General features: G+C 70.4%; 54 protein-coding genes and 2 pseudogenes (2 of these 56 running past the window's edge). 25 read left to right on the top strand and 31 right to left on the bottom strand.

Going from position 1 to position 55208, the window contains the following annotated elements; translation table 11 throughout:
* Window positions 1–544: the final stretch of an MFS transporter gene (locus ABZS64_RS03805; RefSeq protein ID WP_355822724.1), read on the top strand. 821 nt of this gene lie to the left of the window's left edge; only the last 544 of its 1365 coding nucleotides appear in the window; its start codon lies beyond the left edge, outside the window; the stop codon is at window positions 542–544.
* Here ABZS64_RS03805 and ABZS64_RS03800 read toward each other — a convergent pair.
* The 12 genes from ABZS64_RS03800 to ABZS64_RS03745 all read right to left on the bottom strand — a co-directional run bounded on the left by ABZS64_RS03800 (window position 534) and on the right by ABZS64_RS03745 (window position 12770).
* Window positions 534–1160: a flavin reductase family protein gene (locus ABZS64_RS03800; RefSeq protein WP_355822722.1), complete on the bottom strand. Its 627-nt coding sequence runs from the start codon at window positions 1158–1160 to the stop codon at window positions 534–536. The two genes, ABZS64_RS03805 and ABZS64_RS03800, sit on opposite strands and share 11 nt — an antisense overlap.
* A gap of 62 nt (window positions 1161–1222) precedes the next feature.
* Window positions 1223–1945 (bottom strand): enoyl-CoA hydratase-related protein, encoded by a 723-nt coding sequence (locus tag ABZS64_RS03795; protein ID WP_355822795.1) that lies wholly within the window; start codon window positions 1943–1945, stop codon window positions 1223–1225.
* A 74-nt stretch (window positions 1946–2019) separates the two neighbouring features.
* Entirely contained in the window at window positions 2020–4251 is a 2232-nt protein-coding gene (locus ABZS64_RS03790; RefSeq protein ID WP_355822720.1) for an acetate--CoA ligase family protein, read from the bottom strand.
* Window positions 4252–4479: 228 nt separating this feature from the next.
* Window positions 4480–5529: a TauD/TfdA family dioxygenase gene (locus ABZS64_RS03785; protein WP_355822718.1), complete on the bottom strand. Its 1050-nt coding sequence runs from the start codon at window positions 5527–5529 to the stop codon at window positions 4480–4482.
* A 5-nt stretch (window positions 5530–5534) separates the two neighbouring features.
* Window positions 5535–6647, bottom strand: a complete 1113-nt coding sequence (locus tag ABZS64_RS03780) for an aspartate kinase (protein WP_355822716.1) — start codon at window positions 6645–6647, stop codon at window positions 5535–5537.
* The gene (locus ABZS64_RS03775; RefSeq protein WP_355822714.1) at window positions 6644–7687 is read right to left on the bottom strand and encodes an aspartate-semialdehyde dehydrogenase; all 1044 of its coding nucleotides are present in this window, start codon (window positions 7685–7687) and stop codon (window positions 6644–6646) included. The genes ABZS64_RS03780 and ABZS64_RS03775 overlap by 4 nt, the downstream gene beginning before the upstream one ends.
* Window positions 7684–8700, bottom strand: a complete 1017-nt coding sequence (locus ABZS64_RS03770; RefSeq protein WP_355822712.1) for a DMT family transporter — start codon at window positions 8698–8700, stop codon at window positions 7684–7686. The genes ABZS64_RS03775 and ABZS64_RS03770 overlap by 4 nt, the downstream gene beginning before the upstream one ends.
* Before the next feature lie 36 nt (window positions 8701–8736).
* The gene (locus ABZS64_RS03765) at window positions 8737–9714 is read right to left on the bottom strand and encodes a transporter substrate-binding domain-containing protein (protein WP_355822710.1); all 978 of its coding nucleotides are present in this window, start codon (window positions 9712–9714) and stop codon (window positions 8737–8739) included.
* On the bottom strand, window positions 9711–11039 hold the full coding sequence (locus tag ABZS64_RS03760; protein WP_355822708.1) for a methylaspartate mutase: 1329 nt from the start codon (window positions 11037–11039) through the stop codon (window positions 9711–9713). The genes ABZS64_RS03765 and ABZS64_RS03760 overlap by 4 nt, the downstream gene beginning before the upstream one ends.
* Entirely contained in the window at window positions 11036–11500 is a 465-nt protein-coding gene (locus ABZS64_RS03755) for a cobalamin-dependent protein (protein ID WP_355822706.1), read from the bottom strand. The genes ABZS64_RS03760 and ABZS64_RS03755 overlap by 4 nt, the downstream gene beginning before the upstream one ends.
* 137 nt (window positions 11501–11637) lie before the next feature.
* Window positions 11638–12528: a LysR family transcriptional regulator gene (locus ABZS64_RS03750; RefSeq protein WP_355822704.1), complete on the bottom strand. Its 891-nt coding sequence runs from the start codon at window positions 12526–12528 to the stop codon at window positions 11638–11640.
* Window positions 12529–12587: 59 nt separating this feature from the next.
* A complete protein-coding gene (locus ABZS64_RS03745) occupies window positions 12588–12770 on the bottom strand; it encodes a hypothetical protein (RefSeq protein ID WP_355822702.1) in 183 nt (60 codons plus the stop codon).
* A 355-nt stretch (window positions 12771–13125) separates the two neighbouring features.
* On the opposite strand from ABZS64_RS03745, the gene ABZS64_RS03740 reads away from it, so the two are divergent.
* Window positions 13126–14121, top strand: a complete 996-nt coding sequence (locus tag ABZS64_RS03740; protein ID WP_355822700.1) for a LuxR C-terminal-related transcriptional regulator — start codon at window positions 13126–13128, stop codon at window positions 14119–14121.
* A 169-nt stretch (window positions 14122–14290) separates the two neighbouring features.
* On the opposite strand, the gene ABZS64_RS03735 is transcribed toward ABZS64_RS03740, so the two are convergent.
* The gene (locus ABZS64_RS03735) at window positions 14291–15442 is read right to left on the bottom strand and encodes an NAD(P)/FAD-dependent oxidoreductase (protein ID WP_355822698.1); all 1152 of its coding nucleotides are present in this window, start codon (window positions 15440–15442) and stop codon (window positions 14291–14293) included.
* Between the two features lie 162 nt (window positions 15443–15604).
* Here ABZS64_RS03735 and ABZS64_RS03730 point away from each other — a divergent pair, with 162 nt between their 5' ends.
* Together ABZS64_RS03730 and ABZS64_RS03725 are read left to right on the top strand one after the other, a co-directional pair.
* Window positions 15605–16054 carry a DoxX family membrane protein gene (locus ABZS64_RS03730; protein WP_355822696.1) on the top strand — a complete coding sequence of 150 codons (450 nt, stop codon included), beginning with the start codon at window positions 15605–15607 and terminating at the stop codon, window positions 16052–16054.
* Complete coding sequence (locus ABZS64_RS03725) at window positions 16054–16512, top strand: Zn-ribbon domain-containing OB-fold protein (RefSeq protein ID WP_355822694.1); 459 nt, start codon at window positions 16054–16056, stop codon at window positions 16510–16512. The genes ABZS64_RS03730 and ABZS64_RS03725 overlap by 1 nt, the downstream gene beginning before the upstream one ends.
* Here the strand turns inward: ABZS64_RS03725 and ABZS64_RS03720 are convergent.
* Window positions 16464–17132, bottom strand: a complete 669-nt coding sequence (locus ABZS64_RS03720) for a pyridoxal 5'-phosphate synthase (protein ID WP_355822692.1) — start codon at window positions 17130–17132, stop codon at window positions 16464–16466. The two genes, ABZS64_RS03725 and ABZS64_RS03720, sit on opposite strands and share 49 nt — an antisense overlap.
* A gap of 65 nt (window positions 17133–17197) precedes the next feature.
* On the opposite strand from ABZS64_RS03720, the gene ABZS64_RS03715 reads away from it, so the two are divergent.
* Window positions 17198–17800, top strand: a complete 603-nt coding sequence (locus tag ABZS64_RS03715; RefSeq protein ID WP_355822690.1) for a TetR family transcriptional regulator — start codon at window positions 17198–17200, stop codon at window positions 17798–17800.
* Between the two features lie 76 nt (window positions 17801–17876).
* Window positions 17877–18851: pseudogene (locus ABZS64_RS03710) on the top strand (transposase).
* Here the strand turns inward: ABZS64_RS03710 and ABZS64_RS03705 are convergent.
* Window positions 18834–20027: an acetyl-CoA acetyltransferase gene (locus ABZS64_RS03705; RefSeq protein ID WP_355822688.1), complete on the bottom strand. Its 1194-nt coding sequence runs from the start codon at window positions 20025–20027 to the stop codon at window positions 18834–18836. The pseudogene ABZS64_RS03710 and the gene ABZS64_RS03705 sit on opposite strands and share 18 nt — an antisense overlap.
* Window positions 20028–20069: 42 nt before the next feature.
* Here ABZS64_RS03705 and ABZS64_RS03700 point away from each other — a divergent pair, with 42 nt between their 5' ends.
* The 3 genes from ABZS64_RS03700 to ABZS64_RS03690 all read left to right on the top strand — a co-directional run bounded on the left by ABZS64_RS03700 (window position 20070) and on the right by ABZS64_RS03690 (window position 22184).
* On the top strand, window positions 20070–20441 hold the full coding sequence (locus tag ABZS64_RS03700) for a DUF1801 domain-containing protein (RefSeq protein WP_355822686.1): 372 nt from the start codon (window positions 20070–20072) through the stop codon (window positions 20439–20441).
* 91 nt (window positions 20442–20532) lie between these two features.
* A complete protein-coding gene (locus tag ABZS64_RS03695) occupies window positions 20533–21717 on the top strand; it encodes an acyl-CoA dehydrogenase family protein (RefSeq protein ID WP_355822684.1) in 1185 nt (394 codons plus the stop codon).
* Window positions 21717–22184: a nitroreductase family deazaflavin-dependent oxidoreductase gene (locus ABZS64_RS03690; RefSeq protein WP_355822682.1), complete on the top strand. Its 468-nt coding sequence runs from the start codon at window positions 21717–21719 to the stop codon at window positions 22182–22184. The genes ABZS64_RS03695 and ABZS64_RS03690 overlap by 1 nt, the downstream gene beginning before the upstream one ends.
* Window positions 22185–22277: 93 nt before the next feature.
* Here ABZS64_RS03690 and ABZS64_RS03685 read toward each other — a convergent pair whose 3' ends face one another.
* Window positions 22278–22925, bottom strand: coding sequence for a TetR family transcriptional regulator (locus ABZS64_RS03685; protein WP_355822680.1), 648 nt, complete (start codon window positions 22923–22925; stop codon window positions 22278–22280).
* 253 nt (window positions 22926–23178) lie between these two features.
* On the opposite strand from ABZS64_RS03685, the gene ABZS64_RS03680 reads away from it, so the two are divergent.
* The 5 genes and pseudogenes from ABZS64_RS03680 (at window position 23179) to ABZS64_RS03660 (ending at window position 28127) form a co-directional block, all read left to right on the top strand.
* Entirely contained in the window at window positions 23179–23955 is a 777-nt protein-coding gene (locus ABZS64_RS03680) for a VOC family protein (RefSeq protein WP_355822678.1), read from the top strand.
* 110 nt (window positions 23956–24065) lie between these two features.
* Window positions 24066–24377 carry a hypothetical protein gene (locus tag ABZS64_RS03675; protein ID WP_355822676.1) on the top strand — a complete coding sequence of 104 codons (312 nt, stop codon included), beginning with the start codon at window positions 24066–24068 and terminating at the stop codon, window positions 24375–24377.
* Window positions 24378–24592: 215 nt separating this feature from the next.
* The gene (locus tag ABZS64_RS03670) at window positions 24593–27022 is read left to right on the top strand and encodes a PQQ-binding-like beta-propeller repeat protein (RefSeq protein WP_355822674.1); all 2430 of its coding nucleotides are present in this window, start codon (window positions 24593–24595) and stop codon (window positions 27020–27022) included.
* 77 nt (window positions 27023–27099) lie between these two features.
* Window positions 27100–27507 (top strand): annotated as a pseudogene (locus tag ABZS64_RS03665) (hypothetical protein); the annotation flags it as partial.
* 122 nt (window positions 27508–27629) lie between these two features.
* Window positions 27630–28127, top strand: a complete 498-nt coding sequence (locus ABZS64_RS03660; RefSeq protein ID WP_355822672.1) for a hypothetical protein — start codon at window positions 27630–27632, stop codon at window positions 28125–28127.
* 156 nt (window positions 28128–28283) lie between these two features.
* Here the strand turns inward: ABZS64_RS03660 and ABZS64_RS03655 are convergent, their stop codons facing one another.
* From ABZS64_RS03655 to ABZS64_RS03645, 3 genes are read right to left on the bottom strand one after another with little or no spacing between them, the layout of a single operon-like run.
* Window positions 28284–29060: an enoyl-CoA hydratase/isomerase family protein gene (locus ABZS64_RS03655; protein WP_355822670.1), complete on the bottom strand. Its 777-nt coding sequence runs from the start codon at window positions 29058–29060 to the stop codon at window positions 28284–28286.
* Entirely contained in the window at window positions 29057–29488 is a 432-nt protein-coding gene (locus ABZS64_RS03650; protein ID WP_355822668.1) for an OB-fold domain-containing protein, read from the bottom strand. The genes ABZS64_RS03655 and ABZS64_RS03650 overlap by 4 nt, the downstream gene beginning before the upstream one ends.
* 1 nt (window position 29489) lies before the next feature.
* Window positions 29490–30638, bottom strand: coding sequence for a lipid-transfer protein (locus tag ABZS64_RS03645; protein ID WP_355822666.1), 1149 nt, complete (start codon window positions 30636–30638; stop codon window positions 29490–29492).
* 79 nt (window positions 30639–30717) lie between these two features.
* Between ABZS64_RS03645 and ABZS64_RS03640 the strand changes: the two genes are divergently transcribed.
* The gene (locus tag ABZS64_RS03640; protein ID WP_355822664.1) at window positions 30718–32283 is read left to right on the top strand and encodes a FadD3 family acyl-CoA ligase; all 1566 of its coding nucleotides are present in this window, start codon (window positions 30718–30720) and stop codon (window positions 32281–32283) included.
* A 91-nt stretch (window positions 32284–32374) separates the two neighbouring features.
* On the opposite strand, the gene ABZS64_RS03635 is transcribed toward ABZS64_RS03640, so the two are convergent.
* The 4 genes from ABZS64_RS03635 to ABZS64_RS03620 form a co-directional block, all read right to left on the bottom strand.
* A complete protein-coding gene (locus ABZS64_RS03635; RefSeq protein ID WP_355822662.1) occupies window positions 32375–33607 on the bottom strand; it encodes a cytochrome P450 in 1233 nt (410 codons plus the stop codon).
* A gap of 254 nt (window positions 33608–33861) precedes the next feature.
* Window positions 33862–34074: a hypothetical protein gene (locus tag ABZS64_RS03630; protein WP_355822660.1), complete on the bottom strand. Its 213-nt coding sequence runs from the start codon at window positions 34072–34074 to the stop codon at window positions 33862–33864.
* A 219-nt stretch (window positions 34075–34293) separates the two neighbouring features.
* The gene (locus ABZS64_RS03625; protein ID WP_355822658.1) at window positions 34294–37281 is read right to left on the bottom strand and encodes a BTAD domain-containing putative transcriptional regulator; all 2988 of its coding nucleotides are present in this window, start codon (window positions 37279–37281) and stop codon (window positions 34294–34296) included.
* A 185-nt stretch (window positions 37282–37466) separates the two neighbouring features.
* Window positions 37467–38243, bottom strand: coding sequence for a polysaccharide deacetylase family protein (locus tag ABZS64_RS03620; RefSeq protein ID WP_355822656.1), 777 nt, complete (start codon window positions 38241–38243; stop codon window positions 37467–37469).
* Window positions 38244–38390: 147 nt separating this feature from the next.
* On the opposite strand from ABZS64_RS03620, the gene ABZS64_RS03615 reads away from it, so the two are divergent.
* The 9 genes from ABZS64_RS03615 to ABZS64_RS03575 all read left to right on the top strand — a co-directional run bounded on the left by ABZS64_RS03615 (window position 38391) and on the right by ABZS64_RS03575 (window position 47976).
* Window positions 38391–39611, top strand: coding sequence for an amidohydrolase family protein (locus ABZS64_RS03615; RefSeq protein WP_355822654.1), 1221 nt, complete (start codon window positions 38391–38393; stop codon window positions 39609–39611).
* A gap of 386 nt (window positions 39612–39997) precedes the next feature.
* Window positions 39998–40411, top strand: a complete 414-nt coding sequence (locus ABZS64_RS03610) for a PaaI family thioesterase (protein WP_355822652.1) — start codon at window positions 39998–40000, stop codon at window positions 40409–40411.
* 39 nt (window positions 40412–40450) lie between these two features.
* On the top strand, window positions 40451–41092 hold the full coding sequence (locus ABZS64_RS03605) for a pentapeptide repeat-containing protein (protein ID WP_355822650.1): 642 nt from the start codon (window positions 40451–40453) through the stop codon (window positions 41090–41092).
* 149 nt (window positions 41093–41241) lie between these two features.
* The gene (locus tag ABZS64_RS03600) at window positions 41242–42147 is read left to right on the top strand and encodes an LLM class F420-dependent oxidoreductase (protein ID WP_355822794.1); all 906 of its coding nucleotides are present in this window, start codon (window positions 41242–41244) and stop codon (window positions 42145–42147) included.
* 10 nt (window positions 42148–42157) lie between these two features.
* On the top strand, window positions 42158–42919 hold the full coding sequence (locus tag ABZS64_RS03595; RefSeq protein ID WP_355822648.1) for an SDR family NAD(P)-dependent oxidoreductase: 762 nt from the start codon (window positions 42158–42160) through the stop codon (window positions 42917–42919).
* A gap of 114 nt (window positions 42920–43033) precedes the next feature.
* Window positions 43034–44155: an LLM class flavin-dependent oxidoreductase gene (locus ABZS64_RS03590; RefSeq protein ID WP_355822646.1), complete on the top strand. Its 1122-nt coding sequence runs from the start codon at window positions 43034–43036 to the stop codon at window positions 44153–44155.
* Between the two features lie 205 nt (window positions 44156–44360).
* A complete protein-coding gene (locus ABZS64_RS03585; protein WP_355822644.1) occupies window positions 44361–46100 on the top strand; it encodes a D-aminoacylase in 1740 nt (579 codons plus the stop codon).
* Window positions 46097–47548, top strand: coding sequence for an aldehyde dehydrogenase family protein (locus tag ABZS64_RS03580; protein WP_355822642.1), 1452 nt, complete (start codon window positions 46097–46099; stop codon window positions 47546–47548). Before ABZS64_RS03585 ends, ABZS64_RS03580 begins: the two co-directional genes overlap by 4 nt.
* A gap of 32 nt (window positions 47549–47580) precedes the next feature.
* The gene (locus tag ABZS64_RS03575; RefSeq protein ID WP_355822640.1) at window positions 47581–47976 is read left to right on the top strand and encodes a hypothetical protein; all 396 of its coding nucleotides are present in this window, start codon (window positions 47581–47583) and stop codon (window positions 47974–47976) included.
* A gap of 32 nt (window positions 47977–48008) precedes the next feature.
* Here ABZS64_RS03575 and ABZS64_RS03570 read toward each other — a convergent pair whose 3' ends face one another.
* The 8 genes from ABZS64_RS03570 to ABZS64_RS03535 all read right to left on the bottom strand — a co-directional run bounded on the left by ABZS64_RS03570 (window position 48009) and on the right by ABZS64_RS03535 (window position 54980).
* A complete protein-coding gene (locus ABZS64_RS03570) occupies window positions 48009–48488 on the bottom strand; it encodes a hypothetical protein (protein WP_355822638.1) in 480 nt (159 codons plus the stop codon).
* A complete protein-coding gene (locus ABZS64_RS03565; protein WP_355822793.1) occupies window positions 48485–48925 on the bottom strand; it encodes an RNA polymerase sigma factor in 441 nt (146 codons plus the stop codon). Before ABZS64_RS03565 ends, ABZS64_RS03570 begins: the two co-directional genes overlap by 4 nt.
* 56 nt (window positions 48926–48981) lie before the next feature.
* Window positions 48982–49419, bottom strand: coding sequence for a DUF3995 domain-containing protein (locus ABZS64_RS03560; protein ID WP_355822636.1), 438 nt, complete (start codon window positions 49417–49419; stop codon window positions 48982–48984).
* 90 nt (window positions 49420–49509) lie between these two features.
* Window positions 49510–51036: a CehA/McbA family metallohydrolase gene (locus ABZS64_RS03555; RefSeq protein ID WP_355822634.1), complete on the bottom strand. Its 1527-nt coding sequence runs from the start codon at window positions 51034–51036 to the stop codon at window positions 49510–49512.
* Between the two features lie 156 nt (window positions 51037–51192).
* Window positions 51193–52794, bottom strand: coding sequence for a cation acetate symporter (locus tag ABZS64_RS03550; protein ID WP_355822632.1), 1602 nt, complete (start codon window positions 52792–52794; stop codon window positions 51193–51195).
* Entirely contained in the window at window positions 52794–53066 is a 273-nt protein-coding gene (locus tag ABZS64_RS03545) for a hypothetical protein (RefSeq protein ID WP_355822630.1), read from the bottom strand. Before ABZS64_RS03545 ends, ABZS64_RS03550 begins: the two co-directional genes overlap by 1 nt.
* Window positions 53067–53204: 138 nt before the next feature.
* Window positions 53205–54440, bottom strand: coding sequence for a helix-turn-helix domain-containing protein (locus ABZS64_RS03540; protein ID WP_355822628.1), 1236 nt, complete (start codon window positions 54438–54440; stop codon window positions 53205–53207).
* A 210-nt stretch (window positions 54441–54650) separates the two neighbouring features.
* Complete coding sequence (locus ABZS64_RS03535; protein ID WP_355822626.1) at window positions 54651–54980, bottom strand: hypothetical protein; 330 nt, start codon at window positions 54978–54980, stop codon at window positions 54651–54653.
* A 112-nt stretch (window positions 54981–55092) separates the two neighbouring features.
* On the opposite strand from ABZS64_RS03535, the gene ABZS64_RS03530 reads away from it, so the two are divergent.
* On the top strand, window positions 55093–55208 hold the beginning of the coding sequence (locus ABZS64_RS03530; RefSeq protein WP_355822624.1) for an LLM class F420-dependent oxidoreductase. It continues 709 nt past the right edge of the window; only the first 116 of its 825 coding nucleotides appear in the window; the start codon lies at window positions 55093–55095; the stop codon falls past the right edge of the window.

Genomic DNA, 55208 nt, shown 5'->3' with positions numbered 1-55208 from the left:
CAAGACCCACTTCGTGCCCGCCGCGCACGACCACGGCATGCCGATCACGGCGGCCGCTTCGCTGCTCGCGGTGATCGGTGTCTTCGATGTCGTCGGCACGATCGCATCGGGCTGGTTCACCGACCGCTTCGAGGCGCGACGCCTGCTGGCGGTCTACTACGCGCTGCGCGGCATCTCACTGCTCTTCCTGCCGATGCTGCTGGCCCCGTCCGTCCACCCGCCGATGCTCTTCTTCATCGTCTTCTACGGCCTCGACTGGGTGGCGACCGTCCCGCCGACGATCGCCCTGTGCCGCGAGCACTACGGCGAGGACAGTGCGATCGTCTTCGGCTGGGTGCTCGCATCGCACCAGGTGGGCGCGGCGGTTGTGGCGTTCGCGGGCGGTATGGCGCGGGATGTCTTCGGCTCGTACGACGTGGTCTGGTACGCCTCGGGCGCCCTGTGCGCGGCGGCGGCGCTGATGGCCCTGGTGATCCGCCGCAGGCCACTGGCCACGCTGCCCGCGGTGGCGCCGGCGAAGGCCGCCGACCCGCTCACGCGCTGAAGCGGCCGAACTTCCCCCGGTGGAAGAGCAGCGGCGCGCCGTCCTCGCCCGCTGCCGCGCCCTCGGCCGCAGCGCCTTCCTCGCTCGTGCCGAGTGCCTCCACCCGGCCCACGACGATCAGGTGGTCGCCGCCCGTGTGAACGGTCTGGATCGTGCAGTCGATCCAGGCCGGCACGGAGTCCAGGCGCGGCGACCCGGTGGCCGGAGCGCGGTCGTAGGGGACTCCCGCGAACTTGTCCGCGCCGCTGACCGCGAAGCCCCGGCACAGTTCGCCCTGGTGCGCGCCCAGGACGTTGACGCAGAAGGACCCGGCGCGGGCGATGCGCGGCCAGGTCGTCGACGTACGGGCGACCATGAAGGCGACCAGCGGGGGTTCGAGTGAGAGGGACGCGAAGGACTGGCAGGCGAAACCGGCAGGGCCGCTGTCGTCGTGGGCCGTGATGACCGTGACGCCGGTCGCGAAGTGGCCGAGCACGCGCCGGAATTCGCCCGGGTCGACGGGCAGCCGTTCGTCGTCGCCGACGGCTCGCAGGTCCGGACGCGGCAAGGCGTCGAACGGCTCGGTGGCCGTGGGGGCCCCGACCGACCTGAGGTATCGGACGGCGGTGGCCGCCATCCCTGCATGTCCCATCACAACAGCCATTGAAGCTGACGCATCGTCAGATTGGAAGAGGCGGGTCAGTGGCCCTCGTACCGGGGAGTCCGGCGTTCCACGAAGCTTGCCACGCCCTCGTTCGCGTCCCGTGTCGTCATATTGATCTCCTGCGCGGCCGCCTCGGCGGCGAAGGCCGTGGCCCGGTCCGTGCCGAGCGAGGCGTTCACCAGCTGCTTGGTGAGTGCGAGGGCTCGCGTCGGCCCCGCCGCCAGCCGTTCCGCCCACTCGCGTGCCGTCTTCGCCAACTCCTGTGCCGGCACGACCCGGTTGACCAGTCCGATCCGCTCGGCCTCGGCCGCCGGGAGCGCGTCGCCGAAGAACATCAGCTCCTTGGCGCGGTGCGGCCCGATCAGCCGGGGCAGGAGATACGCCCCGCCGCCGTCCGGGACGAGTCCGCGGCGTACGAACACCTCGATGAACTTGGCGGGTTCGGCCGCAAGCACCAGATCGCAGGCGAAGGCGAGATGCGCGCCGATACCGGCGGCGGTGCCGTTCACGGCGGCGATCACGGGCTTCTCGCAGTCCAGTACGGCCCCGATCAGCCGCTGCGCCCCCAGCCGGATCGTCCGCGCGACGTCACCGGCGATCCGCTCCCGGCCCGTCTGCGGCGTACCGCGCAGATCCGCGCCGGCGCAGAAGCCCGTGCCGGTGGCGGTGATGACGACGGCCCTGATCCCGGGATCGGCGGAGGCGGCGTCGAGCAGCGCGATGATCCTCTCCCGCTGGTCCCAGGTGACGGCGTTCATGGCCTCGGGGCGGTTGAGGGTGATCCAGGCGACGCCGTTCTCGACGGCGTGCAGCACCAAGAGCTCGCTCTCGCTCACCGGCACACCGCCAGTGCGTCGAGCGCCACCGCGCCTTGCCCGCGCGGCAGCACCATCAACGGGTTGATGTCCAGCTCGGAGAGCTCGTCGCCCAGCTCGAGCGCCATGCGCTCGACCCGCAGGACGACTTCGACCAGCGCGTCGACATCCACCGGCGGACCGCCCCTGACCCCGTCCAGCAGGGCGCGGCCGCGCAGTTCGCCGAGCATCGCGCGCGCCTGGTCCTCGCCGAAGGGAGGGACGCGTACGGCGGTGTCGTGCAGCACCTCCACCAGCACCCCGCCCAGGCCCACCGTCACGGTCGGGCCGAACAGCGCGTCCTGGGTGACACCGACGACCATCTCGACCCCCCGCTCGACCATCTGGCAGACCAGGATTCCGTCCAGCTCGACGCCCTCGTAACGGGCGATGTCGGTCAGCTCGCGATAGGCGTCACGGACCTGGCTGGCCGAGGTCAGCCCGACCTTGACCAGGCCCAGCTCGGTCTTGTGGGCCAGCTGAGTCCCGGACGCCTTCATGACCACCGGATAGCCGACCAGACCCGCGGCCCGGACCGCCGCCGCCGCGCTGGTCACCAGCTGCTCGCGCGGCACGCGGATGCCGTACGCCCGCAGAAGCGACTTCGCCGCGTGCTCGCTCAGCTGCTTGCCCGGGCGCATCAGCGCCTGCGCCTTGCGGAAGGAGGGGGAGGGGGTGCGCGGCGCCTCGTCGAAGGGTGAGGCGTAGCCGGTCGTGAAGCGGTGGTGGTCCAGATAGGCGCGTACGGCTGTGATGCAGTTGCCGAAGGTACGGAAGGTGGCGACCCGCGAGGACCCGAGGAGCGTCTCCCGGTATGCCGACTCCGTACCCACCGGCGATCCCCACACCACGCACACCAGCTTGTCCGTGGTCTCCGCCGCGTCCACCAGATCCTGCGCGAGCTTGTCGCTCATCGGCGGGAACGGACCGGTGATGGGACAGATCAGCACCCCGACGGACGGGTCGTCGAGAATCGCGTCGATGATCTTCCGGCCACGCCAGTCACCCACCGGGTGGCCGCCGTTGTCGACGGGATTCCCGACGCTCAGATACTCCGGTATCCAGGTGTGCAGCTCGGCCTGCTTGGCCTCCGGGAGCGGCGGGAGCTTCAGCCCGGCCGCCGTGGCCAGATCCGAGAAGTGCGCGCCCGTGCCGCCCGAGATCGAGTAGACGACGACCCCGTCGGCAACCGGCTTGCGGGCTCGCGCCAACAGGGCGGAGGTGTCCTGGAGTTCGTCGAGCCCGTCCACGCGGATCACGCCGAACTGCCGCATCGCGGCGTCCACCACCTGGTCGGCGCCGGTCAGCTTGCCGGTGTGCGAGGCGGCCATCCGCGCCCCGGTCTCGGTCCGCCCGACCTTGACCGCGACGACCGGCACCCCGCGCCGCGCGGCGCGGTCGGCGGCGAGCAGGAAGGAGCGTCCGTCCTTGAGCCCCTCCACGTAGCAGGCGATCGCCCCGACCTCGGGGCGCTCGGCGAAGTACGAGATGAAGTCGGCGGTCTCCAGATCGGCCTCGTTGCCGGTGGGCGCCCAGTGCGAGAGCCGTACGCCCAGCTCCTGCATGGTGAACACGGGCCGCCCCTGGTGTCCGGACTGGGTGATCAGCGCGATCGCCGGTCCTTCCAGGTCGTCCCGGAACTTCTCGAAGGCGTTGAGATTGGTGTTGGGGCCGAGGAGCCGCAGCCCCGAAGGCTCCACCGCGGCCGCCAGCCGCGTCTGCGCCGCCGCGCCCTCCTGGCCGGTCTCGGCATACCCGGAGGCGAAAGCGACGGCGAACTTCACCTTGGCCTCGGCGAGTTCCTCGATGACCGGCAGCGGATCGCCGACCAGCAGCACGGCGAGATCGACCTGCTCGGGCAGCTCGGCTACGGAGGGGACGCAGGCCAGCCCGAAGACGCTCTTACGGGAGGGATGCACGGGATACAGCCGCGCCCCGACGCGCTCGGCCCAGTCGACGAGCTGCCGGGTGATACCGGTATTGGGCCGCCCCTCACCGTCGGACGCCCCGACGACAGCGACGGACGCGGGCCGGAAGAAGCGGTCCAGATCGGGTACGGCCGCGTACAACGGCCGCCCGCTGACATCCAGATCGCCGTCGGCTGCGGTCACCGCGGCCGTGTCGTGGACGGCATTGCGGGGCTGCTCCCCGCAGGCCACCACACGTGCGCGGAGGTCGGAGGTGAGGGTGCCGTGAGTAGATCCAAGCATCGCTGTGCCCCGCTCCTGCTCGTTGGCCGCTAACTGACGCATAGTCAGATTACAGACCTGACGACCAGTCAGGAACAGTCCTGCGCGTAAAGCCTGGCGGCGGCGGGGCGGGCGGCGCGGGCGCCGTCCGCTTGTTTGTTCCCCGCCCCGCCCCTTCCCGAACTGGCGGCGGGCCCCCAGACCCCGATACGCCCCTTGAAGCGCGGGGGTCCGGGGCCCGGCCCCGGCTCAGTAGTGCACGCGCCTGTTCTCCTGCGTCACCCGGTAGCGGATGTTCCACAGGCTGCGCCGCACATACGTCCGCTGGAGCCAGCGGTCCTCGCCGTCGTAGCGGGCCGAGAAGGACGAACGCGCGTGCACCCCCTTGCGGTTGTTGATCAGCAGGGCCTGGCCCGGACGCAGCAGCACCTTGTGGGCCACCGACTGGCAGATGTCCTGGAGCTGGTCCAAGGCCGCTTGGGCGCCGCTCGTCAGGGCGCGGACGCCGTTCGCCGAGATGGCGATCTCAGGGGAGTCGAGGCTGCCGCTGATCAGCGGCACCGGGTCGGAGAGCACCTCCGCGTCGCCCGCGATGTTCCGGGTGTAGCTGCCCGGGGCGTTCAGGCGGAACAGCGGACTGCGCAGCGTCTCCAGCACCGCGGGGTCGAGCGCGGACGCGATGTCGCGGGCGTCGGCATAGTGCGTCGCCGCCACTCCCTCGTGGTCCGCGCGCAGGCAGCTGAGCACCAGGAAGTCGGGGTTGGCGACGTCGTAGCGGCCGATCACGTCGTGCATGATGTCGCTGTGGAAGTTCAGGAAGACTTCCGAACCCTGGTTGGTCTGCGTCTTCGAGCCGCCCGCGACCGGGATGACATCGTGGACGAGCTGACCGGCCTTCTCCGTCAGAACGCCCAGCGGCTCGCCGAGCAGACCGCTGAGACCCAGCAGCACACCCTCGGCGACGAAGCTGCTCTTCTCACGGCTCGGACCGCCGTCGGACGGCGTCGGGGGCAGCGCCTCGTCCACCGGAAGGTTGCTGATCAGCGTCACGCCCGGGGTGTCGATGTGCCGGCCGAAGTCCAGGATCTGCTGGAGCTGTTCGGTGGGCAGGCCCGCGAAGATCTGGTGGTAGCGGGTCATCGACCGGTCGATGTCCGTGTCGGGGTGGGGCAGCGCCTCAAGCCCGGCGCCGAGCGCGTCCCGGACCCCGTCGGACAGGGTGATCGTGCCGAGGGTGGGGACGGCGGCCGGGCCGGACGGGGTGCCTGCGCCGAGCGGGCGGTCGACGGTGGCGGTCATACGGGTCACACTCCTTGGAGCTCGGATTCGGGGAACGGTGCATGTGCGTCGTTGAGTTGGTCGTGCAGGCGCTGGGCCAGATGCAGGGCCTCGTCCTCGCCCGCGGCGAGATGCGTGGCGACTTTGCTGCCCCGGACGGCCGTGACCGGCACACCGGCGAACTCGCCGGGGGTCATGCCCTGACGCCGCTGGAACTCCTCCAGGTCGACGAAGCCGCCGACGACGGCCACCAGCGGGCCCGACGTGAGCCGGATGGTGTCGATGTTCGCGCCGTGGAAGGCGGTGTACGCCTGGTCGGCCAGCTCGTCGGTGAGGTAACGAAGCGTCGTGGACCGCTGGTTGAGTACGACGGCGGCGACCGAGGAACCTGCGGTGCCGATGACCGAACCCACCGGGAACGGCGCGCGGTTGAGGCGGCAGGCGATCTCGATCCGGTGCTTCTGTGCGAGCCGCACCGCCCTGCGGTGCAGCACCTTCGCCCCGTACAGGGACATCAGTGCCGCCGTGTTGTACGAGACCTCCTTCAGCAGCCTCGTGCCGCTCACCAGGTGCGGGTCGGTGCTGTAGATGCCGTCCACGTCCGAGTGGATCTCGCACCGCGGGGCCCCGACGGCGGCGGCCACGGCCACCGCCGACAGGTCGGAACTGTTCTTGCCGAGCCAGGTGGGCCTGCCCTGCGCGTCGGCGGCCTGCCCGCCGGGGACCACGACCACGTCGTGGTCCCGCAGCGCGGCACGCAGCGGACCCGGGTCGGTCCGCTCCAACCGGGCCCACATGAAGGCGGAGTTGGTGACCAGACCGAGCTGGTGACCGGCCAGCACCGTGGAGTTGAAGCCCTGCCGGTGCAGAGCCGTGGCCAGCAGCTGGGCCCCGATCGTGTCGGCAAGGGTCAGCAGACCCGCGACGGTCTCGTCCTCGGGGTGCGGATTGACCTGGCTCAGCCGCTCCCTGAACTGCTCGGTCTCGCCGGGCTGTCCGCTGACCACGACGACCAGCTTGGTGCCCTCGTCCCGGACGCGGCGGCCGAGGGCCTCGGCGAGATCACCGTACGCGGCGAGCGTACGGAAGCTGGATCCGCCGAACTTCACAACGGCCGGTGCGGCGGCGGGCGCGGTCATATGGTGCCCCGATCCACCAGCTCCTCGGCGATCTGGATGGCGTTGAGGGCCGCGCCGATACGGAGGTTGTCGGCGACCAGCCAGAGCCAGAAGGCACGCGGGTTGTTCTGGGTGATACGGACCCGGCCGACGTGGACATGGTCCGGGTTGCCGGCCGTGGTCGGGGTCGGGAAGGCGGTCGCGACCTCCTGGTCGTGGACCGTCACCTCCGGCAGCCCCGCCAGTACGCCCACGAGCTCGGCGCGGTCGACCGGCGCCTGGCACTCGATGTAGACGGCCTCGGAGTGGCAGTTGGCCACCGGCACCCGGACGCAGGTCGTCGTGACGTCGAGGTGCGGCATCCCCAGGATCTTCCGGGACTCCACGAGCATCTTCTGCTCCTCCAGCGTGAAGCCGGAGTCCAGGAAGCGGTCGATCTTCGGGATGACGTTGAAGGCGAGGTTCGGCGTGAACTCCTGCGGCTCGAAATCCGTGTCGGGACCCTGCAGCGAGGCACGGCTGGCCTCCTGGAGCTCCTCCACTCCGGAGTAGCCGAGGCCGGATGCGGCCTGGTAGGTGCTGACGACGGCCTGCCGGATGCCCCAGCGCGTCTCCACGCACTGCAGGAGCCGGACCAGCGGAATCGTCGAGCAGTTGGGGTTGGCGACAACACCGCTCACCGGGCGCCGGTCCAGCTCGTGGGCGTTGACCTGGGGTACGACGAGGGGGGTGTCCGGGTCCATCCGGAAGGCGATGGTGTTGTCGATGACCAGGGCGCCGGCAGCGGTGGCGACTGGCACCCACTTCTCGCTGACGGCGGTGCCCGCGGAGAAGAAGGCCACGTCCACCGTGGAGAAGTCGAACTCCTCGACGGCCTGGACCGCGTACTCCCGGTCCTCGACCGAGAGCAGCCTGCCCGCCGAGCGGGAGGAGGCCACCAGCTCCATGGCGCGGTAGCGCAGGCCGCGCTCCTCGATCAGCTCGATCAGGGTGCTGCCGACGGCGCCGGTGGCTCCGACGATGGCGATCCGCGGGGCGGTGGTGTCGGTCACGAGTGTCATCGGGCGTCTCCGATTGTGATCTTCTCGGCCTCGGGCGCGGCGACGGCGACGGCTTCCGGCTCGGGTGCGGGGGCGGGGGCGGCCGCAGCAGGAGCGGTGGCCTCGGGGGCGCGGCGGGGGCCGAACTGCCAGCCCAGGTTGATGCCGAGGCTCGCCCCGACGATCAGCGGAATGCCCAGCGCCTGCAGCAGGCTCACGCTGTGGCCGTAGACGGCCCAGTCGCAGAGCATGGCGATGGCCGGGTAGATGAAAGCCAGAACGGCGATCTTCGCGGTCGGCAGCTTCTGGTAGGCGGAGTACATCAGCACGTACATCAGGCAGGTGTGGATCAGACCGAGGCCGACCAGCCAGCCCCAGTCCCCGCCCATGCCCTTCATGTCGCCGAAGGAGGCGAACGGCAGCAGCAGCGGGATGCCGAGCACGACCTGGATCAGCGCGACCAGATGCGGCTTCACACCGGTCACGCGCTTGGTGATGACGGTGGCGAACGCGTAGAAGAGGGCCGCGAGCAGCGCGAAGCCGAGACCGGTCAGGTACTCCTTGTTGCCACCGCCCTGGAAGTCGGAGACGGAGACCCCGGCCACCAGGATCAGTCCGACGAAGGCGATGCCGAGCCAGCCGAACTTGGTACGGGTGAGCTTGTCGCGGAAGAGCAGCGCGCCCAGCAGCACCACGTAGAACGGCTGCGTGTGGTAGACGACGGTCGCCACGGAGATCGACGTCGACTCGTACGACTCGAAGAGGAAAGCCCAGTTGAAGACGATGAAGACGCCGCCGAGGGCCGCCAGGCCGACCTTCTTCGGGGTGAAGCCGTGGTTCTTGAACAGGCCGCGCACCAGGCAGTAGAGGGCGAGCGCGATCGCTCCGAACACGCAGCGGAAGAAGACGACGTTGAAGGGCGAGGCCCCGGACTCGACCACGAAGATGCCGAGGGTGCCGGAGAGCACCATGGCCGCGGTGAGTTCGATCGCTCCCTTCGTCTCCGTGGCGGCGGGACGGGTGTCAGTACTCATGAGAGTCCTTCCAGGGGTGGGGTGGGTGACGTCCGGTCATTGCAGGGGGACGGCGTAGTGCAGCCCGCCCCTGGTCCACAGCTCGTTGAGCCCGCGCGGTACGCCGAGGCCCGAAGCGGCCCCGAGGTTGCGCTCGTAGATGTCGGCGTATGTTCCGACGGTGGCCAGCACCCGGGCCGCCCAGCGCTCGTCGAGACCGATCGCGGGGCCGTGCCGGCCGGCCAGGCGCGCGGCCTCGGCAAGGGCCTGCTCGCGCCCGCCGTCGCCCGCCTCGTCGACGTGGTGCTCGGCCGCCGTGAGCAGCTGGAGCACCCAGCGGCACAGCCGGTACCAGTCGGGGTCGTCGTCGCGTACGGCGGCGGCCATCGGCTCACGCGAGATCGCGGTGTCGAGGATGCGGTGGGCCGCCGGGTCCGGCAGCGCCGCGCGCTCACCGGCCAGTGCGACCCGGTCCAGGACGTACGCCGAGCAGGCACCGGACGCGTAACCGGCCAGGGTCTCGGCGGGCGTCGGGAAGGCGACCGGCTCGACGGACAGCTCCCGGCGCCCGTACCAGGCGGCCAGATTCGCGGCGCTCGTGGTGCCCGCCTGCACCGCCACCCGGTGCCCGGCCAGCTGCGCCGGGTCCTCGATCCCGCTGTCCGCGCGGACGAGGAAGCCTTCGCCGTCGTAGCAGGTGACTCCGGCGAACAGGACCGGCCACTGCGCCTCGCGGCCGAGCGTCCAGGTCAGATTGCAGACGGTCAGCTCGGCGCCGCCCGCGGACAGCGCATCGAGCCGCTCGGCCGGGTCGGCGGGCAGCCACTGGACCGCGTCCGCGTCGCCCAGGGCAGCGGCGGCCACCGCGCGCGCGATGTCGGTGTCCAGGCCGCTCCAGCCGTTGTCGCCTGGCAGCGAGAGCCCGCGGATGCCGCGGCTCACGACGGCGCGCAGGGTGCCCCGTCGGCGTATCGAAGCAAGGGTCGGGGCGGTGGCAAGGGTCGGGCTCAGGGCCGTGGCGACGGCAACGCTCATGTCAGGCTCCGCAAGGGGGTTCGGGTCAGCTGCTCACGGTCGAAACGGCGCTCGTTGTAGCCGAGCATGTCGATCAGGCCCTGCGCGGAGAGCGCACGGTGGCCCGTCGAGGTGTCCGCCCGCAGCGGCATCGAGCCGGGGTCTGCCCAGCGCAGCAGGCCGCGCGGATCGACGTACGCCCGGGACTTGTTGGCGTTGTCGCGGTGCAGACAGAACGGCACATCGAGATGGCCGCGGCTGAACGCCAGGACCAGGGCGGCGCCGACGGTGCTGCCGAGTTCGAGCGTGCTGTCGACCAGATTCAGGGCCTCTTCGTACAGGCCGGTGCTGGTGGGCAGTTCGGGCCGCCCGGCGGCATGCTCGTCGGCGGCCACCGCGGCCGCGAACTCCAGCGCGTCCACGTTCTCCGCGACGGTGGGGATCCGGTGAGCCTCCGCCGGAGTCTTGACGATGAGCCGCTCGGCGCCGCTGCGCACGGCCAGCCGGGCGCTGTCCTCCAGAATCCGGAAGGAGCCCACCGGGGTGCGGGGATAGACACCCATGTACGTGTAGAGAACGACATGCCAGTCGGTGGCGGCCAGCCGTTCACCCGCGAGCCTGCGCAGCGCTGCGATGGCCTCCAGGTCCTGGCCGGGGTGTGTCTGCTGGGCGTAACTGAGCGAGATGCTGGTGAGCCCGTGCTCCTGGAAGAAGAGGCCCTCCAGGATGCTGAGGGCCACCAGCAGGCTGGGCGGGCACAGTTGGCCCAGCATGCAGCCGCCGAAGCTCTCCAGGTGCATCTGCTCGTCCTGCGCTGCGAGCAGGTCGCAGCAGCGGGACCAGGCGTCGACCGCCTCGGTCAGCGGCGCCCGGCTGTAGGGCAGGCAGTACGAGACAGGGCCGCCCTCGGTCGCGTCGACGCCGGTGGCGACCATCGCCTCGAAGAGCGGATAGGGCAGTGCGGAACCGTGCCGGACCTGGACCGGGAAGTCGTCCCCGGAAAGGCCGTCGAGCATGGCGCGGGTGGCGTCGGGGCCGTGGGCGACGAGCGGGAAGCCGTTGAGTTCGGCTCCCGTACGCAGCGCGCTGCGGGCCGAGTCGTGGTCGTTGACGCGGGTGTAGCTGTCCAGGGTGATGGTGCCGACGGCGGTGGCGTGGGCGGTGCGGACGCCGGCCAGCCCCTCGCGCATGACGGGAATCTCGGCGAAGCCCATGCGGGGCTGGACGACGAGCTGCCCCGCCTCCTTCGCCCGGTGCACGAAGGAGGAGAAGCGGCTGCGGCGCGGAAGGACGAGCGCGTTGGTGGCGGGGCCGGCGGTGGCTGCGGGGGCGAGGGCGCTGCTCATGCGGCGGCCTGCGCCATGGGAAGTGCCGCCCGCGGCCCGGAGTTCAGGCTCCCGAGGAATTCGTTGAAATTCTCGAGACCGCCCTCCGACTCGAAAACGGCGTCGAAGCCGCCCTCCGAGAGTGCCTCGATGAATTGCACATTCTCGGCCCCGCGCACTCCGAGCTTTCCGCCGATGACGACGCGCAGATTCTCCAGGTCCGGCTCGCTGCGTATTTTGCGTATGAGCCGGAGGCCGTCCAGATGGCCGTGTCCGTTCACGGTACTGAGGACCAGAACGTCCGGCCGATCCTTCCGGCACTCGTCAATGATGACCTGGTCAGGCACGCAGGCTCCGAGGTTGGAGACTTCGCCGCCGTACTCCTCGAGCAGCAGTTGGAGAAACACCAGGTTCCACATGTGGGCATCGGAAGATACGCTCGACACCATGAACTTCTTCGCCGGGCGCACAAGATTGGGCATTCTTTGCTCCGCGATGTGAGGGAATGACACAGGAGATGATCTCGGTGTTTCGTCATTCCAGTCCAGGGCGATCGTTACGGATTCCTCGATGGCCGGAATCGCGAAGTTCGATCACGTGCCGGTCGTCGTCGGTGGGTTCAGTAGTCGCCCGCCATGAACTCGACCGTGCGGTCGATGAACAGGCGCATCTCGCGGGAGAGATGGCGGCCCCTGCGCCAGGCGAGCTGGGTGAAGACCTCGAACGGCGGCTCCCAGGCCAGCACGGCCAGCGACCCCGCCTCGATGTCGTCGGCCACCGTCATGGTGGGCAGCAGGCTCACTCCCAGGCCCGCCGTCAGCCCGCGCTTGATCGACTCGATATTGCCGAACTCCAGGAACGGCACCGGCTCGCCCGTGCCGTCGTTCAGCTCGGCCTCGAACAGCTCGCGGTAGGCGCAGCCCGCCTCCGGCGCCAGCACCTGCACCTCGCGCAGCTGCTCCAGAGAGACCTTCTCCTCGGCGGCCAGCGGGTGTTCGGGCGCCGCGACCACCACCAGCGGCTCCGCCCCCAGTACTTCGCTCTCCACGCCCGAATGCTGGGTTTCGGCCTCCATCAGGAAGCCCATGTCGAAGGTGCCCTGGCGCAGCGAGTGCAGTGTCTCGGCGCACAGGCTCGGCCGCAGCACCAACTGCAGCTGCGGATAACGGTGATGGAAGAACTCCAGGACCGGCGGCATCCGGTACGAGGTGATGCTCTCCATGGTGCCGATGGTGAGCAGGCCGGACGGGTCACCCGCGCCGGAGGTCGCTCCGCGCGCCTCACCGGCGAGACTGAGCATCTGCTCGGCGTACGGCAGGAGCCGTCGGCCGGCCTGGGTGAGCTGGATCTTGCCCGAGAGCCGTTCGAAGAGCTCCACCCCCAGCGAGGTCTCCAGGCTCTTGATCTGGGCCGTCACGCTGGACTGGGCGTAGTTGAGCTCGGTCGCAGCGCGTGTGAAGCTGAGCAGCGTGGCGACCTTGTGAAATGTCGTCAGTTGTCGGATGTCCACTGGGCCTCCAGGTGAGTGGATTTCGGCGATGAGCGGTGTCGGGACACGTGGCGGTGCGGTCAGCGCTGCCAGGCCCAGTCGTCCTCGGCCGCGGCGACCGAGGTGACGGGTTCGTCCGTGGCCGCCGCGACGCTTATGGAGCTGAGCGGGCTGGCGGCGACTGCGGTCGTGGGGGCGACGAGCGCGGCGCCCAGGGCGATGGAGACGATGGCGGCGGCATGGGCAAGACGGTTACGGGACATGGCTGTTCCTTCGGTCGGCGCATACAGGGATCAGTGCGGCGTGACGCCCGGTTAGGGCGTTCCAACTGCCGGTGATCACCAGCTTCCCGGCGGAGAGGCGGCCGGAGAAGGGAATCCGGGTGGACGGATCCGTCCCTGGACCAAGGTGTCCAGAGTCGTCAGGGAGAAGGTCCAACAAGATCCACGACGCCTTGTGAGATCGCCCCACATGACGAAACCCCTTGTTCACAGGCCTGTGGCTTCATAAAGTCTCGGTATTTGAGACCGAGCTGGCCAGCGCTCGCAGGGTTGGCTCATTCTGTGCTGGGCCGACAGCTGGACCAGCAGCTGGAACATGCGGCAGAAGGGGGGACGCATGCTCGAGTCACTCGGGCTGGACGACACGACGGAGGCCGTCTACCGGGGGATGCTCCGGCGTCCGCAGGACGATGCGGCGGAGCTCGGGGCCCGGTTGGGCCTGCCGGAGAAACAGGTGTGTTCCGCGCAGCAGACGCTCGCGGATCTCGACCTGGTGAGCACGTCGTACGAGTGCCCCGGCCGACTACGGGCCGTCTCGCCCGACCTCGGTATGGAGGCCCTGCTCGCCCGCCAGTCCGCGGAACTCGCCGCGCACCAGCAGCGCATCGAGGCCTCCCGGGCGGCCGCGGCACGGCTCATCTCCGAGTACGCGGGCCTTCAGCCGGGAGTGCCGAACTCGGGTGTCGAGCAGCTCGTCGGCCTCGACCAGATACGCGAGCGGCTGGCCGCGCTGCAGCGCGACATACGCCATGAGGTCATGTCCTTCTCGCCGGACGGGGCGCAGACCGACGAGAGCATGAAGGCCGCCAGGCCGCTGAATCAGCAGTTGCTGCAGCGCGGGGTGCGGATGCGCACGATCTATCTCGACAGCGTGCGCAACAGCCAGGCGACGGTGGCGCACGCGGACTGGCTGACGGAGCTGGGCGGTCACGTACGGACGGTTCCGGTGCTGCCGACGCGCATGCTGATCGCGGACCGATCGCTGGCGATCCTGCCGGTGGACAGCGAGGACACCAGCGCGGGCGCGGTGATCCTGACCGGGCAGGGGACGCTGAATGCGCTCTGCGCGCTGTTCGACAGCACGTGGGAGACGGCGCAGCCGCTCGGCAGCGTGCGCCGCCGCGACGTGAACGGCCTTACGGGCCAGGAGTCGACGGCGCTGCGGCTGCTGGCGCTCGGCCACACGGACGAGGCGATCGCGAAGCGGCTGGGGGTGTCGCATCGGACGGCGCGCCGGATTGCGACGGAGCTGATGGAACGGCTGAGCGCGCGGAGCCGCTTCGAGGCGGGCGTCCGCGCGGTCCAACACGGCTGGCTCCCGAGGGAGCCGTAAGTTGTCCGGCGGGGGGTGCGGGTGCGCCTGCGGCGCTGTTCCCCTACCCGCCCTCGCCCAGACTCCGTCCGGGGGCCCCAACCTCCCGCGCCTCAAGTTCGTACGGGGGTCTGGGGGCTTGCCCCCAGTTCGGGAAGGGGCGGGGTGGGGAAGAGGCCCGCCGCAGGCGTCAGCCCCGCCCGACCGCCCGCGCAATCCTCCGCGCGTCGAGCCCCAGCTCCCGGAACATCCCGCTGATCGGATTCGTGAACCCCGTGAAGTAGAGCCCCGGCACCGCCCCCGGCGACCGCCCCCCGTGCACCACCGGCCGGCCCCGCTCGTCGAGCACGCCGAGGTGACCGACCAGGCCCTCCAGCGCCCGCTGGTAGCCCGTCGCCGCGATCACGACGTCCGGTGAGATCCGGGTGCCGTCCGCGAGGACCGCCTTGTCGTCGTCGAAGGAGTCGAGGGCCGAGACCGGTTCGACCTTTCCGGTGCGTACTGCGTCGATCAGGCCCACGTCCTGGACCGGGATCGCGCCCTCCTTGACGCGGGAGTACAGGCCCGTGTCCGGGCGCGGCAGGCCCTGTTCCGCGAGGTCGGGCACGGCGATCTTGCACATGATCTCGCCCGCCCGGTCCACGACGCGGACCGGTAGCCGGCGGACCAGGATGCCGGTGCGCTGCGCGGGCCAGCCCGCGGTGGAGCGGCGGACGATGTGCGGGATCGTCCGCACGGCAAGGCGGACGCGGGCGGCGCCGCCCTCCACCAGGTCGACGGCGATCTCCGCGCCGGTGTTGCCGACGCCGACGACGAGCACATCCTTGCCCGCGTAGGGCGCGGCGTTGCGGTATTCGCCCGCGTGCAGCAGTTCCCCGGTGTACGCCTCGCGCCCCGGCCAGTCCGGCAGCCGCGGCGTGTGGTTGAAGCCGGTGGCCACCACGACGGCCCGCCCGGTCAGCTGCCGTCCGCCGGTCGCGTGCAGCAGCCAGTCGGAGCCGGACTGCTCGATACGGGAGACCTCGACGCCTGTCACGATCTCCAGCTCGTGGAACTCCGCGTACTTCTCCAGATAGCGGATCACGTTGTCGCGGGAGACCCATCGCCCGAACGACCGCGGCATCGCGAGCCCGGGCAGCCCGGAGAGCCGCCGGGTGGTGTGCAGGTGCAGCCGGTCGTAGTGGCGGCGCCAGGACGCGGCCACGGACTCGGACTTCTCCAGCACGACGGCTCGTACGCCCCGCTCCCGCAGCGCCGCGGCCGCTGCGAGACCGCCCGGGCCGCCGCCGATGACGTACACGGGCCGGTCGTTCGTGAGCGCGATGTCCTTTTCGTCGGCCATGAACCGTGAGCGTAATCGCGCGATTACTTGATGGGTCTCAGTCAAGACGGGAATCGGTTGCGAATCGATCACGACCGACCGTCCCCCGCACACCCCTTGCGCACACGCCCTCACATCCGCTGAACTGACGTACCGTCAGAAATGCGAGAGAGGGAGTTCGGGATGGAGACCGTCTGGCTCACCGGCGCCGAATGGCTCGCCGTACTCCGTATCGGTCTCGGCCTGTGGTGGCTGGAGAGCTGGCGTCACAAGGACAAGAAGGGCTGGTTCGAGCGCGGCACCGGCATAGCCTGGGCCGCCGACGTCGCGGGCAAGCACAAGTGGCCCGTGGTGAAGAACGGCTTCGAGAAGGTGGTCCAGCCCCGCCCCAGAGCGATGGCGTACATCGTCGTCTACGCCGAACTCGCCCTCGGCCTCGGGCTGATCGTCGGCTTCCTGACTCCGGTCGCGCTCGTCGGCGGACTGCTCCTCAATCTGCTCTATCTGGTCCTGATGATCCACGACTGGGCGGAACAGGGCCAGAACGCCATGATGGCGCTCATATCCGTCGTCGCCCTCTTCGCCATGTCCTGGCAGACCTGGTCCCTCGACAGCGCGATCGGACTCTTCTGATGGCCGCGGCACCCCGCTTCGACCTGCCCGAGACGGACGACTTCACCCGGCCCTTCTGGGACGCCGCCGCCGACGGGCGGCTGCTGATCCGCCGCTGCCGGGCCTGCGCGAAGGCTCATCACTATCCGCGGGAGTTCTGCCCGTACTGCTGGAGCGAGGACGTCGAGTGGGAGCGGGCGAGCGGCCGCGCCACGCTCTACACCTGGTCGGTCGTGCACCGCAGTGACCTGCCGCCCTTCGGTGAACGCGTCCCGTACACAGCCGCGGTCGTCGATCTCGCCGAGGGGCCGCGGATGATGACCGAGATCGTCCAGTGCGCGGAGGCGGACCTGCGGATCGGCATGGAGCTGGAGGCCACGTTCCGTACCGAGGGAGAGGGCCTGGCGATCCCCGTGTTCCGGCCATCCCTTCAGGGCCAGAGCAACTCCCGTACCCAGGCTCCCTCTTCGCGCCGGTAGCGCAGCCGGATGTGCTGCCGCCGCTCGTCTCCCTGGAAGAACTCCACCTCGTACGGCTGGAGCACATAGAGCGTCCAGGTCGGTACCGGCGCGTCCGGTTCGGCCTGGGCCCGTTCCCATGCGGCCTGCGAGACTTCGGCCAACTCGGCCCGGGAGCTGAGGACTTCGCTCTGGCGGCCGGTGAGCGCTGCGGCCAGCGCGCCCGTCGAGCGGGCGTGCAGATCGGCCTGGCTCTCGGTCGAGCTGCCCGCCGTCACGCGTCCGCGGACCCGGATCTGGCGGCCCTGCGCCGCCCAGTAGAAGCCCACCGCGGCCTCGGGGTGCGCGGCCAGCTGCCTGCCCTTCGCGCTGGTGGCGTGCGAGGCGAAGTGCCAGCCCCGCTCGTCCGCGTCGTGCAGCATCAACGTCCGTACGTCAGGGCGGCCCTGCTCGTCCACCGTGGCCAGGGTCATGGTGTGCGGCTCGGCCTGACCGGCCGCGACGGCCTCCCCGAACCACTGGTGGAAGAGCGGCAGGGGTGCGCCGGGCGCCGCGTCCGGGTCGAAGGCGGGAAGGTCCACGTCCCAGACCCGCTGCGCGTGCAGCAGCGTGTGGAAGGTCTCCTGCTGGTCGTTGCCCATACGGGCAAAGTACTACACTCGCAGTGGTATCGGGGGTGTCGGCAGCGGGGGCGAGAGGATCGCGGATGAGGCAGAACCTGGCCCGGCGTGCGGCGTTGGTGGACGCGGCCATCGAAGTCCTCGCCCGCGAGGGCGCGCGCGGACTGACCTTCCGGGCCGTCGACGCCGAGGCGGAGGTTCCCAACGGCACCGCGTCCAACTACTTCGCCAGCCGCGACGACCTGCTCACCCAGGCGGGCGGTCGGATCTACGAGCGGCTACGGCCCGACGACGCCACGCTGCAGGCCATGCTCACAGGCCCGGCCACCCGCGCGCGGACCGCCGAGCTGGTGCGTGACGTGGTGGAACGTGTCTCGGCGTTCAGTACGGGATACCTCGCCCTCCTGGAACTGCGCCTGGAGGCCACCCGCCGCCCTGCCCTGCGCGCGGTCCTCACCGAGCGCGTCAGCGAGGACGTCGAGGCCAATGTGACGGGCCATCTGGAGTCCGGTCTGCCCGGCGATGCCGACGCGGTCCGGATGATCTATCTGGCGACCAACTGGCTGGTGGTGGAGCGCCTCACGCTGCCCGACGTCTTCCCCGAGGAGCAGGCGGCCGAGCTGATCACGGCCCTGGTCGAGCGGCTGCTTCCACTGGGCAGGGAGCAGCGGGACGATGAGAACGTGTGAACGACTGGTCGCTGGTTCTGATGGGAATGGGTGATCGTCCGGCGGATGTCCGTGCGGGTGATTAGGTTCGCTGCTTGTGAAGCTGGTGGTGCAGGTCAAACTCCTGCCGACGCCTGTGCAGGCGGCGGCACTTGAGGCGACCCTGCATGCGTGCAACGAGGCCGCCTCGTGGGCGAGCGAGGTCGCGTTCGAAAAGCAGGAGTTCAACAACTTCCGCCTGCGCAAGCACACCTACGCCGAGGTCAAGAGCCGCTGGAGTTTTGGGGCGCAGGCTGCCCAGCACGCGATCAAGAAGACCTGCGACGCGTACGCCACGCTGCGGGCGAACCTGCGGGCGGGGGCCCGAAGCGGAACTGAACGCCGACCCGGTGGACTTCCTAGGGGTGGATCTGGGCATCGTCAACATCGCCACTACCTCCGATGGTCAGATCATGGCCGGGCGACAGGTGAACCGCTCCCGGGTACGGGACCGGAGGCTGCGGACCAAGCTGCAGAAGAGGAACACCAAGTCCGCCAAGCGCCGCGCCCAGCGGCGGCGTCGTAAGGAGGCGCGGCGGGCGAAGGACATCAATCACAAGATCGCGAAGAAGATCGTGGCCGAGGCTGAACGCACCTCGCGCGGGATCGCCCTGGAGGAGTTGACGGGCATCCGTGTGAGGGTACGGCTTCGCAAGCCCCAACGGGCCGCGCTTCACTCCTGGGCATTCGCCCAGCTGGGAGAGTTCATCGCGTACAAGGCCCGCCGGGCGGGAGTGCCGGTGGTGTACGTCGATCCGGCGTACACCTCCCGCACCTGCGCCGAGTGCGGCCACATCGACAAAGCGAACGGGTTTCACAAGCCCGGTTCGCGTGCCGGTCATGCGGATTCGTTGATCACGCTGACCGGAACGGCTCCCGCAACATCCGCTCCCGCGCGTGGGAGTTGTGGCGACGCGGGGCACAGTCAACGGCCCCTGTCATCCCGAAACGTCGGGTGGCTGGACGCGGACGACGCATCACCGCCAGTGATGCCCGTAACGCAAGCCCTGTCGCCTCAGCGACGGGTAGTTGACTCCCGGCCGAGTACCACCGTTCCTGACGAGCAGAACCAGCCGCCCGTACCGGACGCCACCGCCAGCCGCGGCGGCCCTCCGTCCCGCCGGTGCACCTGGTGGCCTCCCGCCTCGCCGCGCACCTGGCGTACAGCCTCGACCAGCAGAAACAGCCCGCGCATCCCCGGATGGCAGGCGGAAAGACCACCGCCGTCGGTGTTCACCGGCAGCTCACCGGCCGGCCCGATCCGGCCCTTCTCGACGAACGGGCCGCCCTCGCCCTTGGCGCAGAAACCGAGATCCTCCAGCGTCACGAGCGTCATATAGGTGAAGGCGTCATAGATCTCGGCGATATCGATATCGGCGGGCGTGACGCCTGCGCGCTCGAAGGCGAGCCGTCCGCTCACCGCCGCCGGGGAGACGGTGAAGTCCTCCCACTCCGACATCGTGGTGTGCGAGACGTACTCACCCGTGCCGAGAATCCACACCGGGTCCTTCGCGGTGTCCGGCACGTACTCCTCGGCCGCCAGCAGCACCGCGCAGCCACCGTCGCTGCGGATACAGCAGTGCAGCTTGGTGAACGGGTCCGCGATCATCGGCCCGTCCAGTACCTCGTCGACGGTGATCGGGTCGCGGAACATGGCGTCCGGATTGGCCGCGGCATTCGCCCGCGCCTGGACCGCCACCGAGGCGAGCTGCTCCAGTGTCGTGCCGTACTGGTGCATATGGCGGCGCGCTGCCATGGCGTACTTGGCGATCAGCGTGTGCCCGTACGGGACCTCGAACTGGAGCGGTCCGCGGCCTCCGAAGGAGAGGTTGGAGGTGCGCCGCCGCGCCTTGATGTCGGCGCGGGCGGTCGATCCGTAGACGAGGAGCACGGCATTGGCGTGACCCGCCGCGATCGCGTCGGCCGCGTGCGCCGCCATGACCTCCCAGGTGGCGCCGCCGACGGCGGTCGAGTCCACCCAGCGCGGCTTGAGGCCCAGATATTCGGCGACCTCGACCGGTGCGAGCGTGCCGAGACCGGCCGAGCCGAAGCCGTCGATGACGGAGCGATCGAGGCCGGAGTCGGCCAGTGCCCGGCGCGCGGCCTGGGCGTGCAGGGCATAGGGCGTGAGACCATCGATACGCCCGCAGTCCGAGAGGGATATGCCGACGATGGCGACCTTGCGCGGAGCTCGCGGGGTGGAAGGCATGAATCTGACGGTACATCAGATAACTCGGACGGCGTGGAGCGTATGCCCAGAAGCACTGCCGAAGACGTCGACGCCTATCTCGCCGAGGTGGTCGACCCGGACCGGCTGACGGCCCTGGTGAGGATCCGCGAGCTGTGCCGCACGGAGCTTCCGGAGTACGAGGAGGTGATGGCGTGGGGCATGCCCTGCTATCGCCCCAAGGGTGGCGAGCCGGAGATCTCCTTCGCCAACCAGAAGCAGTACATCTCCTTCTATCTGATGCGCCCGGACGTCCGGGAAGGGTTCGAGGAGCGGCTGGCCGGCCAGGACATGGGCAAGGGCTGTCTGCGGTTCCGGCGCACGGAGAAGGTCGACTACCACCTGGTGCGTGATCTGCTGCGGGCGACCGCGGCGGCGCCGGGCGAGGTTTGCTGAACGCACGTCCGCGTACACCTGTGTGCATGCCTCTGTGCATCTGGATCCTCCCGCTCTAACATGACGGGCCGTCAGATACGGAGGGGATCCCATGGACACCGCCTTCACCGCGGAGCAGGACGAGATCCGTCGCACCCTGCGCGAGCTGCTGGCCAAACGGTCCGGCCCGGACGAGGTCAAGGCCGCCGTCCGCACCACCGCCGGGTACGACCCGCAGCTGTGGGCGCAGCTGTCCGAGCAGCTCGGCCTGCCGGGCCTCGCACTGCCCGAGTCGTACGGAGGCGTGGGCTGCGGCCTCACCGAACTCGCGCTCGCCTGTGAGGAGACCGGGCGGGCGCTACTGCCCTCACCCCTGCTGGCCACGGCGGGGCTCGTGGCGCCGCTGATCGCCGCGCTGGGGACGCCCGAGCAGCAGGGCGAACTGCTGCCGCATATCGCGGACGGCTCGCTGACCTGCGCATTCGCCGTGCCGGGCGGCAGCCTGGCGCTCGCGCTGGGACTGAGCGGCGACAACGCGTCGGGGGAGTGGGCGGGCGGCGGCCGGGCCGGCGGCGTACAGGCACGGCCCGGGGACGCCGGGAAGTGGCTGCTGTACGGAGAGGCCGGACAGGTCCTCGACGGGCACAGCGCCGGGCTGCTTCTCGTCGCGGCCCATACGGGCGGCTTCGCCCGCAGCCGTACGCTCCTGTTCCTGGTCCGGGCCGACGCGGCGGGACTTTCGCGCACCCGGCAGACGTCGCTGGACGAGACGCGGTCGCAGGCCCGTATCGAACTGCGGGACTGCGCGGCCCAGTTGCTGGGCGAGAACGATGCGGCGGACGTGCCGGGGGCGCTGGCGGCCGTGGGGGCGGGGGCGGCGGCCCTGCTGGCGGCGGAGGCGGTCGGCTCGGCGGCGAGCGCGCTGGACCGGACGGTGGAGTACGTCCGCGCCCGCGAGCAGTTCGGCCGGGCGATCGGCTCCTTCCAGGCGGTCAAGCACCGGCTGGCCGACCTGTATGTACGTGTCCAGGCGGCGCGCTCGGCGGCGTACTACGCGGCCTGGGACCCGTCCGAGGGCGGCCTTGCGCTGGCCCAGTGCCTGGAGGCGCTGCGGGTGGTGACGGGGGAGGCGGTCCAGCTGCACGGCGGCATCGGCTTCACCTGGGAGCACGAGGCGCACCTCTACTTCAAACGGGCGGCCGCGGACGAGCTGCTCTTCGGCCCGGTCCACCGGCTGCGCGCGCATGCGGCCGAACGGGCAGGGCTGTTCGCCGTGCGGCCGGCGGTGACGGTCTGATGGCCCCCGGCGTCCGGCTCATCCAGAAGGTCTCGTCCACGCGCGCCTTCGCGAAGATCGCGCCGCACTTCATCCCGGCGATGGACCGCACGGTCCACCGTCTGACGCGCGGCAAGGTGCTGCTGAGCGCCCAGATGCTCCCAGGTGTCATCCTCACGGCCCGCGGCGCGAAGAGCGGCCTGCCGAGGGTCACCCCGCTGGCGTGCATGCCGTCGGGGGACGGCTGGATCCTGATCGGCTCCAACTTCGGCCGCGAGGGCCACCCGTCGTGGACGGCGAACCTGCTCAAACACCCGGAGGCGGAGGTGAACTGGAAGGGCCAGGACATCCCCGTCGCCGCGCGTCTGCTGGAGGGCGAGGAGCGGGAGGCGGTGTGGGGGGAGGCGCTGACGTTCTGGCCGCCGTACGCGACGTACCAGTCGAGGGTGACGAGGGAGATCCGCCTGTTCCGCCTGACGAGGCGGTAGGCGCGAGGCGCGAGGCGCGCGGGAGCAAAAAGCCGACGGCGCCCCCCTCAGGGGGCCGCCGTCGGCGTGACAGGACTCAGCACACCGCGCGGGCTACTTCGTCGGCTTCTTGCCCGTAATGCCCAAGTGGACCAACAGCGCCAGATTCGGCTTCAGTTCTGCCTGTTTCACGCCCCAGGTCGTGAAGCCCTTCTGGTGCGACGCCACCGCCGCGAGCATCGCCACCAGCGATCCGGCCATCGCCGCCGGGCTGATGTCCTTGTCGACCTTGCCCTTGGACTGGAGGTCCTTCACCGCGTCCGTAAGGGAGTTGGTGACGGAGTTCAGGATCTTCATGCGGATCTTGTAGAACCGTTTGTCGCCCTCCGCGGCTCCCAGATCCACCACCCGGAGAATCGCGTCGTGGCGGCGCCAGAAGTCGAGGAAGCCCTCGACCAGTTCCTCCGACGTCTGCCAGCCCGCCTTGCCTACCCAGGAGCGGCCGGAGACCAGTTCGGTCAACCCGGCGCCCTCCTTGGCCATTTCCTCGGCGATCTCGAGGACCGCGCCCTCGACGTCCGGGAAGTACTGGTAGAAGGTCGCGGGGGACGTGCCCGCCTTCCGGGCCACGTCGATGACTTTGACGTCCCGGTACGGCGAGGAGCTGAGCATCTCGCTGAGGCAGTCGAGCAGCTTCTGCCGCGTCGCCTGTCCGCGTCGTCCGGCCACTCGGCCGTCGACGGTGCGTACTTGTCCTGTCATGCCGTCAGCTTACCGAGGGGTGATCGGCGCGCGATTCGGCCGACTGCAAATGGGGTGCACCAATAGTCTTATCAACAGCCTGTGGATAACTTCCGTGGACAACTCAACGATTCTCGGCCGCCGACATGGCGCATTGTCCGGACAATAAGGCAAATGCTCGACCTGATTCCCTGCGGCCCGCGGCCTGCGCCGTTAGCTTGAGTGTGACGGGCACCACACCCCCCGCATCCCGCGCAGGGAAGGAACCAGGTCCATGGCCGCATTCCCAGAGGGCACGCCGTGCTGGGTGGACGCAGCGCTCCCCGATGTCGAGGCGGGCAAGCGCTTCTACGGCGAGCTGTTCGGCTGGACGTTCCGTCAGGCCGACGGCAGCCCGCAGGTCGACGCCCTCAGTGACGGGAAGCTGGTTGCCGCCCTCGTGCCCAAGACCGACGGCCGGATGCCCACCGTCTGGGGCGTCTACTTCGCCACCGGCGACGCCGCGGCGCTCGGCCGGAAGATCAGGGACGCGGGCGGCCAGGTGATCAGCGACCGCCAGCCGGTCGGCACATCCGCGACGGTCAGCGTCGCCGCGGACCCCGGCGGGGCGGTCTTCGGGCTCTGGCAGGCGGGCGACAGGGACGGCTTCGAGAAGCAGGGCGAGTCCGGCTCCTTCTGCTGGGCCGAGGTGTACACCCGGGACCCGGAGCGGGTCGACCCCTTCTACGAGTCGGTGTTCGGCTTCCAGGGGACCGACCTGCCCGATGCCTCCGTCGACTTCCGGATGTGGTCGCCCGCCGGGTCCGAGCCCGGCGAGGACACCGCGATCGGCGGCCGCAGTGTGATCACGGACGCCTTCCCCGCCGAGATGCCGGGCCACTTCCTCATCTACTTCTGCGTCGATGACTGCGACGACGCCGTCGCGACCGTCACGCATCTCGGCGGCCGGGTCCAGGCCCCGCCCTTCGACATTCCGTACGGGCGCATCGCCGTGCTCGCCGACAACCAGGGCGCGACGTTCGCCGTGCTGGCGGAGCCGAAGGCCGCCTGAAGGAAACTTGAAAGCGGCCTGAAATTAAGGGAGTTGAGGCGGACAATGGTCTAGACCTAAGCGCGTGTGCTGATCCATAGTGGTGGTCCCCACACCGTGAAAGGACCCCCGTGTTCCATACCCGTACCGCGCTTGGGCTCGCCGCCTGCGCCGCCGTCGCCGCCGGACTGCTCACCGCGACCCCCGCATCCGCCGCCCGTCTCCCCTGCAACCTCGCCGGCAGCGGCAACTCCGCCTCCGCCAATTGCTACAGCGGCTCCTCCTACACCTGGCGTCTCGTCGTCGACTGCGACGACGTGAGCAGCCCGAAGTGGCCGGTCCGGGTCACCACCCTGTACGGGGCCTGGCACACCGGCGACGCAAGCGACTCGATCTCCTGCGGAGGCTCCCTGCGCGCCACCGGACGCCTGGAGGCGCGCTGAGCCACTCCAGCCCCTGAATGAGCCACTCCACCCCCCGTTCCGTGCCCGAATCCGGGTGAGACACCCCGATCCGCCCCCGGGTTCGCAACCGCCGCCTCCGACAGGAAGAATCAGGGTGCGCACCGCTGAGGGCTCGGTGGTGAGACGCTGCACGGGGCTGTATGTGACGGGCTCCATTTCTTCTGGGGCCCGTACGGGGAGGTGGCAGGCAAGTGATGGAGCAGCTGACGCAGCATGACCCGAGACGGATCGGTCCGTTCGAGGTGCTGGGCCGGCTCGGTGCCGGCGGCATGGGACTGGTGTATCTCGCCCGGTCGGCGTCCGGTCGCCGGGTGGCGATCAAGACGGTGCGTACCGAGCTCGCCGAGGACCAGCTGTTCCGCGTCCGCTTCACCCGTGAGGTGGAGGCGGCGCGGGCCGTCAGCGGTTTCTATACGGCAGCCGTCGTGGACGCCGACCCGCGGGCGGCCGTGCCCTGGCTGGCCACCGCGTATGTGCCTGCCCCCTCCCTCGAAGAAATAGTGAATGAGTGCGGGCCGATGCCGGCCCAGGCGGTCCGCTGGCTCGCGGCCGGGGTCGCCGAAGCGCTTCAGTCCATCCATGGCGCCGGCCTTGTCCACCGCGACCTCAAGCCCTCGAACGTCCTGGTCGTGGAGGACGGGCCGCGCGTCATCGACTTCGGTATCGCATCCGGCGTCTCCAACACCCGGCTGACCATGACCAATGTCGCCGTGGGCACCCCTGCGTACATGTCGCCGGAGCAGGCGCGCGACTCGCGCAGCGTGACCGGCGCGAGCGATGTGTTCTCGCTCGGCTCCACTCTCGTCTTCGCCGCGACCGGCCACGCCCCCTTCCACGGCGCGAACCCGGTCGAGACCGTCTTCATGCTGCTGCGCGAGGGCCCTGACCTGCAGGGCCTTCCGGACGAACTCCGGCCGCTGATCGAGTCCTGTATGGGGATGGAGGCCGGGCTGCGGCCCACGCCCGAGGATCTGCAGGCCCAGCTCGCGCCCCATCTGTTCTCCTCCGGCAGCGACGACAGCGGGACCGCGTCGGCCTGGCTGCCCTCGCGGGCCACCGCGATGATCGAGCAGCGCCGCGGCGGGCGGCCCGCGCCCCCGGCCCCCGCCCAGCGCCCCGTCGAGCCCACCCCTCCGGCCCCCCAGGCGCCGCCCCGTCAGGGCGCCGACTGGGACTCCGCCTGGCGCGGCGGCAGCGACCCGCGTACGGGACAGGCCGCGCCCTCTCCCGTTTCGGCTCCCGCCCCCGCCCCCGTGCCCGCGGCCGCCGGACCCGTACGGCTGCCCGGCTCCAAGGTCCCGATCGGCCCCGGCCCCCGGGTCGCCGACGCGGGCCGTGGCGCGGTCGCCGAGGCCGGTCCCGCGACCGGCTGGATCCGCCCGCCCGGCGGACTGAACGGCGCCGAGCCCGCTGCCGTCGTCTCGCCGGGCCCGGCCCCTGTCCAGGCGCCGGTGCCGCCGCCCTCCTCGCCCCCGGACGGTGCCGCCGGACACTGGCGCCCGTGGCGCTTCCGGATGTCGAACGACGTCTGGGGCACTCCCGTGGTGTCCGCGGGTCTGCTGTACGTCACCTCCTTCGAGGTGCACGCGCTGGACGTGGGCAGCGGCCGCCGCCAGTTCAAGACCAAGGACGTGGCCTGGGCGATGGCAGTCGCCGCGGGCCGTATCCACGCCTCCGACGGCCCTTCGCTGTACGCCCTCGACGCGGCGAGCGGCCAGGAGCGCTGGCGGCTCCAGACCGACGCCTGGGTGTACTCCCTCAAGGCCGACCGCGGCACCGTCCTCACCGGCACGCGCGGCGGCGGCGTACAGGCATGGGAGGCGTCCAACGGCGAGAAGCTGTGGGAGACCACCGGGGCCCAGACGGACTTCGAGACCCCGGAGGCCGGGCCCGCGATCTTCGACGACACGGTGTACGTGTGGAGGGACGCGAGGCTGCGCGCGCTGGAGGCCCGTACGGGTGTCGAGCGCTGGTCGTACCCCGTCGGCGACGCGGCGTCCTGCGGCAATGTGCCCGTCCGCGTGCATCCCGCGTCCGACGGCTATGTCTACGTCGCGGCAGGCACCCGTGTGCTCGCCATCGACATCGCCAACGGTCTGGTCCGCTGGCGCTTCGAGTCCCCCGCCGTCTTCCTCTCGCCCCCGGTCTTCGCCCCGGGCCCGGCCGTGACGGGCGGCGGCGTCTATCTCGCCGACTACCTCGGCACGGTGTACGCCCTGGACGCCACGACCGGCAAGGACCGCTGGCGCATCGCCACCGAATCGCGCCAGTCCATCGAGCCGGTCCTGGTCGCGGGCGGCAACATCCATGTCGGCAGCGGCAGCGCGCTCTACACCCTGGACGCCGTCACGGGCACCCCGATGTGGCGCTTCGCCGCGGGCGGCGAGGTCATCGGCGCACCGGTCGTCGCGGACGGCAGGGTCCACTTCGGTTCTGCGGACCATGTGCTCTACACCCTGGACGCGAGCGGCGGCCAGCTCCGCTGGAAGCTCGCGACGGGCGGCGAGATCACCGGCTCCCCGGTGGCACAGGACGGTGTCGTGTACGCGTGCAGCAAGGACCGCTGTGTGTACGCGCTGGACGCGGTCAAGGGCACGGCGACGGGCCGCGGGGCCCCGGGCTGACCTGCTCCGTCCCCGATGGCGACGCGCACGGTCCGGGCGTAGCGTCGTGACCGGGAGCGGCGCAGGGAGGGCCGGCGATGACCCGCAACATCATCGGCTCGATCCTCGCTCTCATCGGAGCGACGGCCGCCGTATGGAGCCCCTTCCGTGACTGGTACGACGGCCGTCACGGGCGCGACTACCGCGTCCAGGACCTGTTCAACGGCATCACGGACGTCGAGGCCGAACTCGCGGGCTCGATCCTGCTGCCTCTCGCCTTTGCGGCTCTGGTGACCCTGATCGGCCTTGTCCTGCGCTCGCGGCTGCTGGTCGCGTTCTCCGGGGTGATCGTGCTCGGTTTCACGGTCCTGTGGATGGTCCGCCAGGGCCAGGCGGCGGGCACCCTCACCGCCGGGGGCGCACGAGGCGGTCTCGGCGACGGGGTCGCATGCGCTCTGGGGGGCGGGGTGCTGCTGCTTGTGGCGGCGGCTGTGATGAGCGGGCGTACGCGCCCGGAGCCGGACGAGAACGAGCCGTTGACCGTTCAGTGAGTCGATCAAGCGCTGCTAGGGTGACGTGCGCTCGTCAAATCGAGCCCATCTACTTACCTTTCAACGGGGGTTGAAACGTGAAGATTCGTCATGTCCGCGCCATTGCCGTCTTCGGTATCGCAATCGTCGCCCTGACCGGAGCCCGCGGCTCCCACGGCGGCAGCTGCGGAGGCGGTAGCAGCCACTCCAGCGGCAGCAGGCACGACAACGACACGACCACGTCCGGCGGTTCGACCGGATCCCTGTCCGGCGGGTCCAGCAGTTCCAGCGGTTACCGGGCCGAGCGCGATGTCAAGATCGACAAGTGCGGGCTCGACGCGTCCGGCAAGAACCTCACCGCGAAGATCACGGTCACCAACAATGACTCGCTCACCTACGACTACGACGTGAGCCTCCAGTTCAAGGGCGACCTCGGCGACACGAAGGTCAACCTCGCGATCGCCAAGGTCGAGGACCTGAAGGTCGCGCCGGGGGCGTCGGCGGCGGGGAACGCGAGCACGGCGTACACCGGGTCGGGGGACGGCTCGGAGTACAAGAAGTGCGAGGTCATCAGCGCGACCCGCACCGCGAGCTGACGGGCTCGGGCCCACCCCGGGGGCTCCGCCCCCGGCCCCCCGAGCCTGCGGCGGGCTTGTTCCCCACCCCGCCCGCACATCCAGCCCCGCCGGCGTTTGAGGCGCGGGAGGTTGGGGGGTCTCCCGGACGGAGTCCGGGGGAGGGCGGGGTGGGGGCTACCGCAGCCTGAACCCGCCCCGTCCCCGCCCACCTTCAAAAAGCTCCGCCTGCTGCTCCGGCGGCAGGTTCCCCAGCGCAATCAGGTGCGGCGCCAGCGCCAGTGCCTGCCCCCGCGCACCCTCCCGCGCCGACCACACCGCCCGCACCGTCCCCTGCACCGCCTCCGTCGGGTACGACGCGATGGTCCGGGCGCAGGCGAGCGCGGCGTCGACCGCCTCGCCCGGCTCGGTGAGTTCCGACACCAGCCCCGTCTCGTACGCCCGCCGCGCCGACGTCCGCTCCGCCGTCCCCATAAGCGCCATCCGCGCCACCTCGCCGTACGGCATCCGCTGCGCCAGGTAGACCGTCTCGTACGCGCTGACCATGCCGTACGTCGTATGCGGATCGAAGAACGTCGCCTCCCGCGAGGCCACCACGAACTCGCTCTCGCCGAGCAGATAGAAGGCCCCGCCGCACGCCATCCCCTCCACCGCCGAGATCACCGGTTTCCACAGGTCGTTCGCCTTCGGGCCGATCGCGATCAGCGGATCGTCGATCGAGTACGGGGACGAGGGCTGCGGGACGTCCACCGAGCGGTCGATGCCGGTGCAGAAGGCCTTGCCGCCTGCGCCCGTCAGCACCCCCGCCCGTACCGTGTCGTCGAAGCGGAACTCACGCCAGACCTGGGCCAGTTCGCTCGCCGTCTCCAAGTCGATCGCGTTGTGTCTCGCGGGCCGGTCCAGAGTGACGAGCGCGACGCCCGTCTCCTTCATCGCCTCGACGCGGATGCTCATGTCCGCTCCAGCAGCCAGCGCGGGACGGTGATGTCGTCGAGCAGCGTGAACGCCACCTTCACCCCGGCGCCGATCCGCAGCCGCGCCGGGTCGACGGAGTTCAGCGGGGCGTCCGGCGCCGCGACCACGTTGCCCACGAGACGGATCCGGGGCGCGTCCAGGAGCTCGACGACAACCGCGTTGTACGGGGCCTGGGCCGCGTACGCGGGCAGCAGCGGCGGATGGGGCACGACGTAGGACCAGATACGGCCGCGCCCGCTCATCCTGCGCCACTCGCTGTCGAAGGACCGGCAGTGCGGGCAGCAGGGCCGCGGCGGGAAGCGCAGTTCCCCGCAGTCCGGACCGGCACATGCCTGGACGCGGAGTTCGCCCTGCGCCGCGTACTCCCAGAACGGTGCGCCGTCCGGGTCGACGAGAGGTGTCAGCATCTCAACTCCTCAGGAGAATCGCGGAGGTGGGCACTCCCTCGCCCGCCGTGACCAGGCAGGTCGCGGCGTCCGGGACCTGCGCGGTGGAGGTGCCGCGCAGCTGCTTCACGCCCTCGTTGATGAGGTTGAAGCCGTGGACGTACGCCTCGGAGAGCCCGCCGCCGCCGGTGTTGAGCGGCAGCCGGCCGCCGATCTCGAGGGCGCCGCCCTCGGTGAAGGCCGCGCCCTCGCCCCGGCCGCAGAAGCCGTAGCCCTCCAGCGAGAGCGGGATGAGCGGGGTGAACGCGTCGTAGATCTGCGCCACATCGACGTCGTGCGGGCCGAAGTCGGCCTGCTTCCACAGCTGCCGGGCGGCCGTCCAGGCGGGCCCGGTGAGCGGGTCGTCGTTCCAGTAGTTGACCATGCCGTGGTGCTGGGCGGGCAGGCCCTGGGCGACGGAGTGGACGTACACGGGTCTCTGCCGGCAGTCACGGGCGCGCTCGGCACTGACGATGACGCAGGCCAGGGCGCCGTCCGTCTCAAGGCAGTTGTCGAAGAGGCAGAGCGGCTCGCTGATCCAGCGCGAGGTCATATACATGTCGCGGGTCAGCGGCCGTTCGTACATCACGGCGGCGGGGTTCTGGTTGGCGCGGTTGCGGCAGGCGAGGGCGACATTGAAGAGGTGGTCGCGGGTGGCGCCGTACTCGTGCATGTAGCGCCGCGCGAGCATGCCGATCTCGTCGGCGGGCCGCAGCAGTCCGAAGGGCCGGGTCCACTGGGCGGGGGTGGGGAGCTGAACGGCGGTGTTCTTCCAGGGGCGGGGTCCCGAGCCCCTCTTCCGGGAGCGCCAGGCGACTCCCACGCTCGCCTGTCCCGTAGCGACGGCCCCGGCGAGATGGGCGACGGTCGCGCACGAACCGCCGCCGCCGTAGCCCGCCTTGGAGAAGAAGGTCACGTCACCGGCGCCGATGGACTTCGCGATCTCGACCTCGTCCGTCTCCTCCATCGTGTACGAGGCGAAGCCGTCGACCTCGGACGGGTCGATCCCCGCGTCGTCGAGCGCGGCGAGGATGGCCCGGCAGGCCAGGGTCTTCTCGGATTCGGGGAGTTGTTTCGCGAAGGCCGTCTGTCCGATCCCGGCTATCGCGGCTGCGTCCTTGAGGCTCGCCATGAGGGGGAGAGTACAGCTAATCTGACGGGTAGTCAGCTACTGGTCGGCTACTGGCGGGACTGCGGTGGGAGGGCTTGAGATGCGCGGGGACCTGGAGTGGGGCACCATCCCGAAGCTGGTGCGGAGTTCTGCCGAACGGTACGGGCAGCGGGAGGCCGTCGTCGAGGGCCGCACCACCCGCGTCTCGTACGCCGAACTGGGCGAACGCGTCGAACGGGCCGCTGCCGCGTGCATGGCCTCCGGCGTCGAACCTGGCGACCGGGTCGCCATCTGGGCGCCCAACACCCTCGACTGGATCGTCTCGGCGCTCGGCGCGGTGACGGCCGGGGCGGTGCTGGTGCCGCTGAACACCCGCTTCAAGGGCACGGAAGCCGCGTACGTACTCCAGCGCAGCCGCGCCAGACTGCTCTTCGTCACGGGCACCTTCCTCGGCACCTCGTACGTCGCGTCCCTACGGCGCGCGGAGGTGGACCTGCCGCATCTGGAGCAGGTGGTGGTCCTCGCCGACAGCGCCCCCGAGGACTACCGCACCTGGAAGGACTTCCTGGCGGGCGGCGACGGTGTCACGGCGGCAGAGGTACGCACCCGCGCGGACTCGATCGAGTCGTCGGCCCCTTCCGACATCATCTTCACCTCGGGCACCACCGGCCGCCCCAAGGGCGCCGTCATCACCCACGCGCAGACGCTGCGCTGCTACGACGTGTGGAGCGAGCTCGCCGGACTGCGCGAGGGCGACCGCTATCTGATCGTGAACCCCTTCTTCCACACCTTCGGCTACAAGGCCGGCATCATCGCCTGCCTGACGCGGGGCGCCACGATGGTGCCGCAGCCCGTCTTCAACGTCGACACGGTGCTGGCGAACATCGCCTCCGAACGCATCTCGGTACTGCCGGGCCCGCCGACGCTGCACCAGTCCCTGCTCGACCATCAGGCACGCGACCAGCACGATCTGACCGCGCTCCGGCTGGTCGTCACCGGCGCGGCGGTCGTGCCGCTCCAGCTGGTCGAGCGGCTGCGCAACGAACTGCACATCGACACCGTCCTGACCGCGTACGGCCTCTCCGAGGCGAGCGGCATCGTCACCATGTGCCGCCGCGGCGACGCCCCGGAGACGATCGCGACGACCTCGGGCCGCGCGATCCCCGGCACCGAGGTCCGCGTGCTGGCGGACACCGGCGAGCCCGGCGAGGTCCTGGTGCGCGGGCACAACGTGATGCAGGGCTACTTCGAGGACCCGCAGGAGACGGCGACGGCGATCGCGGAGGACGGCTGGCTGCGCACGGGGGACGTGGGGGTTCTGGACGAGGGCGGCAATCTCCGTATCACCGACCGGATCAAGGACATGTTCATCGTCGGCGGCTTCAACGCGTACCCGGCAGAGATCGAGCAACTGCTGGGCCTGCACCCGGACATCGCGGACATCGCGGTGATCGGGATACCGGACGCCCGGCTGGGCGAGGTGGGCAAGGCGTACGCGGTACGCCACCGGGGGGCGACGCTCACGGCGGACGATCTGATCGCGTGGTCGCGGCGGGAGATGGCGAACTACAAGGTGCCGAGGGAGGTGGAGTTCGTGGCGGAGTTGCCGCGGAACGCCAGCGGGAAGGTCCTGAAGCGGGAGCTGCGGGCGCGGGCGGGAGCCTGACGGCGGGGCCGCTGCGCGGGGGCTGGATGTGCGGCCGAGCCGCACATCCAGTCCCGCCGGCGTTTGAGGCGCGGGGTCCGGGGCGGAGCCGCTACCCCCCGAGCCGCACCGGGATTTCCTGCCAGCCCAGCGCGATGAACGACGGCACCTGCCGCAGTTCCTCCGGCTTCGCCGCCAGCTCGAGGTCCGGGAAGCGCTCGAACAGCGCCGGGAGCGCCGTCATCGCCTCCATCCGGGCCAGCGGAGCGCCGATGCACCGGTGGACGCCGATGCCGAATGCCAGGTGGTCGTCCGTGCCGCGGGCCGCGTTGAACTCCGTGGAGTCCTCGCCGTAGTGCGCGGGGTCGAGCCCCGCGGCCGCGTACGTCGTCACGATCGCATCCCCCGCCGGGATCGTCACGCCGTCGACCGTGATGTCGGTGACGGCGAAACGCAGCGGCAGGGTGGCGATGGAGGGGTGGACCCGCAGCACCTCCTCGATCACCTCGTCCCAGCCGGTCTCGCCGGAGCGTACGGCGGCGAGCTGGTCGGGGTGCGACAGCAGCGCGACGACGCCGTTGCCGATGAGGTTGACCGTCGTCTCATACCCCGCGCCGATGACCAGCAGCAGCGTGTGGAGCAGCTCCTCGTCGCTGAGCCGGTCGCCCTCCTCGTCGCGGACCTTGATGAGCTCGGTGGTCATGTCGTCGCCGGGGCGCTCGGTCTTGTACGCGATGAGCCGGCCGAGCACGCTGCCGATCTGCTCCAGGACGAACTCCGCATGCTCAGGGCTGGGGTCACTGGTGTCCATGATGGCGGCAATCAGCCGGCCGGTGTCCCCGACCAAGTGGTCCGGGACGCCGAACAGTTCGCAGATCACCCGCATCGGCAGCGGGTAGGCGAACCCGGCCTTCAGATCGACCGGTTCACCGGAGGCGCCCGACGCCTCCATGGCCGACAGGAGCTCGGCGGTGATCTCCTCGACGCGGGTGCGCATCGACTCCGTACGCCGGGCCGTGAAGCTGGGTGCGACGAGCTTGCGCAGCCGGGTGTGGTCGGGGCCGTAGGTGGAGAGCATGTTGATCACGCCCACCCAGCCCAGGATCCAGCCCCAGGAGGGGTGTTCGCCGATCTCGGGGAACAGTGACCAGTGCTTGCGCGGATCCTTGCTGACCCGGGAGTCCATGATCAGGGTCTTGAGGGTGTCGTATCGGGTGGGCGCCCAGGCGGGGATGCCGCCGGGCAGTTCGACGGGCACCACTGGGCCGAGGGCACGCAGCCGGGCGCTCTCCGCGGGGATGTCGGCGCCGAACGGGTCGAGGGCCACGGGGGTGGACGCGGTCATGCTCGGTCTCCTGGCTGGTCGGGGATCCGCACAGTACACACCGCCATCGATCGGTCGCGCACCGTTTGAGGCAAGCTTGCTCTGGAATTGACCGAGGGGAGACCATCTCTGACCGAAGTGCCTGATTGTGCGTCAATGCCCATTGAAATCAGGCCAGTTGAAACAACAGGCGAACACCCGGACGCGGACATGCAGCGGCCGCGGCGGCTTCCCCTCCGCGCCGCCGCGGCCGCACCCCGTCCTATGGAATCGAGTCAGCCCTTCGGCGGGACGGGCGTGTGGTTGTCCTGGGTGGTGGCCCCACCGTCGGCCAGGAGCTTCGGCGGCGCCGGCGTGTGGTTGTCCATGGTGGTGATGGGCGCCTCGGTGGCAGGCCCGTCCGCCAGGAGTCCGTCGATCGGCGGCGCCGGCGTGTGGTTGTCCAGCGTGGTGATCTCTTCCGGCTTCTTCTTCTCGGTGTTGCTCATTTTTCCGTCCCCCAAAGGGTTGCCCGACGTGAACTGGAGGCGGCCTTCTGCCCGGAGACTCCCCCGAGGGTCACCGGACAGAAGGCCGGGGGACCGACTCACCCCCCGCTGAGGTGTAGGTCCCAGGTGGATCCGCCTGCCCCCCGACGCGACGGATCGACTGCAGTGGAGCATGTCGGAAGAGCATAAACATTCGATGAACGTCCTGGCAGGCGGACCTCACGCCGCACTGAGGGGGGCGAGCAGACCACGTACCTCTTCGGCCTCGGCGGCGCCCGACTGCTCGTGCAGGGTAAGTGCCTCGCGCCAGCAGGCACGCGCGCGGTCCGCCTGGCCCAGGCTGTCCAGCGCCTTGCCCAGCGTGGTCAGTACGTTGGCACGGGTACGGTCACCGCCGATGCAGCCGATCGCGAGCGCCTGCTCCGCGTGCTGTGCGGCGCGCGCCGGGCGGCGGGCCGAGAGGTGCGCCTGGGCGATACGGAAGAGGGTGGTCCCCTCCCACAGGCGCTGCCGGTTCGTCTCGAAGCTCTCCAGCGCGTCGAGAAGCTGCTCCAGTGCCTCGGTGTGGCGCCCGGCATGCGTGAGCGCTACCCCGAGGGCGTAGCGCGCATTGCCGAGCCGCAGCGTGTGCCCTATGCGGTCATAGATGTCGACGCCCTGCTCGGCGAGCGCGATGGCCTGCGAGGTGCGGCCCATGGAGAGCTGGATACGCGAGAGATTGCAGACGGCGCTGGCCTCGCCCGGGCGGTTCCGGTCCGCGCGGGAGCTTTCGATCGCCCGGCGCAGATGCTCTTCGGCCTCGCCGTGCCGCCCCTGGTTGAAGGCGATGATGCCGCGGTCGTTGTCCGACCAGAAGATCGGCGCGACGTCCTCGGCGGAGGTTGCGAGCACGGCCGCCTGCTTGGCCTCCTCGTCCGCTTCCGCGTAACGGCCCGCCACCAGGTGGACGTTGGTCAGCGACGTCCGCACACGCCCTTCTGTACGGATGTCGCCTGCGGCGCGCGCGGCGTCCAGCGCCGAGAGGGCAACGGCCTCGTACAGCTTGGAGTTGGCGCCCGACTCCGCCAGATCCTTGGCGGCCCACAGCAGGTCGACCGTCCGACGCAGCCGGTCGCCGCCGGTGGACTGCCGTGCGCACGCCAGCAGGCTGTTCGCCTCGGCGTACAGCCAGTCCTGCGCCTCGTGCCCGTCGGCGAAGGACAGGCCCGGGTATGCCGTGGGCTCCAGGTGGTCCACCAGACGGTCGCCCGGGCGCTCAATCGCGTACACCTTCGCCGACGTCGACAGATAGAAGTCCAGCAGCCGCGACAGCGCCAGCTCCCGCTCATCAGGGCCTTCGGCCCCTTGGGGCGACTGGCCGTCCTTCCCCTGGCCTTCGGCATGGGCGACCCCAGCACATGCACGCGCGTAGAGGCGTACGAGGTCGTGATAGCGGTACCTCCCGGGCGCCGCCGACTCCAGGAGCGAGGTGTCCACGAGTGCTTCGAGCAGGTCCTCCGTCTCCTGCTCCGCCAGACCGAGCACCGCTGCGGCCGCGGCCAGTGAGATGTCGGGGCCGTCGGCGAGGCCGAGGAGGCGGAAGGCGCGGGCCTGGGCGGGTTCCAGCTGGCCGTAGCCGAGTTCGAAGGTGGCCTTCACGGCGAGGTCTCCGGCCTGGAGTTCGTCCAGGCGGCGGCGTTCGTCGGCGAGTTTGGCTGCCAGGACCGAAACGGTCCAGGTGCGGCGGGCCGCAAGCCGGGAGGCGGCGATACGGATCGCGAGCGGCAGGAACCCGCAGGCCGCGACCACATCGAGCGCCGCCTCCCGCTCGGAGGTGACCCGCTCCTTGCCCACGATCCGGGTGAAGAGCTGCAGGGCCTCCTCCGGCGACATGACGTCCAGGTCGACGAGATGCGCGCCTGCCAGGTCGACCATCCGGACGCGGCTGGTGATCAGGGCCGCGCAGCCCGCGGTGCCGGGCAGCAGCGGGCGGATCTGGGCGGCGTCGCGCGCGTTGTCGAGGAGGACCAGGACGCGCAGGCCGTCCAGCATGGAGCGGAAGAGCGCGGCCCGCTCGTCCAGGGTGTCCGGGATGGCCGAGTCCGCCGTGCCGAGCGCCCGCAGGAACGCGCCGAGCACCGTCTCGGGGTCGGCGGCGCGGTTGCCCGCACCCTGGAGGTCGACGTACAGCTGACCGTCCGGGAAGTGCGGCCGCGCCTCGTGCGCCACATGGACCGCCAGCGTCGTCTTGCCGACGCCGCCGATGCCCGCGAGCGCCGAGACGGCCATGACGGAGCCCTCGGCAGTGGCGAGCTGGTCGCCCAGTTCGCGTACCAAGGAGACGCGTCCGGTGAAATCCGGGACAGTGGCGGGCAGTTGCGCGGGCCGCGTGACCTGAGGGGCCGGGGCGGGCTCCTCGCTCGGGCGGGCCAGTTCCGCGTCGGCCTGCAGGATGCGCTGCTGGAGCTGGGAGAGTTCGGGGCGCGGGTCGACGCCCAGCTCATCGGCGAGCAGCCGGCGGGTGTCGGCGTACACGGCGAGCGCCTCGGCCTGCCGTCCGCTGCGGTACAGGGCCAGCATCAGCAGTTCGCGCAGCCGTTCGCGCAGCGGGTGCGCGGCGGTGAGCGCGGTCAGCTCCGAGACCGCCTCCGCGTGGTGGCCCACCTCCAGGTCGAGGTCGAGCCGGGTCTCCAGGAGCTGGAGCCGCCACTCCTCCAGGCGGGCCCGCTGGTTCTCGGCGTACGGCCCCGGCACATTGGCCAGCGGCTCGCCGTCCCACAGACCGAGCGATTTGTTGATCAGTGCGCGGGCCTGGCTTCGGTCCCCGGCGGCGCGGGACTTGTCCGCCTCGGTGGCCAACTCCTGCGCCACCGCGAGGTCGAGGGAGTCACGGCGGGCGCGGATCGCATAGCCGCCGGACTCGCTGATCAGCGCGTCCGCGGAGAGGACCTTGCGCAGCCGGGAGGCGTACGTCCGTACGGCGGCGAGCGCCTGCGACGGCGGGTCCTCGCCCCAGATGGCATCGATCAGCTCGGAGGCGGTCGCGGTACGGCCGTCGCGCAGCAACAGCGCGGCCAGCAGGGCGCGCTGCTGGGGCGAGCCTGACGGCAGGCTCTCCCCGCTGCACCAGGCGCGTACCGGGCCGAGCACGCTGAAGCGCAGGTCAACGACGCCGCGTTGGGCCGGAGCGCGCTGCTCCGGTACGCGTGGCCCGCTGTCACGGTCCATAGCTGCCCCCTGCCCCCGTACTGCCGGAATCGCCCTCGACAGTCTGCCTTGTTCGGGGCGGCCCCGTCAGCAGCGGGGCACCTCCACCTCGCCCCTGCCCCGGTCGGGCGCCCGGCTAACCCGCGACGTCTGCTCTGCGTATGTGATCTTCGTCAAGGGCTGGGCCCGGTCAAGGACCGAGCCCGTCAAGGGCGGTAGATCTCCCCCGGGTTGGCCTTCCCGGGCGCGAGCAGCTCCGGCACGGTGACAAAGGTGTAGCCGCGCCTCTTCAGTTCGTCGATGATCCCCGGGACGGCCGGCACGGTTCCGTCGTATATGTCGTGCAGCAGGATGATTCCGTCGCGCCCGGCCTGCTCGAGTATCCGGCTCTTGATGAGCTCGGAGTCGGTGGTGGAGAAGTCCTTGGCGGTGGCGCTCCACAGGATCTGCGCGAGCCCGAGCTCCCGGCTGACCTGGGTGACGTCGTCGTTGATCCGGCCCTGCGGCGGACGCATCAGGGTGGGCCGGTGGCCGGTGATCTTCGCGATGGCGTCCTGCGTACGGGAGAGCTCGTCGCGTATCTCGTCGGCGCTGAGCTTGTCGAGGCGGCGGTGCGACCAGGTGTGGTTGGCCACCTCATGGCCTTCGTCGGCGATGCGGCGAACGAGGTCGGGGTGCTTGACCACATGGTTCTTGCCGAGCAGGAAGAAGGTCGCGTGGACCTTCTTCTCCTTCAGGGTGTCCAGTAGTTGCGGGGTGTCCCTGCCGGGCCCGGCGTCGAAGGTCAGGGCGATGCACTTGGCCTTCGTGCAGTCGACGCTCGGGGTGCCGGAGGCGACCAGGGACTTGGCGTTCGAGCCCGCCCTGTCCCTGGCGGTGGCGGGCGACGTGGTGTCCATGGAACAGCCGCCGAGTGTCATGACCAGCGCGGCGACGACGGCCGCGGCGGCGGCGGCCTTGGACTTCTTCCCGTTTTCGGGCATGGCGGATATCCCCCTCGGTGGATGTGGTCCGGGTGTCTCTCGGACTATACACATGATGTATAGACTGGGTGTATAGTGATCTGTGGCACTGGCGAGGGCGGTTCCTGCTAGCTGACGGATCGTCAGATCGGCGCTACGGTGGAGCGCATGGAGACCTTCCCGAAGATCATCTCGGTGGACGACCACACGGTTGAGCCCCCCAACGTCTGGCGGGACCGGCTCCCGTCGAAGTACCAGGACATCGGCCCCCGCATCGTCAGGGCGCCACTGAAGGAAATGACCTTCATGGGGGGCAAGTTCGCCCCGGTGATGGGCGCGCAGGGGGACGACGGGCCGATAGGCGACTGGTGGGTGTACGAGGATCTGCACCGGCCGCTGACCCGCCTCGACACGGCCGTCGGCTACGACCGCGACGAGATCAAGCTCGAGGTCATCACGTACGAACAGATGCGGACGGGGTCCTTCAGCGTCCCGGACCGCCTGGCCGACATGGACGTCAACCACGTCCAGTCGGCGCTCTGCTTCCCGACCTTCCCGCGCTTCTGCGGCCAGACCTTCACCGAGGCGAAGGACCGCGAGCTGGGGCTGCTCGGGGTGCGGGCGTACAACGACTGGATGGTGGAGGAGTGGTGCGGCCCCGACGCCCGGGGCCGCCTGATACCGCTGACCCTGATCCCGCTCTGGGACGCGCACCTGGCCGCGGCCGAGGTCCGGCGCAACGCGGCGCGCGGGGTGCGGGCCGTGGCCTTCTCGGAGATCCCCCCGCACCTGGGGCTGCCCTCCGTCCACACGGACGAGTGGGACCCCTTCCTCCAGGCCTGCGACGAGACCGGCACGGTCATCGCGATGCACATCGGCTCGTCCTCGAAGATGCCCTCCACCTCGGCGGACGCGCCGCCTGCCGTCGGCTCGACGATCACCTTCGCCAACTGCTGCTTCTCGATGGTCGACTGGCTGATGAGCGGCAAGTTCGAACGCTTCCCGGGCCTGAAGATCATGTACGCGGAGGGCCAGATCGGCTGGATCCCGTACATCCTGGAGCGCGCGGACGTGGTCTGGGAGGAGAACCGCGGCTGGGGCGGAGTGGCGGACAAGGTCCACCGGCCGCCGTCCGAGCTCTTCACGGAGCATGTGTACGGCTGCTTCTTCGACGACGCGTTCGGGCTGAAGAACCTGGACGCGATCGGAGTCGGGAACGTCCTGTACGAGACGGACTACCCGCACTCGGACTCGACCTGGCCGAAGTCGAAGGAGGTGGGCGAGTCCCAGATGGGCCACTTGCCGCCGGACGTGGTGGACAGGATCGTGCGGGGCAACGCGATCGAACTGCTGGGCCTGACGGCGGAGGGGCTGTGGCCGGGCCGGTGACCTGAGCCGCGCTGGGCCGTTGGGCGAGCTGTGCGGGTGCGTCAGCCCCCACGGGCCCTTCCCTCCCGAGGGGCGGGCCGCGCCGGGCGGCGCGAAGCTGCCGCGAATCGGGGGTGTGGCGGCGTCAGCCCCATGAGCCTTCCCGTCCGGAGCGGTGGGCCGCGCTGAGTCCGGGCGGCGGCGAAGCTCCGCGGAGCCGGGACGTGGGGGCGTAAGCCCCCAGGGCCCTTCCCGCCGGGAGCGGCAGTCCGCGCTCGGTCTGGGCGGCGCGAAGCTCCGCGGAGCCGGGGTGTGGGGGCGGCAGCCCCCACGAACCCCCCTTCCCCCACGGGGTCTGGGGCGAAGCCCCAGTTTCGGGGAGGGGCGGGGTGGGGGACCGTCACCCCATGACACTCACCCCCGCCGCCGCCGAAAAGATCCTCGCCGACAACTTCGCCCCATGGGTCCTCGACCTCGGTCTGTCCGTCGTCGAGACGGGGGAGCGGCATGCCGTGCTGCGACTCCCGTGGTCGGACCGGCTGGCCCGCGAGGGCGGTGGCATGTCCGGGCAGGCCCTCATGGCCGCGGCGGACACCGCGACCGTGATCGCCGTGTCGGCAGCGCGCGGCGCGTTCGGCCCGATGACCACCGTCCAGCAGTCCACCAGCTTCCAGCGGGCCGTCCTCGGCGCCGACGTGCTCGTCGACGCCCGGATCACCAAGCTCGGCAAGCGCATGGCCTTCGCCGACATCACCATGACGGCGGAGGGCGCGGACGAGCCCGCGGCCCGGGCCAGCACCGTCTATGCCCTGCTCGGCTGAAGCGCGCCGTTGTCAGTGGCCGGGTGTTCAATCGGAAGCATGTCCATCCGACGCGAGCGCGCCAATGTCGACCCTTTCTCGCACGAGCCCCCCGTCCCCGACCAGGACCTCGTCATCAGGGACGAGGACTGGTACGGACGCGATCTGTCCGGGCAGAGATTCACCCGCCACACCTTCTACGACACCGACTGGACCGAGGTCGTCGACGACGGCGGCATCTTCGACGAGTGCACCTTCTCCGGGGTCCGCTTCAACGCCTCCCGGCACACCAACGCCGCCTTCACCAACTGCACCTTCAAGCGGTGCTCCTTCTTCGACACCCGCTTCGAGCAGTGCAAGGCCGTCGGAAGTCTCTTCCAGCAGTGCACGTTCAGCCTCATCTCGGTGACCGGCGGCGACTGGTCGTACGTCGGGCTGCCCGGCGCCGATCTGCGCAAGGCGGTCTTCGACGGCGTACGGATGAGGGAGGCCGATCTCACCGCCGCCCGGCTGGATGGGGCGACCGTCGTGGGGGTCGATCTGTCGGGGGCCCTGTTGCACGGTTCGAAGCTCATCGGTGCCGATCTGCGCGGCAGCGACATCTCCGCGCTCGACCCGCTGACCGTCGAGCTCGCGGGCGCGAAGATCGACCTGGAGCAGGCCGCCGTCGTCGCCACCGCGCTGGGGTTCGACGTGAGCTGAGTCCGGTTGCCGCCCGCGCACCTCTTGTCTGATGGGTCGTCAGGTACGACGATGGGCCCCGTCCGGCCAGGTGACGGTTCGTCAGGTCAAGGCGGAGGAGGCGCACGGTGCACGTGCAGGTACTGCCCAAGGGGCAGCTCTCGTACGGAATGCAGCTCCCGGTCCAGTCGCAGAGCACCATCTACGCCGAGTCCTGGGAGGCCGCCGCCGGCGCCGAGGATCTCGCCGAAATCGCCAGGGCCGCCGACCGGGCCGGGTTCGCATATCTCGCGAGCTGTGACCACGTCGCCATCCCGCGGCGGCTCGCGGATGCCATGTCCACCGTCTGGTACGACCCCGTGGCCACGCTCTCCTTCCTCGCCGGGATCACCGAACGCGTGCTGCTGCTCAGCCATGTCGCCGTCGTGGGGCTGCGGCACCCGCTCGTGAGTGCCAAGCAGTACGCCACCCTCGACCATCTCTCCGGCGGGCGGCTGATCCTCGGGGTCGGCGCGGGGCATGTCCAGGAGGAATTCGATGCGCTCGGCGTCGACTTCGCCGCGCGCGGACCCGTACTCGACGAGACGATCGACGCGCTCAGGGCCGCGCTCGGCGAGGAGGAGTACCCCGAATTCGCCGGGGAGCGCTTCTCTTTCAGCGGGCTCGGGCAGCGGCCCAGGCCCGCCCAGCGCCGGATCCCCCTCTGGGTCGGCGGCTCCTCGCCCGCCGCGGTGCGCAGGGCCGCCGTACGGGGCGACGGCTGGCTGCCCCAGGGCGATCCGCGTACGAAGCTCCCCGACCAGATCGCCAGGCTCAAGGCCCTGCGCGAAGAGGCGGGCATCGGCGAACCCATCGAGATCGGCGCGATCACCGAGCCGCTGTATGTGGGGGACGCGGACTGGGAGGTAGGACGCCGCACCGTGAGCGGCAAGCCCGAGGCCATCGCCGAATCGCTGCGCGCCTACGCCGCGATGGGCGTGCACCAGATCCAGGTGCGGTTCCGCAGTCGGAGCCGTACCGAACTCACTGACCAGATCGCGGCGTTCGGCGCCGACGTGGCCCCGCACCTGAACTGAGGAGAGTGGCATGGGAAAGCTCGACGGACGCGTCGTCCTGATCACCGGCTCGGCGCGCGGACAGGGCGAGCAGGAGGCGCGGCTCTTCGCGGGGGAGGGCGCCAGGGTGGTGCTCGCCGATGTGCTCGACGACCAGGGTGAGGCCCTGGCCAAAGAGCTGGGAGAGGGCACCGCCGTGTACGTCCACCTCGACGTCGGCCAGGAGGCCGACTGGGTCGCCGCCGTCGCCGCCGCGAAGGACGCGTTCGGGAAGATCGACGGTCTGGTCAACAACGCGGGCATCCTGCGCTTCAACGAGCTGGTGTCCACGCCGCTGGAGGAGTTCCAGCAGATCATCCAGGTCAATCAGATCGGCTGCTTCCTGGGCATACGCACTGTCGCGCCCGAGATCGAGGCGGCCGGCGGCGGGACGATCGTCAACACCGCCTCGTACACAGCCCTGACGGGCATGGCGGGCGTGGGTGCGTACGCCGCGACCAAGCACGCGATCCTCGGCCTGACCCGGGTCGCCGCGCTGGAGCTGGCCGCCAAGGGGATCCGCGTCAACGCGGTCTGCCCGGGTGCGGTGGACACTCCGATGAGCAACCCGGACGGCGTGGACCCGGCGGCGGTGAGCGAGCTGTACCAGAAGCTCGTGCCGCTCGGCCGGGTCGGGCAGCCGGAGGAGGTGGCGAGGCTGGCGCTCTTTCTGAGCAGCGAGGACTCCTCGTACATCACTGGGCAGCCGTTCGTCATCGACGGTGGCTGGCTGGCCGGCGTGAGCCTGTTCTGAGCCCTGCGTGTGCTGACGATGCGTCAGCTATTGACGGCTCATCCCCGCGGTGGAACAGTCGAGCACATCCAGATCTGACGGTTCGTCAGAAACATAGGACGGTGGTGAACCCCCTTGGAATTCGGGCTCTTTGTACAGGGATACGTCGGCAAGCGCGCCGAGACCGACCCGCTCGCCGAACACAAGGCGCTGATGGAGGAGACCGAGTACGTCATCCAGGCGGACAAGTCCGGGTTCAAGTACGCCTGGGCCTCCGAGCACCACTTCCTGGAGGAGTACTCCCACCTGTCGGCCAACGATGTGTTCCTCGGCTACCTCGCCCACGCGACGGACCGGATCCATCTGGGCTCGGGCATCTTCAACCCGCTGGCGCCCGTGAACCACCCCGTGAAGGTCGCCGAGAAGGTCACGATGCTCGACCATCTCTCCGAAGGGCGCTTCGAGTTCGGGTCGGGGCGTGGGGCCGGCTCGCACGAGATCCTGGGGTTCATACCGGGCGTCACCGATATGAACTACACCAAGGAACTTTGGGAAGAGACCATCGCCGAGTTCCCCAAGATGTGGCTCCAGGACGAGTACGTCGGCTTCCAGGGCAAACACTGGTCGCTGCCGCCGCGCAAGATCCTGCCGAAGCCGTACGGGAAGTCGCACCCCGCCATGTGGTACGCCGCCGGGTCGCCGCCGTCGTACGCCATGGCGGCGAAGAAGGGCCTCGGCGTTCTCGGCTTCAGCGTCCAGAAGGTCTCCGACATGGAGTGGGTGCTGGAGCAGTACAAAACGGCGATCATCGAGGCGGAGCCGGTCGGCGACTTCGTCAACGACAACGTGATGGTGACCTCGACCGCGATCTGCGCGCCGACGCACGAGGAAGCGGTGCGTATCGCGGCGGGCGGCGGCCTGCACTATCTGCAGTCGCTGGTCTTCCGCTACCACGACACGTTCCCGCGGCCCGAGGGCTTCCCGGTGTGGCCGGAGACCCTGCCCGAGTTCAACGAGGAGATCATCGAGCTGCTCATCGCGGAGGAGCTGCTGATCTGCGGCGATCCGGACGAGGTCCTGACCCAGTGCAAGAGGTGGGAGCAGGCGGGCGCGGACCAGTTGTCGTTCGGGCTGCCGATCGGGATCTCGCGGGAGGACACGCTGCAGTCGATCCGGCTGATCGGTGAGCACGTGATCCCGAAGATCGACACGGACCCGGTGCACCGGACGACCCGTTTCCGCCAGTCGGCGGGCTGACGGCACGCCCGCGGCGGGCACACGCGGCGGAGCCGCCCATCGATACAGCCCCACCCCGCCCCCACAGAACGGCGGCGGCCTCCCGGACCGCCGTCCCCGGGTTCCGGCCGGGTGCCCGTCGGCAGCGGCCTGCCGCACGCGCCCCGGCCGGAGCCATGAACGGAACAAACCTGAACTGAACAAAAACGTGCTGAAGGGACCCGTCATGCTCGACCACCTCATTCGCTCGGCGACCGTCGTGGACGGGACGGGCGCGCCCGCGTACGTCGCCGACGTCGGGATACGCGACGGGCGCATCGCCGTCATCGCCGCCCCCGGGACCGTCGACGAGGCGGCCACGACGAGCGAGGACGCGTCCGGGCTCATCCTCGCCCCCGGGTTCGTCGACCCGCACACGCACTACGACGCGCAGCTGTTCTGGGACCCGTTCGCGACCCCCTCCATGAACCATGGCGTGACGACCGTCGCGGGCGGCAACTGCGGTTTCACCCTCGCGCCTCTCAACCCCGACCGCCCCGAGGACGCCGACTACACCCGGCGCATGATGTCCAAGGTCGAGGGCATGTCCCTGGTCGCCCTGGAGGAGGGCGCACCCTGGAACTGGCACACCTTCGGCGAGTATCTGGACGCCCTGGAAGGCCGGATCGCCGTCAACGCGGGCTTCATGGTGGGCCATTGCGCCCTGCGCAGGCATGTCATGGGACCCGACGCCGTCGGCGGGCAGCCCACCCCCGAGCAGCTGGACGAGATGCTCAGGCTCTTCCACGACGCGATGGACGCGGGTGCGTGGGGGCTCTCCACCACCCAGTCGTCCACGCACTCGGACGGCGACGGAAAGCCGGTCGCGTCCCGCCACGCGAAGCCGGCGGAGCTCCTGGCCCTCTCGCGGGCCGTCGCCGAACACGAGGGCACGCAGCTCGAAGCGATCGTCGCGGGCTGCCTGGACCAGTTCGCCGACGAGGAGATCGACCTCTTCGTCGAGATGAGCGCCGCGGCCGGACGGCCCCTCAACTGGAATGTGCTGACCATCGACGCGTCCGTGCCCGAGCGCGTGCCGCGCCAGCTCCTGGCGAGCGAGAGGGCGAGGAAGTCCGGTGGCCGCATCGTCGCCCTGACCATGCCGATCCTCACCCCCATGAACATGTCGCTGGGCACCTTCTGCGCACTCAACCTCATCCCGGGCTGGGGCGAGATCCTCGCCCTGCCCGTACCCGAGCGGATCGAGAAGCTGCGCGATCCGGCCGTACGGGAGGAGATGCTGCGCCGTGCCGCCAGCAAGGAGGCCGGGGTCTTCCGCCGCCTCGCGAACTTCGGGCGTTACGTCATCGGGGACACGTACTCCACGGAGAACGAGGGGCTGAGCGGGCGCGTCGTGAAGGACATTGCCGCCGAGCGCGGCCAGGACCCCTTCCACTGCCTCGTCGAGATCTGCGCCAACGACCGGTTGCGAACGGTCCTTTGGCCCATGCCCACCGACAACGACCCCGCCTCCTGGGAGCTGCGCCAGCAGACCTGGCAGCACGAGGACGTCATGCTCGGCGGCTCCGACGCGGGCGCGCACCTGGACCGCATGTGCGGCGCCCCGTACACCACCCGCTTCCTCGGCGACTGTCTGCGCGGCCGCAGACTCGTCGGCCTAGAGGAGGCCGTGAAGATGCTCACCGACGATCCGGCGCACCTCTTTGGCCTGCGCGAACGCGGCCGCATCCAGGAGGGCTGGCATGCGGACCTCGTGCTCTTCGACCCCGAGAGGATCGAGGCGGGCCCCGCGACGCTCGTGCACGACCTGCCGGGCGACAGCCCGCGCCTGGACGCCAAGGCGATCGGGATCGTGTCGGTCCGCGTCAACGGCGTCGAGACGATACGGGACGACGAGGTGACGGGCGCGGTACCGGGCACGGTGCTCAGGTCCGGCCGTGACACGAGGACAGTGAGCACGAAGTGACGCAGAAGCTGTTCATCGGCGGGCAGTGGGTCGAGCCGGACGGCGGGCACTACGAGGTCGTCAACCCGGCCACCGAGGAGGTCGTCGGGCTCGCGCCCGAGGCGAGCCGGGAGCAGGTGTACGCGGCGGCCGCCGCCGCCCGCGAGGCCTTCACCGCCTGGTCGCGTACGAAACCCGAGGAGCGCGCCCGGATTCTGGACGCGGCCGCCGATGTCATCCAGCGCGAGGCCGAGCCGTATGCCGCTCTCGCCCGGGCCGAGAGCGGCGCGACCACCGCCACCGCGCGCGGTATGCAGGTCGCGGTGGGCGCGGCGCGTTTCAGGCGGTACGCGAAGGGCGCTCTGGAGCCGGTCGAGCAGGGGCTGCCCCCGCAGATCAACGCCGCGGGGCCGATGGGCAGGGCGGGCGTTTTCGGCGCGCTCGCCGTACGCCGCCCGGTCGGCGTCGTCACCTGCATCACCTCGTACAACAACCCCTGGGCCAACCCGGCGGGCAAGGTCGCGCCCGCGCTCGCCATGGGCAACACGGTCGTCGTGAAGCCCGCCCCGCAAGACCCCCTGTCCGTCTACAGGATGGCCGAGGCCCTGGCGGAGGCGGGCGTGCCGCCCGGCGTCGTGAACGTGCTGACCGGCTCCGCGCCGGCCGTCGGCGAAGCCGCAGTCGACTCTCCGGACGTCGACATGGTCAGCTTCACCGGCTCCACGGCGGTCGGACAGCGCATCGCGGAGGTCTGCGGCCGCGGGATGAAGCGCCAGCTGATGGAGCTGGGCGGCAAGGGCGCGGCGCTCGTCTTCGACGACGCGGACGTGGATTCCGCGGTGATGGGCATCGGCACGACATTCTCCTTCTACAGCGGCCAGATCTGTACGGCGCCGACGCGGGTGATCGCGCAGCGCGGGATCTACGACCTCCTGGTCGAGAAGCTGACCGGCTATCTGACCTATATGAAGGTCGGCGACCCGGCGGCGCAGGGCACGGTGGTCGGCCCGGTGATCTCGGCGGCCCACCGTGACCGGGTCGAGTCGTACGTCGAACTGGGCAGGAAGGAAGGCGCTCGGCTGGTCGCGGGCGGCGAGCGCCCTGCGTACGAGAAGGGCTTCTATGTCGCCCCGACGCTCTTCGCGGACTGCACGAACGACATGCGGGTGGTGCGGGAGGAGATCTTCGGCCCGGTGGTGGTCGTGGTCCCCTTCGACGACGAGGACGAGGGCGTCGCGCTGGCGAACGACAGCGACTACGGCCTGATCGACTACGTCTGGTCGGGGGATGTGGCACGGGCGTTCAGGGTGGCCGGGGAACTGCGGGCGGGCGGGGTCGGGGTGAACACGATCGGCCGGAACATGGAGGCACCGTTCGGGGGGTTCAAGAAGAGCGGGGTGGGCCGGGATGTGGGCTCGTACGCGCTGCACGCGTACAGCGAGCTGCAGGCGGTGGTGTGGCCGGGGTAGGAAGCACGCCGTCCCCAACAGGCGTGTGAGTGGTGCCGCTGGGCAGCTGCTCGCTCCTGATGGCGCTGGCGCTTCCCACCGTCATGGGCTGGATCCGACTGCTCGCCTTGGTGGCCCTGACGGCCCTGTCGGTGTGGCTGATGTCGTCCCGCGCCCGGGACGACATCGCCAGATGGTTCCGGCTGACCCAGATCTTCTGGCTGGCGCTGGCCTTCTTCGAGGTGCAGGGCTGGTACGCGGCAGGCCGGTACGACAGCGACCTGCTGTACGCCACGGTCAGTGACGGCAACGCGTCGATGTTCCAGACCTTGGCCGGGTCTCTGCTCGACATCCTGCAGCTCTTCCTGATGCTCGGCTCGCTCGCCCTGGTGTACGTGGTGCCGGCGGCGATCGGCCGGTGGATGCGGCTGCGCAGGGACGGCTTCTGACCCTGGCGAACCGAGGAGCGTTCAGGGCCGGTTCACGCCGCCCGCCCCGCGCCCACCCGCCTCTCCAGCCGCCTCAGCACCCTGCGCCCCGCGCGCCCCACCCCCAGTGGGATCAGCGCCGCGCGGCCCGGGATGCGGATGCCGCCGGTGAACGCGACCCGGGTGCGGCCCTCGCCGCACGGGGTTGCCGCCAGTCCCATCAGGATGAAGCGGCTCTGGAGCCAGACCCAGCCCGGGTGCAGTACGCCGTCGAAGCGGGCCCGCATGCCGAGGCGGCTCTGCGCCACCGCCTCCACGCGGTCGCCGTCGATACGGGTCACCCGCAGGCCGCGCATGTCCGGGACCAGGCGGGCGAGTTCGCCGTCCAGGTCGGCGAGAAGCGGCCAGATCTCGGCATAGTCCGCCTCGATCTCGCGCTCGGTGATCGTGGCGCCGGGGACGCCCGCGGCCAGTGCGTACAGCCGCCGTACCGGGTCGAGGCCCGCGGCGGGCGGCCAGTTGGCGGTTGTCACGACGACCACGCCTTCCTGAAGGAGTCCCGGGCCCGGTGCAGCCGGGATTTGACGGTGCCGACGCGGAGGCCGAGCAGTTCGGCCGCGGACTGTTCGTCGAAGCCCTCGATGTCCCGCAGGACGAGGATCGCCCGGTGTTCGGGCGAGAGCCGGGTCAGTACGTCCCCGATGTCCGCGGCGAGTTGAGGATCGCCCCGCTGGGGAAGGGTGGTGAGATCGGCCGGTACGGAACGGGCGGACCTGCGGGCCACCCGGACCGCCTCCCGGCAGGCGATCGCCCGCACCCATCCGTACAGCGCCGCCGGTTCTTTCAGGGAACGCAGCCCGCGGAAGACGGCGACCAGTGTCTCCTGGACGGCGTCCGGACCGTCGGCCAGGGCGATCGGGGTGCAGATGCGGCCCGCGTACGGAGTGAGGACGTCGAGCAGGCCGTTCATCGCGATGGTGTCGCCGCGCTGGGCGGCGCGCACCAGCCGCTCCACATCGTCGTCATTCAACTCCGCTCCCTCGCCACGCGCAGCGCCGCGGCCGCCAGAGCCAGGCACAGCGGAGTGTAGAGCGCCAGGTTCAGCCAGTAGAAGGTGTCTCCCGCGCCCTCGTCGAGGCCCGCCCGTACCCCGAAGGCCCAGGCCAGACCGACCAGTCCACGCAGTGCCGTACCGCAGGCAACGGCAACGGTGGCCGCCTGGAGCAGTCGGCCCCGGCGCCGGGCGCGCGCGGTCACCAGGCCCGCCGCCGTGAACAGCAGCGCGGCGAGCGGCAGAAGCACGGGCGGCGTGAACGGCACATCGGCGCCGAGCACCGCGTACGACAGGGCCTTCGGGTCGGCGGCCGGCCAGTGGCTGCCGGTCGCCCAGAACAGGTGCAGCAGCCCGTCGGCGGTCAGTACGGCCGCCACTGCGCGGGCGGCGGTCCGCCGGTTCGTTTCCATCACAGCCTCCTGGGTGAGCGATTGCGTCACCCCACAGAGGAGCCGAACCGGCGATACGTTCCGAACGTTCCGCCGAATTTCGAGGCTGGGTCAGCCTCCGAGGAAGATCGGGTTGGTGAACGCCGCCAGCGGCCCGGGCAGCCCCGGTACCACCACCGCGTGCCGGACCTCCGCCCGTACATACGTCGCGTACTCGGGCGTCGTCCGCCACACCACCGTGCCCGCCCCCTCCGGCGGCAGCGCCACCGTGTGCAGCACACCCTGGTCGGTGACGAAGCGCACCGAGCAGCCCGGCGCCCCGGTCACCTCCAGCCGTACCGTCACCGGGCTGTCGTCGTCGACCCGCAGCCGTTCGCCGATGCCCGCGTGCTGCCCGCGGCTGCCCGCCGCCGAGAAGGCGAGCGAGACCGCCTTGGACTCGGCGACATAGCTGCGCCCGGCCCGGATGCCGTCCAGAATCGCCTCGCGGGTCAGGGCCTCGGCGAGCACCACCGTCTGCGGGGTGCCGACCGGGTCCGGGTCGCGGTGCGCGTCGCTGTTGCCCATCGCCGGGGTCCAGCGCCTGCCCGAGCGCGCGGCGGCGACCAGCGTGTTGTCCCAGGCCTGAAGCGAGACCTCGTCGTCGGGGGTGTACGCGCCGTTCCACACCTCCACCGCGTCCGCCTCGCCGAACCCGAACTTCCAGTTGCAGCCGATGCAGGTGGCGTGCGGATGGGCCGGGACGACCAGGCCGCCCGCCCGCCTGATCTCGCGCGCGTAGTGGCCGAATCGGTTGTCCTTGGCCCGGTAGCGCCAGTCGACGAAGGTCCCGGGGTCGGTGCCGAGCGCCACCACATGACCGTTGCGCGTGGTGACCTCCTCGCCGGTGAGGATCAGCAGGTCGTCGCCCGCCTGGTCGGCCCAGTGGGGATGCGCGGAGTGCGTGTTGTGCTCGGAGGTGTTGATGAAGTCGAGCCCGGCGGCCCGGGCGAGCGCCGCGATCTCGGCGGGGGTGCGCTTGCCGTCCGAGTACCAGGAGTGCAGATGGCAGTCCCCGCGGTACCAGGCACGGCCGCGGCCCTTGGCCCGTTCGGGCGGATAGACCGGCTTGGGGGTCGTGCCGGGCTCGCCGAGCCGGAGCGTGATCGAGACCTCGTACGCAAGACCCTGCGGCGAGACCGTGTACGGCCCCAGCGCGATGTACCAGGTCCCGGCCCGCACCGGACCGGGGATATAGCCGGGCGTCGCCTCGTCCGCCCGGATGAAGAACTCCGTACGCGCCCCGCCCGACCAGCCGCGGAAGCCCTTCCCGCCCAGATCGGTGCCGCGCTCGTCGAAGATGCCGATGTCGAGTGCGTTGCCCTGGGTGCCGGGCGGGACGACGGGCCGCTCGTAGGTGTACGCGACGTGGATCTCGCGTACCCCCTTCGGGACCTCGACCGGCAGATAGACGAAGTCGGGGGAGCCGGGCGGCAGCGTGCCGCGTACGACCTTGGTCGGTTCGCCGGCGGTCGGGCCGTCGGCGTTGGGTGCGGCGTTCGCGAAGCTCACAGTGCCCAACGTAAGTGCCACCGCGGTTCCCGTCACGAGCAGTCCGCGTCTGTCCATCGCGTGGTGTGTGTGTCCGTCGTTGCACATGCCGTCGGCTCCCCGGGGTGGGTGAGGGGGACAGGAGTGGTGTACTCAAACCCTCGTATTGAGCCGTGAACTGCCGTGCAAGGGAAGGGTGTTCGCAGGTTGCGCCGGCCTTTCGAGGAGGGTTTCCGGCCGTTGCGGTCGAGTTCTGGGCGAACCTCATGCCCCGGCAGGCTCCGGGACCGCGGACACCCGCCGCTTTCCCACGGCGCTGCCCACCAGGCCGAGCAGGAAGGCCGCGGGCATCGACACGAGGACGACCGTCTGGAGCGGGAACCAGTCGAGGTGCCAGTCCGGGAAGAGAGCCATGGCGTTTCCTGAGAAGACGGGGCCGGAGATCTGGAGTCCGATGGCGCTGAACAGTCCTCCGTACAGGGTCCAGAGCAGTCCGGTTCGCGTGTAGCCGCTCCAGAACAGGGAGTACACCAGCGCCGGGAGCAGGCAGGAGGCCGCCACTGCCAGGGAGAGAGCCGACAGGAACAGGACGTTCCACCCCTGGACCCAGACCGCCAGACCGATGCTCAGTACTCCGATACCGGCGGACGCCAGGCGTGCGGCGGCCACCTCCCGGCCCTCGGTTGTGCGTCCACGGCGCAGGACGTGCGTGTACAGGTCGTGCGCGATCGCCCCCGCGGCTGCCAGGGTGACGCTGGCTACGACGGCAAGCGTGGTGAGGAATATGGCGGAGGAAACCAGGACGACGAGCACTGCCCCGCCCTTGTCGGTGGACGCGCCGCCCGCCAGTTCGCTCGTGAGCAGCAGCAGGGTGCTGTTGCCTCCCGGATCTGAGGCCACGATCGCCGGGGCGCCGATCAACGCGGCGGCGGCGAAGCCCATCAGCGCTGTGGTGAGGCAGAAAGCGCCGACGATGCCGATGGTGTGGCGCACCGTGCGGCGCGCGGTGGCCGCGTCGGGAGCGGCGTTGAGCTGCAGGGCGACGTGGGGCAGGCACGCCACTCCCAGCACGATGGTGATCATCAGGCCGATGAAGTCGAGGGTGCCTTCCGGGTCGGTGCTGCCCGCGAACCGCAGGCCGGGACGCATATAGCCGGCGGGACGGCCGCTGCCCCGTCCGGCGGCATCGACCAGGGAGTCGGTGCTCCAGTGAAAGCGATGGAGCAGGACGGCAGTCACTGCGAGGGCCGCGCCGAGCAGCACCACCGTCTTGATCACTTGAATCACGACCGTGCCACGCATGCCGCCGAACACCGTGGCGCAGACGACCAACAGGCCGATCATGACGACGGCTGTCTGTTCGGCGCCCGGACCGGACAGTCCCAGCAGTGTCGTCGTGGTCACTCCGGCACCGGAGAGCTGCACGACCAGATAGGGCACGCAGGCGCTCAAGGTCACGACGGCGGCAGCGATCCTCACGGCGGGCCCCGGGGTCCGCAGGGCGAAGGTGTCTCCCAGGGTGTAGCCGACGCGCTCGCGCAGGGGAGTGGAGAGCAGAAGGAGTACGCCGAGCGACAGCACCGTGCACAGGGCAATGAACAGGCCGTCGTAGCCGAAGACCGCGACGCTTCCCGTGGTGCCGAGCACCGTTGCCGCAGACAGGTATACGCCGGACAGTACGAGAGCCCCGCGCAGCGGACGCATTCTGCGACCGGCCGTGTAGAAGTCGTTGACCCGGTCTCTCTCAGGGGCGCTGAGAACGCAGATGAACAAGATGGGCACGATGAACGCCAGAAAGCCCGCGAGGACCAGGGCGCGGGTGTCGGTGTCCAGGAGGCCGGGCGCGGCGAGCAGGATGTTGTTCATCAGTACTGCTCCACGTCCTGCTCGTGCGGGGCGCGTTCGTCCTTGCGGCGGTCGTACCGCGCCGCCGTCCACAGCAGGAGGGAAACCTGGAGCAGGAGTGCCAGCGCGCCGACAGTGGTGTCTCCCCGGACACGGCTGCCCATGAAGTCGGCGGCGGAGCAGGCGAGCACCAGATGTACGAGGAAGGTCACTCCGTTGACCAGGGCGAAGGACCTGCCCGGTCGTGGCGGCCGTGGCCGCTGATGCGGGTAGTGGGCGTGCTCGTAAGCCATGGCGGTCTCCTGGCGGGCGTGGGCAGTTCCCCGTGCTGGGGGCTCACCAGAACACGCGCGACAGGGCCCGTCCATGCGTAGTGCAGGCGCCGTTGCGCGCTCCCAATGGCGCTACGAGATCAGTGTGCTGATGCCCATTCACTCGTGGGCGGCGCCGCCGGCGCCGAGTGCGACGCCCGGTCCGAGCAGAAGGTGCGCGTCAAGTGCGAGGGTGAGCTGCACCAGGTCGCGGGGCCGTGACAGCACCATCCCGGTGATCTGCTCGAAGCGCCGCAGGCGGTTGAGCACGGTGTTGCGATGGCAGTACATGTGCCGGGCGGCCTGGGCGGCGGAGCCGCCGTTCTCGATCCAGACACGGAGGGTGTCGAAGAGAGTGTCGCGGTCGGCGGGTTCCAGGTCGTACATGGGGCGCAGCACCTGGTGGGCCAGTGCGGCGGACAGGTCGGGCCGCGAGACGAGCAGCCCGTCGGGCAGGCGGGAGTCGAGCCGGGCGATCTCACCGTCGGAGCGGCATGTGTCGACGGCGAGGTCGGCCATGTCGCGCGCCCGGGGCAGGCTGTCGAGGCCCTGGACGACCGGGCTGATGCCGATACGAAGGCCCGCGCCCGAAACCAGACCGGAGGCGAACGTGTCCAGGGGATGGTCGCCGAGGTGGGCGACGAGCACATCGCACTGCCCACGCGCCTGGCGCAGGATCCGGATGCCGCGCACGTCAGGAACGCCGTCCGGAACGTGGCCGTACGGTGGCATGGCCCTCACCACCGCCACCGCGAAGCGTCCGTCGAGCGGCAGATCGAGCATCGCCGCCGCGTCCCGGGTGAACTCGGGTTCGTTCCGGCTCTCCAGCAGCGCGGCGAGGATCAGCCGGACTCGTTCCGTGTGCCGGCTGGCGACGCCCTTGGCGACCTGCCGGTAGGCGTCGGCGAGCATGACGGCGTCGCGGTCGTTGTGCTTCCACACCACCTCGGCCACGCGCACCAGGTGACGCGCATCGCCGACCCCGTCCCGCTCCACCGCGCTGATGACCCCGCTCCAGCATTCAGAGCCTGCGACACGGTAGGCGTGCAGCACCTCGTCGAGGGGGCGGCCCTCCTCCGCGCGCCGTATGCCGAGCTCCCTGGTGTACCGCTCGACGTCCACGATCCTGCCCGGATCGAGCGCGGCCTCGAGCGCGTGACGTATGCCGGTGTCCACGGAACGCCGCAGGTCGGAGGGTGCGAGCACGGGGTCGGAGTAGTACGGCACCTCGGTACGGATCTTGTCCAGCACGGTGTCGGTGAACTCCTGGCCGCGTTCCAGGAGGCGCCGGCAGGCATGGTCGAACAGGTCGAGGGGAGAGGTGTCCGCGAGAACGGGGACGGGACTGGTGTGCATGGGCCCTCCAGCAGCGCGGAGATCAACCGCCGACGTTTTGGAGGCCGGCGTCACCCGTACAGGAAGCCACATGCTAAGCGGTTGGTCAGTTTCCGGGCGAGGATTCGGCCAAACCGTGATGATTCTGTGCGGCAGGCGTGCCCGGACGATCGTCCGGGCAGGCGCGCGGCAGGCCTGCCCGAACGATCGTCCGGGCACGCCCCGCCGGTGTTAGTCGCTGCTCCGGTTCCGGCGCATCAACAGCATCGCGATGATGACGAGCGCCGCGATGCCGATGATCAGGCCGATGACCAGCCCGGCCGAGAAGCCGCCCTTCTTCTTCTTTTTCTTCTTCTTGTTCTTCTTGCGGCCCTCAGTGACGGTGACGACGTTCGCCTTGGCGACGGACGACCCGGCCTCCGGCGCAGCGGCGGTGTTCTGCCCGCCCGCGGACTTCTGCACGGCGACGGTGGCGGTGGCGGGCGACGCCGAGGCGACGGGTGCACCCGCCAGCAGCGCCCCGGACAGCACAAGTGCGGTGGTGGCGATACGCAGTCGCATCGTGATGTGGATCCTCTCCCCGTTGATGCCGAGTTGATTCCGAGCTCTCGGCATGTGGCACCGTACGGCATACGTTTGGGCCGTCACCAGAGACGATGACGGAGGATTCCGAATGCGGATCTCGACCACGATCTTCCTCACGGACGAGACGATCACGCCAGTACGGCTCGCGCGCGAGCTGGAGGAGCGCGGCTTCGGCGGGCTTTATCTGCCGGAGCACACCCACAT

This window comes from Streptomyces sp. NPDC005408 (assembly GCF_040606445.1).
Lineage (GTDB): Bacteria > Actinomycetota > Actinomycetes > Streptomycetales > Streptomycetaceae > Streptomyces.
Note: the sequence above shows the minus strand (reverse complement) of the source record. Positions and strands in the feature narration are given on the sequence as shown.

Coding starts and splice junctions, on each gene's coding strand:
- ABZS64_RS03555 (WP_355822634.1), bottom strand. CDS start 51,036: ATGTGCAACGACGGACACACACACCACGCGATGGACAGACGCGGACTG.
- ABZS64_RS03540 (WP_355822628.1), bottom strand. CDS start 54,440: ATGCACACCAGTCCCGTCCCCGTTCTCGCGGACACCTCTCCCCTCGAC.
- ABZS64_RS03695 (WP_355822684.1), top strand. CDS start 20,533: ATGGACACCGCCTTCACCGCGGAGCAGGACGAGATCCGTCGCACCCTG.
- ABZS64_RS03800 (WP_355822722.1), bottom strand. CDS start 1,160: ATGGCGGCCACCGCCGTCCGATACCTCAGGTCGGTCGGGGCCCCCACG.
- ABZS64_RS03700 (WP_355822686.1), top strand. CDS start 20,070: ATGCCCAGAAGCACTGCCGAAGACGTCGACGCCTATCTCGCCGAGGTG.
- ABZS64_RS03680 (WP_355822678.1), top strand. CDS start 23,179: ATGGCCGCATTCCCAGAGGGCACGCCGTGCTGGGTGGACGCAGCGCTC.
- ABZS64_RS03760 (WP_355822708.1), bottom strand. CDS start 11,039: ATGAGCAGCGCCCTCGCCCCCGCAGCCACCGCCGGCCCCGCCACCAAC.
- ABZS64_RS03755 (WP_355822706.1), bottom strand. CDS start 11,500: ATGCCCAATCTTGTGCGCCCGGCGAAGAAGTTCATGGTGTCGAGCGTA.
- ABZS64_RS03600 (WP_355822794.1), top strand. CDS start 41,242: ATGCAGCTCCCGGTCCAGTCGCAGAGCACCATCTACGCCGAGTCCTGG.
- ABZS64_RS03630 (WP_355822660.1), bottom strand. CDS start 34,074: ATGAGCAACACCGAGAAGAAGAAGCCGGAAGAGATCACCACGCTGGAC.
- ABZS64_RS03790 (WP_355822720.1), bottom strand. CDS start 4,251: ATGCTTGGATCTACTCACGGCACCCTCACCTCCGACCTCCGCGCACGT.
- ABZS64_RS03780 (WP_355822716.1), bottom strand. CDS start 6,647: ATGACCGCGCCCGCCGCCGCACCGGCCGTTGTGAAGTTCGGCGGATCC.
- ABZS64_RS03610 (WP_355822652.1), top strand. CDS start 39,998: ATGACACTCACCCCCGCCGCCGCCGAAAAGATCCTCGCCGACAACTTC.
- ABZS64_RS03730 (WP_355822696.1), top strand. CDS start 15,605: ATGGAGACCGTCTGGCTCACCGGCGCCGAATGGCTCGCCGTACTCCGT.
- ABZS64_RS03560 (WP_355822636.1), bottom strand. CDS start 49,419: ATGGAAACGAACCGGCGGACCGCCGCCCGCGCAGTGGCGGCCGTACTG.
- ABZS64_RS03565 (WP_355822793.1), bottom strand. CDS start 48,925: ATGAACGGCCTGCTCGACGTCCTCACTCCGTACGCGGGCCGCATCTGC.
- ABZS64_RS03595 (WP_355822648.1), top strand. CDS start 42,158: ATGGGAAAGCTCGACGGACGCGTCGTCCTGATCACCGGCTCGGCGCGC.
- ABZS64_RS03690 (WP_355822682.1), top strand. CDS start 21,717: ATGGCCCCCGGCGTCCGGCTCATCCAGAAGGTCTCGTCCACGCGCGCC.
- ABZS64_RS03650 (WP_355822668.1), bottom strand. CDS start 29,488: ATGCTGACACCTCTCGTCGACCCGGACGGCGCACCGTTCTGGGAGTAC.
- ABZS64_RS03545 (WP_355822630.1), bottom strand. CDS start 53,066: ATGGCTTACGAGCACGCCCACTACCCGCATCAGCGGCCACGGCCGCCA.
- ABZS64_RS03535 (WP_355822626.1), bottom strand. CDS start 54,980: ATGCGACTGCGTATCGCCACCACCGCACTTGTGCTGTCCGGGGCGCTG.
- ABZS64_RS03740 (WP_355822700.1), top strand. CDS start 13,126: ATGCTCGAGTCACTCGGGCTGGACGACACGACGGAGGCCGTCTACCGG.
- ABZS64_RS03625 (WP_355822658.1), bottom strand. CDS start 37,281: ATGGACCGTGACAGCGGGCCACGCGTACCGGAGCAGCGCGCTCCGGCC.
- ABZS64_RS03725 (WP_355822694.1), top strand. CDS start 16,054: ATGGCCGCGGCACCCCGCTTCGACCTGCCCGAGACGGACGACTTCACC.
- ABZS64_RS03715 (WP_355822690.1), top strand. CDS start 17,198: ATGAGGCAGAACCTGGCCCGGCGTGCGGCGTTGGTGGACGCGGCCATC.
- ABZS64_RS03705 (WP_355822688.1), bottom strand. CDS start 20,027: ATGCCTTCCACCCCGCGAGCTCCGCGCAAGGTCGCCATCGTCGGCATA.
- ABZS64_RS03785 (WP_355822718.1), bottom strand. CDS start 5,529: ATGACCGCCACCGTCGACCGCCCGCTCGGCGCAGGCACCCCGTCCGGC.
- ABZS64_RS03585 (WP_355822644.1), top strand. CDS start 44,361: ATGCTCGACCACCTCATTCGCTCGGCGACCGTCGTGGACGGGACGGGC.
- ABZS64_RS03645 (WP_355822666.1), bottom strand. CDS start 30,638: ATGGCGAGCCTCAAGGACGCAGCCGCGATAGCCGGGATCGGACAGACG.
- ABZS64_RS03670 (WP_355822674.1), top strand. CDS start 24,593: ATGGAGCAGCTGACGCAGCATGACCCGAGACGGATCGGTCCGTTCGAG.
- ABZS64_RS03620 (WP_355822656.1), bottom strand. CDS start 38,243: ATGCCCGAAAACGGGAAGAAGTCCAAGGCCGCCGCCGCCGCGGCCGTC.
- ABZS64_RS03640 (WP_355822664.1), top strand. CDS start 30,718: ATGCGCGGGGACCTGGAGTGGGGCACCATCCCGAAGCTGGTGCGGAGT.
- ABZS64_RS03770 (WP_355822712.1), bottom strand. CDS start 8,700: ATGAGTACTGACACCCGTCCCGCCGCCACGGAGACGAAGGGAGCGATC.
- ABZS64_RS03720 (WP_355822692.1), bottom strand. CDS start 17,132: ATGGGCAACGACCAGCAGGAGACCTTCCACACGCTGCTGCACGCGCAG.
- ABZS64_RS03765 (WP_355822710.1), bottom strand. CDS start 9,714: ATGAGCGTTGCCGTCGCCACGGCCCTGAGCCCGACCCTTGCCACCGCC.
- ABZS64_RS03635 (WP_355822662.1), bottom strand. CDS start 33,607: ATGACCGCGTCCACCCCCGTGGCCCTCGACCCGTTCGGCGCCGACATC.
- ABZS64_RS03605 (WP_355822650.1), top strand. CDS start 40,451: ATGTCCATCCGACGCGAGCGCGCCAATGTCGACCCTTTCTCGCACGAG.
- ABZS64_RS03550 (WP_355822632.1), bottom strand. CDS start 52,794: ATGAACAACATCCTGCTCGCCGCGCCCGGCCTCCTGGACACCGACACC.
- ABZS64_RS03655 (WP_355822670.1), bottom strand. CDS start 29,060: ATGAGCATCCGCGTCGAGGCGATGAAGGAGACGGGCGTCGCGCTCGTC.
- ABZS64_RS03775 (WP_355822714.1), bottom strand. CDS start 7,687: ATGACACTCGTGACCGACACCACCGCCCCGCGGATCGCCATCGTCGGA.
- ABZS64_RS03615 (WP_355822654.1), top strand. CDS start 38,391: ATGGAGACCTTCCCGAAGATCATCTCGGTGGACGACCACACGGTTGAG.
- ABZS64_RS03735 (WP_355822698.1), bottom strand. CDS start 15,442: ATGGCCGACGAAAAGGACATCGCGCTCACGAACGACCGGCCCGTGTAC.
- ABZS64_RS03795 (WP_355822795.1), bottom strand. CDS start 1,945: ATGAACGCCGTCACCTGGGACCAGCGGGAGAGGATCATCGCGCTGCTC.
- ABZS64_RS03745 (WP_355822702.1), bottom strand. CDS start 12,770: ATGTCCCGTAACCGTCTTGCCCATGCCGCCGCCATCGTCTCCATCGCC.
- ABZS64_RS03685 (WP_355822680.1), bottom strand. CDS start 22,925: ATGACAGGACAAGTACGCACCGTCGACGGCCGAGTGGCCGGACGACGC.